55 protein-coding genes, 1 tRNA gene and 3 pseudogenes (1 of these 59 only partly in view) are annotated in these 55065 nt (G+C 69.5%); 28 read left to right on the top strand and 31 right to left on the bottom strand.

All coding sequences use genetic code 11. From position 1 onward, the window contains the following. Positions 1–764: the final stretch of a helicase-related protein gene (locus ACTHL4_RS13375; protein ID WP_440283258.1), read on the top strand. Its footprint begins 2755 nt before the window's first position; the window shows 764 of its 3519 coding nt (coding positions 2756–3519); its start codon lies beyond the left edge, outside the window; its stop codon occupies positions 762–764. After that, positions 761–2689, top strand: coding sequence for a DrmB family protein (gene drmB / locus ACTHL4_RS13370; RefSeq protein ID WP_440283257.1), 1929 nt, complete (start codon positions 761–763; stop codon positions 2687–2689). Before ACTHL4_RS13375 ends, drmB begins: the two co-directional genes overlap by 4 nt. Here the strand turns inward: drmB and ACTHL4_RS13365 are convergent. The 5 genes and pseudogenes from ACTHL4_RS13365 to ACTHL4_RS13345 form a co-directional block, all read right to left on the bottom strand. Continuing rightward, a complete protein-coding gene (locus ACTHL4_RS13365) occupies positions 2686–3114 on the bottom strand; it encodes a very short patch repair endonuclease (RefSeq protein ID WP_440283290.1) in 429 nt (142 codons plus the stop codon). The two genes, drmB and ACTHL4_RS13365, sit on opposite strands and share 4 nt — an antisense overlap. Before the next feature lie 149 nt (positions 3115–3263). Then, positions 3264–4346, bottom strand: a pseudogene (locus ACTHL4_RS13360) (IS256 family transposase); the annotation flags it as partial. Next, a pseudogene (locus ACTHL4_RS13355) lies at positions 4313–4915 on the bottom strand (LLM class F420-dependent oxidoreductase); the annotation flags it as partial. The pseudogenes ACTHL4_RS13360 and ACTHL4_RS13355, both read right to left, overlap by 34 nt. A 10-nt stretch (positions 4916–4925) precedes the next feature. After that, positions 4926–6431, bottom strand: coding sequence for a DUF7059 domain-containing protein (locus tag ACTHL4_RS13350; protein WP_440283256.1), 1506 nt, complete (start codon positions 6429–6431; stop codon positions 4926–4928). Positions 6432–6572: 141 nt separating this feature from the next. Next, entirely contained in the window at positions 6573–6938 is a 366-nt protein-coding gene (locus ACTHL4_RS13345; protein ID WP_440283255.1) for an anti-sigma factor antagonist, read from the bottom strand. A gap of 107 nt (positions 6939–7045) precedes the next feature. Between ACTHL4_RS13345 and ACTHL4_RS13340 the strand changes: the two genes are divergently transcribed. From ACTHL4_RS13340 to ACTHL4_RS13330, 3 genes are all read left to right on the top strand, one after another. After that, positions 7046–9430 carry a DEAD/DEAH box helicase gene (locus ACTHL4_RS13340; RefSeq protein WP_440283254.1) on the top strand — a complete coding sequence of 795 codons (2385 nt, stop codon included), beginning with the start codon at positions 7046–7048 and terminating at the stop codon, positions 9428–9430. Positions 9431–9497: 67 nt separating this feature from the next. After that, a complete protein-coding gene (locus ACTHL4_RS13335) occupies positions 9498–10295 on the top strand; it encodes a GNAT family N-acetyltransferase (protein ID WP_440283289.1) in 798 nt (265 codons plus the stop codon). A gap of 141 nt (positions 10296–10436) precedes the next feature. Then, positions 10437–11939, top strand: coding sequence for a hypothetical protein (locus ACTHL4_RS13330; RefSeq protein WP_440283253.1), 1503 nt, complete (start codon positions 10437–10439; stop codon positions 11937–11939). Here ACTHL4_RS13330 and ACTHL4_RS13325 read toward each other — a convergent pair. The 10 genes from ACTHL4_RS13325 to ACTHL4_RS13280 all read right to left on the bottom strand — a co-directional run bounded on the left by ACTHL4_RS13325 (position 11870) and on the right by ACTHL4_RS13280 (position 18956). After that, on the bottom strand, positions 11870–12322 hold the full coding sequence (locus ACTHL4_RS13325) for an Rv3654c family TadE-like protein (RefSeq protein ID WP_440283252.1): 453 nt from the start codon (positions 12320–12322) through the stop codon (positions 11870–11872). The two genes, ACTHL4_RS13330 and ACTHL4_RS13325, sit on opposite strands and share 70 nt — an antisense overlap. Then, positions 12319–12657 carry a TadE family type IV pilus minor pilin gene (locus ACTHL4_RS13320; protein ID WP_440283251.1) on the bottom strand — a complete coding sequence of 113 codons (339 nt, stop codon included), beginning with the start codon at positions 12655–12657 and terminating at the stop codon, positions 12319–12321. Before ACTHL4_RS13320 ends, ACTHL4_RS13325 begins: the two co-directional genes overlap by 4 nt. Positions 12658–12725: 68 nt before the next feature. Continuing rightward, positions 12726–12947 (bottom strand): DUF4244 domain-containing protein, encoded by a 222-nt coding sequence (locus ACTHL4_RS13315; protein ID WP_440283250.1) that lies wholly within the window; start codon positions 12945–12947, stop codon positions 12726–12728. A 105-nt stretch (positions 12948–13052) separates the two neighbouring features. Then, positions 13053–13622, bottom strand: a complete 570-nt coding sequence (locus tag ACTHL4_RS13310) for a type II secretion system F family protein (RefSeq protein WP_440283249.1) — start codon at positions 13620–13622, stop codon at positions 13053–13055. Beyond that, a complete protein-coding gene (locus tag ACTHL4_RS13305; protein ID WP_440283248.1) occupies positions 13619–14194 on the bottom strand; it encodes a type II secretion system F family protein in 576 nt (191 codons plus the stop codon). Before ACTHL4_RS13305 ends, ACTHL4_RS13310 begins: the two co-directional genes overlap by 4 nt. 119 nt (positions 14195–14313) lie before the next feature. Beyond that, entirely contained in the window at positions 14314–15534 is a 1221-nt protein-coding gene (locus tag ACTHL4_RS13300; protein WP_440283247.1) for a TadA family conjugal transfer-associated ATPase, read from the bottom strand. Beyond that, entirely contained in the window at positions 15531–16235 is a 705-nt protein-coding gene (locus ACTHL4_RS13295; RefSeq protein WP_440283246.1) for a hypothetical protein, read from the bottom strand. Before ACTHL4_RS13295 ends, ACTHL4_RS13300 begins: the two co-directional genes overlap by 4 nt. Before the next feature lie 699 nt (positions 16236–16934). Next, the gene (locus ACTHL4_RS13290) at positions 16935–17771 is read right to left on the bottom strand and encodes a hypothetical protein (RefSeq protein WP_440283245.1); all 837 of its coding nucleotides are present in this window, start codon (positions 17769–17771) and stop codon (positions 16935–16937) included. Positions 17772–17824: 53 nt separating this feature from the next. After that, on the bottom strand, positions 17825–18436 hold the full coding sequence (locus tag ACTHL4_RS13285) for a hypothetical protein (protein WP_440283244.1): 612 nt from the start codon (positions 18434–18436) through the stop codon (positions 17825–17827). A gap of 82 nt (positions 18437–18518) precedes the next feature. Beyond that, entirely contained in the window at positions 18519–18956 is a 438-nt protein-coding gene (locus ACTHL4_RS13280) for a nitroreductase family deazaflavin-dependent oxidoreductase (RefSeq protein ID WP_440283243.1), read from the bottom strand. A 122-nt stretch (positions 18957–19078) separates the two neighbouring features. Between ACTHL4_RS13280 and ACTHL4_RS13275 the strand changes: the two genes are divergently transcribed. From ACTHL4_RS13275 to ACTHL4_RS13265, 3 genes are all read left to right on the top strand, one after another. Then, positions 19079–19768: a TetR/AcrR family transcriptional regulator gene (locus ACTHL4_RS13275; RefSeq protein WP_440283242.1), complete on the top strand. Its 690-nt coding sequence runs from the start codon at positions 19079–19081 to the stop codon at positions 19766–19768. A gap of 203 nt (positions 19769–19971) precedes the next feature. Continuing rightward, positions 19972–21267, top strand: a complete 1296-nt coding sequence (gene nhaA, locus ACTHL4_RS13270) for a Na+/H+ antiporter NhaA (RefSeq protein ID WP_440283241.1) — start codon at positions 19972–19974, stop codon at positions 21265–21267. 110 nt (positions 21268–21377) lie between these two features. After that, positions 21378–21779: a phage holin family protein gene (locus tag ACTHL4_RS13265; protein ID WP_440283240.1), complete on the top strand. Its 402-nt coding sequence runs from the start codon at positions 21378–21380 to the stop codon at positions 21777–21779. A 105-nt stretch (positions 21780–21884) separates the two neighbouring features. Here ACTHL4_RS13265 and ACTHL4_RS13260 read toward each other — a convergent pair whose 3' ends face one another. After that, positions 21885–22538: an NUDIX hydrolase gene (locus tag ACTHL4_RS13260; protein WP_440283239.1), complete on the bottom strand. Its 654-nt coding sequence runs from the start codon at positions 22536–22538 to the stop codon at positions 21885–21887. Next, positions 22535–23302: an endonuclease III gene (gene nth, locus ACTHL4_RS13255; RefSeq protein WP_440283238.1), complete on the bottom strand. Its 768-nt coding sequence runs from the start codon at positions 23300–23302 to the stop codon at positions 22535–22537. The genes ACTHL4_RS13260 and nth overlap by 4 nt, the downstream gene beginning before the upstream one ends. 177 nt (positions 23303–23479) lie before the next feature. Here nth and ACTHL4_RS13250 point away from each other — a divergent pair, with 177 nt between their 5' ends. Together ACTHL4_RS13250 and ACTHL4_RS13245 are read left to right on the top strand one after the other, a co-directional pair. Beyond that, the gene (locus tag ACTHL4_RS13250) at positions 23480–24157 is read left to right on the top strand and encodes a Crp/Fnr family transcriptional regulator (RefSeq protein WP_440283237.1); all 678 of its coding nucleotides are present in this window, start codon (positions 23480–23482) and stop codon (positions 24155–24157) included. 109 nt (positions 24158–24266) lie between these two features. Continuing rightward, positions 24267–25184, top strand: a complete 918-nt coding sequence (locus tag ACTHL4_RS13245; protein ID WP_440283236.1) for a PP2C family protein-serine/threonine phosphatase — start codon at positions 24267–24269, stop codon at positions 25182–25184. Here ACTHL4_RS13245 and ACTHL4_RS13240 read toward each other — a convergent pair. Further along, the gene (locus ACTHL4_RS13240; protein WP_440283235.1) at positions 25176–25973 is read right to left on the bottom strand and encodes an MBL fold metallo-hydrolase; all 798 of its coding nucleotides are present in this window, start codon (positions 25971–25973) and stop codon (positions 25176–25178) included. The genes ACTHL4_RS13245 and ACTHL4_RS13240 overlap by 9 nt on opposite strands. 170 nt (positions 25974–26143) lie before the next feature. On the opposite strand from ACTHL4_RS13240, the gene ACTHL4_RS13235 reads away from it, so the two are divergent. Further along, entirely contained in the window at positions 26144–27001 is an 858-nt protein-coding gene (locus tag ACTHL4_RS13235) for a lysozyme (RefSeq protein WP_440283234.1), read from the top strand. A gap of 118 nt (positions 27002–27119) precedes the next feature. On the opposite strand, the gene ACTHL4_RS13230 is transcribed toward ACTHL4_RS13235, so the two are convergent. The 4 genes from ACTHL4_RS13230 to ACTHL4_RS13215 all read right to left on the bottom strand — a co-directional run bounded on the left by ACTHL4_RS13230 (position 27120) and on the right by ACTHL4_RS13215 (position 30004). Further along, entirely contained in the window at positions 27120–27959 is an 840-nt protein-coding gene (locus ACTHL4_RS13230) for an NUDIX hydrolase (RefSeq protein ID WP_440283233.1), read from the bottom strand. A gap of 11 nt (positions 27960–27970) precedes the next feature. Then, a complete protein-coding gene (locus tag ACTHL4_RS13225; protein ID WP_440283232.1) occupies positions 27971–28432 on the bottom strand; it encodes a RidA family protein in 462 nt (153 codons plus the stop codon). 3 nt (positions 28433–28435) lie between these two features. Then, entirely contained in the window at positions 28436–28594 is a 159-nt protein-coding gene (locus ACTHL4_RS13220) for a DUF4177 domain-containing protein (protein ID WP_188836412.1), read from the bottom strand. A 126-nt stretch (positions 28595–28720) separates the two neighbouring features. Next, complete coding sequence (locus ACTHL4_RS13215; protein WP_440283231.1) at positions 28721–30004, bottom strand: NAD(P)/FAD-dependent oxidoreductase; 1284 nt, start codon at positions 30002–30004, stop codon at positions 28721–28723. Positions 30005–30146: 142 nt separating this feature from the next. Between ACTHL4_RS13215 and ACTHL4_RS13210 the strand changes: the two genes are divergently transcribed. The 4 genes from ACTHL4_RS13210 to ACTHL4_RS13195 all read left to right on the top strand — a co-directional run bounded on the left by ACTHL4_RS13210 (position 30147) and on the right by ACTHL4_RS13195 (position 33620). Next, complete coding sequence (locus ACTHL4_RS13210) at positions 30147–30635, top strand: Lrp/AsnC family transcriptional regulator (protein ID WP_440283230.1); 489 nt, start codon at positions 30147–30149, stop codon at positions 30633–30635. Positions 30636–30699: 64 nt separating this feature from the next. Further along, complete coding sequence (locus ACTHL4_RS13205; RefSeq protein WP_440283229.1) at positions 30700–31422, top strand: alpha/beta hydrolase family protein; 723 nt, start codon at positions 30700–30702, stop codon at positions 31420–31422. 21 nt (positions 31423–31443) lie between these two features. After that, on the top strand, positions 31444–32457 hold the full coding sequence (locus ACTHL4_RS13200; protein ID WP_440283228.1) for an ArsA-related P-loop ATPase: 1014 nt from the start codon (positions 31444–31446) through the stop codon (positions 32455–32457). Then, the gene (locus ACTHL4_RS13195) at positions 32454–33620 is read left to right on the top strand and encodes an ArsA family ATPase (protein ID WP_440283227.1); all 1167 of its coding nucleotides are present in this window, start codon (positions 32454–32456) and stop codon (positions 33618–33620) included. The genes ACTHL4_RS13200 and ACTHL4_RS13195 overlap by 4 nt, the downstream gene beginning before the upstream one ends. Positions 33621–33674: 54 nt before the next feature. Here the strand turns inward: ACTHL4_RS13195 and ACTHL4_RS13190 are convergent, their stop codons facing one another. Beyond that, positions 33675–33983 (bottom strand): WhiB family transcriptional regulator, encoded by a 309-nt coding sequence (locus tag ACTHL4_RS13190; RefSeq protein ID WP_440283226.1) that lies wholly within the window; start codon positions 33981–33983, stop codon positions 33675–33677. Between the two features lie 244 nt (positions 33984–34227). Here ACTHL4_RS13190 and ACTHL4_RS13185 point away from each other — a divergent pair, with 244 nt between their 5' ends. Beyond that, positions 34228–36582, top strand: coding sequence for a transglycosylase domain-containing protein (locus tag ACTHL4_RS13185; RefSeq protein ID WP_440283225.1), 2355 nt, complete (start codon positions 34228–34230; stop codon positions 36580–36582). 94 nt (positions 36583–36676) lie between these two features. On the opposite strand, the gene ACTHL4_RS13180 is transcribed toward ACTHL4_RS13185, so the two are convergent. Further along, entirely contained in the window at positions 36677–37129 is a 453-nt protein-coding gene (locus tag ACTHL4_RS13180; protein WP_440283224.1) for a GatB/YqeY domain-containing protein, read from the bottom strand. 36 nt (positions 37130–37165) lie between these two features. Between ACTHL4_RS13180 and ACTHL4_RS13175 the strand changes: the two genes are divergently transcribed. The 5 genes from ACTHL4_RS13175 (at position 37166) to ACTHL4_RS13155 (ending at position 41273) form a co-directional block, all read left to right on the top strand. Further along, complete coding sequence (locus ACTHL4_RS13175; protein WP_440283223.1) at positions 37166–38104, top strand: metallophosphoesterase; 939 nt, start codon at positions 37166–37168, stop codon at positions 38102–38104. A 52-nt stretch (positions 38105–38156) separates the two neighbouring features. Beyond that, positions 38157–38945, top strand: coding sequence for a fructosamine kinase family protein (locus ACTHL4_RS13170; RefSeq protein WP_440283222.1), 789 nt, complete (start codon positions 38157–38159; stop codon positions 38943–38945). 280 nt (positions 38946–39225) lie between these two features. Further along, positions 39226–39299, top strand: a tRNA-Pro gene (locus ACTHL4_RS13165). Positions 39300–39441: 142 nt separating this feature from the next. Further along, positions 39442–40698, top strand: coding sequence for a sensor histidine kinase (locus ACTHL4_RS13160; RefSeq protein WP_440283221.1), 1257 nt, complete (start codon positions 39442–39444; stop codon positions 40696–40698). A 59-nt stretch (positions 40699–40757) separates the two neighbouring features. Beyond that, the gene (locus tag ACTHL4_RS13155; protein WP_440283220.1) at positions 40758–41273 is read left to right on the top strand and encodes an OsmC family protein; all 516 of its coding nucleotides are present in this window, start codon (positions 40758–40760) and stop codon (positions 41271–41273) included. Here the strand turns inward: ACTHL4_RS13155 and ACTHL4_RS13150 are convergent. The 4 genes from ACTHL4_RS13150 to ACTHL4_RS13135 form a co-directional block, all read right to left on the bottom strand. Then, positions 41242–42705 (bottom strand): MFS transporter, encoded by a 1464-nt coding sequence (locus ACTHL4_RS13150; RefSeq protein ID WP_440283219.1) that lies wholly within the window; start codon positions 42703–42705, stop codon positions 41242–41244. The genes ACTHL4_RS13155 and ACTHL4_RS13150 overlap by 32 nt on opposite strands. Beyond that, a complete protein-coding gene (locus ACTHL4_RS13145; RefSeq protein ID WP_440283218.1) occupies positions 42702–44084 on the bottom strand; it encodes an NAD-dependent succinate-semialdehyde dehydrogenase in 1383 nt (460 codons plus the stop codon). Before ACTHL4_RS13145 ends, ACTHL4_RS13150 begins: the two co-directional genes overlap by 4 nt. Positions 44085–44243: 159 nt before the next feature. Beyond that, positions 44244–44630 (bottom strand): DUF3040 domain-containing protein, encoded by a 387-nt coding sequence (locus ACTHL4_RS13140; RefSeq protein ID WP_440283217.1) that lies wholly within the window; start codon positions 44628–44630, stop codon positions 44244–44246. Between the two features lie 39 nt (positions 44631–44669). Continuing rightward, positions 44670–45362: a hypothetical protein gene (locus ACTHL4_RS13135; protein WP_440283216.1), complete on the bottom strand. Its 693-nt coding sequence runs from the start codon at positions 45360–45362 to the stop codon at positions 44670–44672. Between the two features lie 131 nt (positions 45363–45493). On the opposite strand from ACTHL4_RS13135, the gene ACTHL4_RS13130 reads away from it, so the two are divergent. Beyond that, positions 45494–46090: a hemerythrin domain-containing protein gene (locus ACTHL4_RS13130; protein ID WP_440283215.1), complete on the top strand. Its 597-nt coding sequence runs from the start codon at positions 45494–45496 to the stop codon at positions 46088–46090. Positions 46091–46172: 82 nt separating this feature from the next. Here the strand turns inward: ACTHL4_RS13130 and ACTHL4_RS13125 are convergent, their stop codons facing one another. Then, positions 46173–47450: a threonine/serine exporter family protein gene (locus ACTHL4_RS13125; RefSeq protein ID WP_440283288.1), complete on the bottom strand. Its 1278-nt coding sequence runs from the start codon at positions 47448–47450 to the stop codon at positions 46173–46175. Between the two features lie 76 nt (positions 47451–47526). Here ACTHL4_RS13125 and ACTHL4_RS13120 point away from each other — a divergent pair, with 76 nt between their 5' ends. The 3 genes from ACTHL4_RS13120 (at position 47527) to ACTHL4_RS13110 (ending at position 50594) form a co-directional block, all read left to right on the top strand. Next, on the top strand, positions 47527–48369 hold the full coding sequence (locus ACTHL4_RS13120) for a phospholipid scramblase-related protein (protein ID WP_440283214.1): 843 nt from the start codon (positions 47527–47529) through the stop codon (positions 48367–48369). Between the two features lie 2 nt (positions 48370–48371). Further along, positions 48372–49091 carry a type 1 glutamine amidotransferase gene (locus ACTHL4_RS13115; RefSeq protein ID WP_440283213.1) on the top strand — a complete coding sequence of 240 codons (720 nt, stop codon included), beginning with the start codon at positions 48372–48374 and terminating at the stop codon, positions 49089–49091. Positions 49092–49166: 75 nt separating this feature from the next. Continuing rightward, the gene (locus ACTHL4_RS13110; protein WP_440283212.1) at positions 49167–50594 is read left to right on the top strand and encodes a GntT/GntP/DsdX family permease; all 1428 of its coding nucleotides are present in this window, start codon (positions 49167–49169) and stop codon (positions 50592–50594) included. Between the two features lie 11 nt (positions 50595–50605). On the opposite strand, the gene ACTHL4_RS13105 is transcribed toward ACTHL4_RS13110, so the two are convergent. Both ACTHL4_RS13105 and ACTHL4_RS13100 read right to left on the bottom strand, forming a co-directional pair. Then, a complete protein-coding gene (locus tag ACTHL4_RS13105) occupies positions 50606–51301 on the bottom strand; it encodes a response regulator (protein ID WP_440283211.1) in 696 nt (231 codons plus the stop codon). Continuing rightward, positions 51298–52902: an ATP-binding protein gene (locus tag ACTHL4_RS13100; protein WP_440283210.1), complete on the bottom strand. Its 1605-nt coding sequence runs from the start codon at positions 52900–52902 to the stop codon at positions 51298–51300. The genes ACTHL4_RS13105 and ACTHL4_RS13100 overlap by 4 nt, the downstream gene beginning before the upstream one ends. Positions 52903–53068: 166 nt before the next feature. On the opposite strand from ACTHL4_RS13100, the gene ACTHL4_RS13095 reads away from it, so the two are divergent. From ACTHL4_RS13095 to ACTHL4_RS13085, 3 genes and pseudogenes are all read left to right on the top strand, one after another. Then, on the top strand, positions 53069–53917 hold the full coding sequence (locus ACTHL4_RS13095; RefSeq protein ID WP_440283209.1) for an ABC transporter ATP-binding protein: 849 nt from the start codon (positions 53069–53071) through the stop codon (positions 53915–53917). Beyond that, the gene (locus tag ACTHL4_RS13090) at positions 53917–54789 is read left to right on the top strand and encodes an ABC transporter permease (RefSeq protein WP_440283208.1); all 873 of its coding nucleotides are present in this window, start codon (positions 53917–53919) and stop codon (positions 54787–54789) included. Before ACTHL4_RS13095 ends, ACTHL4_RS13090 begins: the two co-directional genes overlap by 1 nt. Before the next feature lie 49 nt (positions 54790–54838). Beyond that, positions 54839–55065 (top strand): annotated as a pseudogene (locus ACTHL4_RS13085) (hypothetical protein); the annotation flags it as partial.

Below are 55065 nucleotides of genomic sequence, written 5' to 3'. Positions count from 1 at the left end.
AACTCCGGCTGCCGCACCCCGACTGTGCGGATGGCGCCAAGTGCGTCAGCACCGGGTCGTGTCCTGAGAACGCCAAGTGCGTGGATATCTGCCTCGCCTCGAACATCATCGAGGTCGGCGTCGATATCGACCGGCTCGGCATGATGACGATCGTCGGTCAACCGAAGACCACGGCGCAGTACATCCAGGTGAGCGGTCGAGTCGGCCGTAACGTGAAAACGCCGGGACTTGTCATCACGATCTACGGCGCGGCGAAGCCTCGCGACCGCAGCCACTACGAGCGGTTCCGGACCTATCACCAGCAGTTGTACGCGCAGGTCGAACCCACCTCGGTGACGCCCTTCGCCGAGCCGGTCCTGAAGCGGGCGCTGCACGCAGCAGCGATCTCTCGGATGCGCCAGCTCAATCCGACACTCGACCCGAGCCCGTTCCCGAAGGCTGAGTTCGATGAGTCGATTGCACTGCTTCGAGCCCGAGCGGCGCTCGTAGATATGGAGGAGCTGCCGGTCTTCGACCAGTGGGTCTCCGAGCGCTCGCGACAGTGGGCGAAGGGGGAGCGAACGACCTGGGCGACTGTCACCTACTTCAACGGTGACCCGAAGCAGGGTCTGATGCGCCCCGCCGGCGACCTCGCCGACCCAGGTAACAGGAACATCACGTGGGAGACGCCGATGAGCATGCGCAGCGTCGACGCCGAATGTCAGCTCTCGGTGACGCTCGACTACCTCACCGACGACCTTGAAGAACCGGAGGTACAGGCATGACGTCAGGCAGCATGCGTCGAGCCCAACTCGTATCGCCATTCGGAGTCGGCGCCATGAGCGTTCTCGTCGACGGCACGTCAGTCATCACCGCCGGGCTCGACCACTGGTTCCCGCGCAACAACGCTGACTTGGCTTTGGAGGACTTCCGGGTCAATGACTGGCGACTGGAAGCACGGCTGAAGGTCCAGGAGTTCCGCCTGCCGCCCGACTACCGCAAGGGCTCTCCAGACGACCACCGCAACGAGAAGCTCAGTGTCCCCGCGCTGCGATTCCCGGGCTACTCGTTCTGCATGTACTGCAAGCGCCTCAAGAAGGTGCCACTCAGTTTTCAGGACGCCGTCCGATGCGACGAACCCGCCTGTGTGGGGAAGCGCCGATTCGGGCCGAAACTGTCGCAGGTCCCGTTCGTCGCGATCTGCGGCAAGGGTCATATCGATGACTTCCCGTTCAGGGAGTGGGTGCACCGATCGAAGAACCCGAGCTGCACCGGCGTACTCCGACTCTTCTCGACCGGCGGAGGTGGACTTGAGGGCCAGGTCGTCCGCTGTGGCTACGACGCCAAGAACAAGCGGGACGAGCGTAAGGGCTGCGGTGCATCCCGGTCCCTGCAGGGCATCACGACGGGAGGCATGAAGGACGAGTCCGGCGAGGACAGCACCTTCCTGACCCAGCAATTAGCCGGTCGATCGGATCCGTACCTGTGCACAGGGGCGCGGCCATGGCTGCATGAAGAGGACGGACCGTGCGACCAACCGGTCCAGGGCGCGCTTCGAGCGAGTGGCAACGTCTACTTCCCGTACGTGGAGTCGTCGATCTTCCTGCCACAGAAGGTCGGCGCTGTTAGTGGCGCCCTCCGTGACCTGATGAAGCGCGCTGACGTCGAACCGACGATGGCCTTCCTGTTCACCATGCGTGGCAAGGACGCCACCGTTGCCGAGATCCGACAGGCCACCCGCGGTGCTGGCGAACTCTTCGAACAGTTCGACGACGACGAACTACTCGCGGCCTACCAGGATCGCTTCGGCATCGGCTCCTCAGAAGAAGACGGCGACGATGATGATTCGGGCGACCTCGATATCTGGCGCTACCCGGAGTTCAAGCTGCTGCGCGAGACGCCGCAGGACGACGAGCTGCGTGCATCAGACCCAGGCGTCCACGTCGCCATCGCCGGGCACGTTGATCGAGTTCGCAGCGTCACGGTGCTTCGTGAGACCCGCGTCCTGCGAGGCTTCGCCCGCGGCCGCGACAGCGACCTGAAGGTCGCAGAGGGAAAGGCGCTGTTGCGACGTCGCCCCTTGCCACCCGACAAGGACTGGCTGCCGGCGTATGTTGTCAAGGGCGAGGGCATCTACTTCGAACTCCACCGTGAACGCCTCGCGGCATGGGAAGCGCGCGGGGATGTCCAGGCGCGGGCTGATCTCATCGCGACTCAGTACGGGCAGGTCATCACCGATCGGGGAGGCAGTCCGCGCGACATCTCGCCGCGCATGATCATGCTCCACACGTTCGCGCACCTCCTGATCAACGAACTCGTCTTCACGTGCGGGTACAGCTCTGCGTCGCTTCGGGAGCGGTTGTACGTGTCGCGGGATGGTCGGCGGGATATGGCCGGGCTCCTGATCTACACGGCGGCCGGTGACTCCGAGGGCACGATGGGCGGCCTGGTCCGCATGTCTCGACCAGACCGCCTCCAACCGGTCTTTGCGGCGGCCCTCAGTGATGCCCATTGGTGCTCGACCGACCCGGTTTGCATGGACGCGGGCGAGCGGGGCCAGGGACCGGACTCCTGCAACCTTGCTGCCTGCCACGGCTGTGCGCTGCTCCCAGAGACTAGCTGCGAGGAGTTCAACCGCTTCCTCGACCGGGGACTGGTCATCGGGACTTTCGCGGACCCAACGCTTGGGTACTTCTCGACGGTTGCCTAGGAGCGAGACTGAAATGCCACGACTATCTCTTGGATCTCGGCAACGACCGTCTCGGCGTCGTCGTGCTCCCAGTAGCGCAAGACGTGCCAGTCAGATTGTTCGAGCTTCGCGTTGGTATCGGCGTCGCGCGCAGCGTTGGCCGCGATTTTCGCCGACCAGTACTCAGCGTTGTGGTTGAAGTTTGATCGGCCGTGTTCCGGGCAGCCGTGCCAGAAACAGCCGTCGATGAACACTGCCACTCGTGCCCGCGTGAAGACGATGTCGGCGCGACGACGAATGCTGGGCTCGGGCGCAGATGCAACCCGATACCGGAGGCCCAGTCTGTGGAGTGCCCGTCGAATCGCCAGCTCGGGTCCTGTGTCTCGAGACCGATTGGCCTGCATGTTCCGGCGTCGCCCCGGACTGGATGCCCACGAGTCCGCCACCTGGCCTGATCCCACGAGTTCAGCGTAGATGTGGCGCCCCAGTTCCCGAGGCTCTGGCTCCGTACGGCACACCTTGTCCACACAGGCGCCACGTCAGCGGTCAAGTCCCTCGTAGTGGTGTAGCGGGTTGCGTTCTCCTTGCTTGCGTTTCAGGCGGTCTGTTCGGGTAGTTGGTCAGCTCCGATCTCGGGTTCGGTGTCGGGCACGGTGGTGATTCGGCAGCGGGCGAGGATGTCGAGGCCGAGGTAGCGGCGGCCTTCGGCCCATTCATCGGTTTGCTCGGCCAGGACGGCTCCGACCAAACGCACGATCGCTGCCCTGGTTGGGAAGATGCCTACGGAGTCGGTGCGGCGGCGGATCTCTCGGTTGAGCCGTTCGGTGGGGTTGTTGGACCAGATCTGGGTGCACACGTCTTTGGGGAACGCGGTGAGCGCGAGGATGTCGGCGCGGGCGGCGTCGAGGTGGGCGTGCACGTCGGGAAGCTTCTCGTGCACGTAGTCCAGGAGCCGGTCGAACTGCGCGTGCACGCTGGCCGCGTCGGGTTGGTCGTACACGCTGTGCAGCATCGCTTTGACCGCCGGCCACATCGCCTTGGGTGTCACATCCATCAAGTTCGCTGCGTAGTGGGTGCGGCACCGTTGCCAGGACGCCCCGGGCAGGTTTGCCGCGATCGCTTCGACCAGCCCGTGGTGGGCGTCGGAGGTGACCAGCCGGACCCCGGTTAGGCCGCGGGCGACCAGGTCGGCGAAGAACTCGTTCCACGCCGTCCCGGTTTCGCTGGTGGCTACGCGCATCCCGAGGACTTCGCGGTGCCCGTCACCGTTGACACCAGTGGCCAACAGGACGACGGCGTTGATGACTCGGCCGCCTTCGCGGACTTTCATCGTCAACGCGTCGGCGGTCACGAACGTGAACGGGCCGGCATCGGCCAAGGGTCGGTGTCGGAAGTCTTCGACGATCTGGTCCAAGTCGCCGGCCATGCGAGAGACCTGCGACTTGGACAACGAGTCGATGCCCAACGTTTTGACGAGCTTGTCCATCCGGCGGGTGGACACCCCGGCGAGGTAGCAGTCGGCGACCACGGTGATCAGAGCAGACTCGGCACGCTTGCGGCGCTCGAGTAGCCACTCGGGGAAGTAGCTGCCAGTGCGTAGCTTCGGGATGGCCACGTCGATCGTGCCGACCCGGGTGTCCAGTGGCCGGTGGCGGTATCCGTTGCGTAGCGCGCCGCGAGCGCAGGGGTGCGCTTCGTGCCGTGGCCGCCGATCACGACCGGTATCCCGCCGCGGAAACCGTGGTGCTGCACCGGTTTCGGCAGCGCCGGACTGTCCGTGAGCTGGTAGTGGCCGCCGTCATACGAGAACTCGCCGGTCGCCGACCACAGGCCGGTGATGATCTCGAGCTGCTCCTCCAAGCGGTCGAAGCGTTCTCCGGTGCCCGGGAACGGGATGCCGTATGCCGCGTGCTCACGCTCGAACCATCCTGCACCCAGGCCGAGTTCGACCCTGCCGCCGGACATCGCATCGACGTTCGCGACCTCGATGGCCAACACACCGGGATGCCGGAAGGTCGCGCTCGTCACCAGCGTCCCCAGTCGAATGGTGGCGGTCTCGCGGGCGATGCCGGCCAGGGTGATCCACGCGTCGCTCGGCCCGGGCAGCCCTGTGCCGGCCCCCATCGCCAGGTAGTGGTCGGACCGGAAGAAGGCGTCGAAACCCAGACTCTCGGCACGCCTCGCGACAGCCACCAGGTCCTCGTACGACGCGCCCTGCTGCGGTTCGGTGAAGATGCGCAGTTGCATGACCCCGAGCCTACGAGCCGGCCACCAGCAGACCGTCGGCGACCATTTCCCGGATGGCGGGCAGCGCATCGCGCACCACTTCCGCGGCCGGCACCTGCAGCAACGAGGCGATCGCGTCGAGCGCCTGACCGGTCGACAGCTCACCGTCGCAGACCGAGACGAACGCCGCGACCGCGGTGTCGACCCGGAAGGCCCGACGCAGGCCGCCGCCCTGCCGGATCACGATCACCGACGGATCGTCGGCGCCGGGGCGGCCGTGTCGTTCCTCGGTCACATCGGCGGCCACCGTCAGATGGGCATCCAGCACGCCCTGATCGCCCGCCTCCGCCAGCCAGGTCCGTGCCCGCAGACCCGCGTCGATCGCCGGACCCATCGGCGACTGCACCGGCCCGGTGACCTCGACGAGATCCAGCCACGGCCGACGCCGGGTCTCCGGCAGCTGCACCGTGATCACGCCGAAGCCGATCTCGCCGACGCCGCGCGACTCGAAGTCACGCAGCCAGGCGGCATACATCTGCTCGAAACCGCTCGCGCCCGAACGCAGTCCGCCGTCACCGGACCAGAGTTCGGCGTACTCGGCGGGGTCCTGCGTGTCACGTTGCACCACCCAGGCGTCCAGCCCGGTGCGGTCGAACCATGCGCCGACGACGTCCGTCCAGTCCTTGCCCTCCGGTACCTCCCAGTTGGCCAGCAGTTGGGCGACACCGCCGGGATTGAGCTGCCGCGGCAGCTCGCGGATGAGAGACCGCACGATGCCGTCACCGACCCGTCCGCCGTCGCGGTATTCGTAGGTCGGCACCCCGTCGGCCCGTGGCGTGATGACGAAGGGCGGATTGCTGACGATCAGATCGAATCGTTCTGCCGCAACGGGTTTGAAGAGGTCTCCACGGCGCAGGTCCCACTCGCAGCCGTTGAGCGCCGCGTTCCAGGCAGCGATCTGCAATGCGCGCTCGGACGTGTCGGTCGCCACGATCCGGTCGGCGTGCGCGGACAGGTGCAGCGCCTGCACACCGCAACCGGTGCCGAGGTCGAGCGCCCGGGCAGCAGGCCGCCGCGGCGTCCAGGAGGCGAGTGTCGTCGAGGCGCCGCCGATGCCCAGCACATGATCGACCGGCAGCGGTTCACCGGTCATCACCTCGGACAGGTCGGACGCGACCCACCACTGGTGGTCGTCGTCGCCGTAGGGGCGCAGGTCGTATGCCGCGCGCACCCGCGAGCCGTCCACGGTGACCAGACCGGCCGCGCGCAGCCGCGCGGTGTCCCAACCGGGCAGTGCACGGTCGAGGTGGCGCACGCCGACGGGCAGGCCCAGGGCGAACAACCGGACGAGGACGGCCACCGGTGAGCCGTCGTCGCGGGTGGCCAGATCGGCGGGCAGCCGCTGTTCTCGATGCAGAGCGCTGCCGGCCATCGGCCCCAGACAGTCGGCGACTCCGTCGAGGGTGAACCGAGCGGCGATCAGGGCGCGACGCAGCGCGGCGGGGTCGTCGGCCAGCGGTGGCGCGGTGTTCGACATACGGGCAATCCTCGCGCACTGCTCTGCCCGTCCACTGCACCGACAGGACACCAAACGCACCGAACGGACAGGAAAGCCGGCTCCGAAACGCCCCATTTTCCTGTCCGCTGGATACCGATCGTGTCCGCTCGACGAAGAGGGTCAGTCGGCCTGTTCCGAATCGGCCGTGTCCGCGGCCACCGCGGCGGAGACCGTGGGATGGATGTGGAAGACCCGGTCGAGGCCGGTGATCCGGAAGTTCCGCAACAGTCGCTCGGACGGTATGACGAGCGCGAGTTCGCCGCCGCCCAGGCGCTGCTGCTTGAGCCGGGCGACCAGCACCCCGAGGCCGGTGGAGTCCAGGAACGGCACGTCGGTCAGATCGACCAGCACCTTCTCGGCGGGATCGGTGATGAGCCGCGCCAGAGCGTCCCGCAGGCGCGCGGCGGCCGAGACGTCCACGTCACCGGCCAGCCGAATGACGGTGAAGTCGCCCTCGTCGCTGCCGCTGATGTCCAGGTCGGTCACGAAGTTGCCTTTCCGGGTCGAGTGCCGCTTGCCGACGGCCAGTCTTTCATCGGATCCGTCGGCCGGTCGCGCGGATGTCGGGGATCGGACCTACCGTTGACGGTGGAATGACCGATATCGCTGCCACGACCGCTCCGCCGCATGGCTTGGAGGCGCCGCCCGCTGCCCCGCCGCGGCACGGCGATTTCGACGCCGAGGCGGCTCTGGCCGCGTTGGCCGGGGTCGGCACCGGCCGCTTGCTGCACACCCGCCGGCTGCCGGGCCGCGACGCGGTCGACGCCGGCTGGCCCGATTGGGTCAACCCGCAGGTGGCCGCGGCGGTGCGCGGCACCGGGATCGACGGGCTCTGGTCGCACCAGCGCCGGGCGGCCGACCTCGCCCGGTCCGGCGAGCACGTGGTGCTGTCGACCGGCACCGCCTCGGGCAAGAGCTTGGGCTACCTGCTGCCGATGCTCTCGGCGGTGGCCGACGGCTCCGGAGCACCGACCGGTCGCGGCGCGACAGCCATCTATCTCGCTCCGACCAAAGCCCTTGCGGCCGACCAGGAGTCACGCATCCGCAGCTTCGCCATACCCGGTGTGCGGGCCGCGACTCTCGACGGCGACACCCCCCTGGACGAGCGCCGGTGGATCCGCGAGCACGCGTCGCTGCTGTTGACCAACCCCGACCTGCTGCACCACACCCTGCTGCCCGGCCACGAGCGCTGGGCGTCGTTCTTCCGTGCGTTGCAGTATGTCGTTGTCGACGAATGTCATGTCTACCGAGGCGTTTTCGGCTCACACGTGGCCGGTGTGCTCCGCCGCCTGCGCCGAATCGCCGCGCGGTACCACGCCGCGCCGACCTTCGTTCTGGCCTCCGCGACCGTGGCGACGCCGGGCCTGCATGCCGGCGAACTCACCGGACTCCCGGTGCACGAGATCACCGAGGACGGGTCACCGCGGGCGCCGATGGTCGTGGGCCTGTGGCAACCGGGGAGCAAGCCGGGTGCCGGACCGGACACGGCGCAGCGCAGTGCCGTGGCGGAGTCCGCGGACCTGATGGGAGCGCTCATCGACCGCGGTGTGCAGACGCTGACCTTCGCGCGGTCCCGGGTAGGCGTCGAAGTGGTCGCGGAGATGGTGCGCAACTCCGCCGATCGAGTAGGGCGAGCAACGAGCCCGTATCGAGATCACGACACCGTTGCTGCATACCGCGGCGGCTATCTGCCCGAGGAGCGCCGGGCGCTGGAGGACGACCTGCGCACCGGTCGGCTCCGCGGTCTGGCGGCGACCTCCGCACTCGAGCTCGGCATCGACGTCAGCGGGCTGGACGCGGTGGTGCTCGCCGGTTGGCCCGGCACGCTCGCCTCCCTCTGGCAGCGCGCCGGCCGGGCCGGCCGCAGCGGCCGGACGTCGCTGGTCGTGCTGGTCGCCGAGGACGACCCGTTGGACGCCTTTCTGGTGCAGCATCCGGAGGCGATCTTCGACCGCTCCGTCGAGGCGACCACACTCGACCCGTCGAACCCGTTCGTGCTGGCGCCGCACGTCGCGGCGGCGGCGCACGAGCTGCCGGTCACCGAGGCCGACGCCGAGCTCTTCGGTCCGTCGTTGCCCGGAGTGTTGCAGTCGCTGGTCACCGGCGGCATCCTGCGCCGGCGGCCGCGTGGCTGGTTCTGGGCGAGGGAGGACCGGCCCGCGGACCACTTCTCGCTGCGCGGCGGCGGGGACGACGACGTGCGGATCGTCGAGACCCGGACTGCGCGAGTGCTCGGCACCGTCGATGCGGCACGCGCGCATGCCGCGGTGCACACCGGCGCGGTCTACCTGCACCAGGGCATCCCACATGTGGTGACCGAGCTCGACCTGGCGGCCACCACCGCGCACGTCGTCGTGGGCGACCCGGGCTGGTCGACCTTCGCCCAGTCCGTGTCCGCGTTCGACATACAACAGGTCGAGCGTGAAAGTCGTTGGGGCAGCGTGAGTTTGCACTTCGGGACGATCCGGGTGCGCACCCAGGTCACATCGTTCCAGCGGGTGCTGCCGACGGGAGAGGTGATCGGTCAGCATCCGCTGGACCTCCCCGAACGCGAGCTGGTGACCCGCGGTGTCTGGTGGACCATCGACGAGGACGACCTGCTCGCCGTGGGGCTGACCGCGGACGAGCTGCCGGGCGCGTTGCACGCCGCCGAGCACGCCTCGATCGCGATGCTGCCGCTGGTCGCCCAGTCCGACCGGTGGGACGTCGGCGGTGTGTCGACCGCGCTGCACCCGGACACCGGATTGCCGACGGTGGTCGTCTATGACGGTTATCCCGGCGGCGCCGGTTTCGCCGAGCGGGCGTATGCCGAGGCAGCCACCTGGCTGATGGCCACTCGCGCGGCGATCGAGGCGTGTGCCTGCCAGGACGGCTGCCCGGCCTGTGTGCAGTCGCCCAAGTGCGGCAACGGCAACAACCCGCTCGACAAGGCCGGTGCGATCGTCGTGCTCGACCGAGTGTTGCGGGACCGTCGCTGAGATCAGCCGACGGCCCGCGGTAATTCGGTTGCCGACCGGCGTCCGCACCGGCAGGGTCTCGCCTGTGATGGACGATGCGGGCCTGCTCGCGGCATACGACGACCAACTGCGCACCGAGGCCGAGATGCGGTCGATGGCCGAGGTGGCACGACACGGTCCCCTGCTGTGGGGCAAGTTCCACAGCGGCCGGGGGTTCGTCAGCTACCGCACGCTGGGCACGCCGACCGACGCGGAGCTCGAACGGCTCATCGCGGACACCGTCGCGCACTACGCCGCCGACCCGGAGGTGACCGAGTTCGAGTGGAAATCGCGTGGCCACGACCGGGTGCCCGCCCTACCGGCGTTGTTGCAGAAGCATGGTCTGGTCGCCGACGAGGTCGAGTCGGTGATGATCGGCGAGGCCACCTCGATCGCGGCTGATGTGCCTGTGCCGGCAGGCGTTTCCTTGCGCTCCATCACCTCACGCGATGATGTCACGGCGATGGTCACGATGCAGGCGTCCGTCTTCGAGGACGACCCGGAGACCATCACCGAGCGGGTGGACTCCACACTGCGCAAACTGCACGAGGCCGATGCCGACGGCGTCGAACTCTGGGTCGCCGAGGTCGATGGGGACGTGGTCAGCGCCGGACGGATCGAACCGGTGCCCGGCACGGATTTCGCGGGCATCTGGGGTGGCGCGACGCTGCCGCAGTGGCGTGGTCGCGGCATCTACCGGGCGCTCACCGCCAAGCGTGCCCAAGCGGCCCTGCGGGTCGGGAAGAGCCTGATCAACTCCGACTCCACCGAGTTCTCCCGGCCCATCCTGGAGCGTTACGGCTTCCGCCGAGTCACCACGACCACGCCATACATCTGGCAGCGCTGAGGCGGGTGGCCGGCCGCTCAATCCGTCGCGGCACGGCGCCGTATTGCGCGAACCTGTGGATTTTGCAAGATCTCCGCGCCCGAGGGCCCGGCGATGCAAAATGCGCGCATGGTGTGGGAGGTCACGAAAAGGCGGGGGCATGTGGGCCTGGGACCCAAGGTCTCGGGACCATGGCAGACCTTCGAGGACATGAACGCGGTGACGGGGTGGCTGTTGTGGTCGCACCGGATGACGTCGCAGTTCGGCGGTATGACGGGCAAGACGTTCGCCGCTGCGGCACGGGAACAGGGTGTGCCGCTCTCGGAGACCGAGGTGTCGCGTGCGGAGAACGGCGAGACCGATGTCGCGGTGACCGCGATCGGCAAGTACGAACGCATGCTCGGTATGTCACCGGGCACGCTCAGCGCGCCACTGCGCTCCGCTGCCCGGCTCGCGCTGTCGTCACCGGGCGGCCGTCGACTCAGCCTGCTGCGGTCGGTGCCCCCGTCCACCGACGCGCGACGCGGAGTCGTCAATGCCTTCTATCAGCGGTATGTCGACGGCGATCAGTTCAGCGGCGCCGACTGGCTGATGCTCGTCGACGCCATCACCGGTGACGAGCAGTCACTGCTGCCGGATGCGCTGGCCGCACAGTGGATCCGCATGTTGCTCGACGAGTGCATGCGCTCGGTCAATCCGGCCTATTTCAGCCGGGCCGAGGCCTTGTCGACGGTGGCGGCGCACCCGCGGTACAGCGCCTTCCTGCTGGAGGCGACGCGCGAGCTGACGGCGGTGCCGGGCGTCTCCGGTGCGCCGGATGCGTGGAGCTTCCTCGGCGACATCCGCAGCTCGGAGGTGATCGACTCGCTGATCGCCGAACTGCCGTCCGTGCCCGATCACCGGTTGATGTATTACTCGATCGCCCTGTCGATGCCGGCGTGCGCCAATGTCCTGAACGCCCGGCAGACGCGCGCGATCGCCGCCGAACTGGAGCGCCGGCTGGAGCACTGGTCGCTCGGATCCTACGAACCGATCGCGACGTTGGCCGCCGAACTGCCGCGCACGATCGGTGCGCCGATCCTGCAACGCATCGACAACGTGCATCCGTTGTCCCGGCTGACCGGCCGTCGCTCGAACCGTGACGTCACGGCGGAGGTTGCGAGCTACACCAAGGCGGCGATGGACAGCACCTGGCCGGGCCATCCCCATGGGAGCGTGCTGCCGGAGCTGCTGCGGATCCTGCTCAGCAGCGAGCAGTCGGGGATCCGGTATCACGCCGCGACACTGATCCACTGCAGCCCGTTCGCGGCTGCTGTCTGCGACGTGGCCGCGGACCTGTCGACCAGCAGCCCGGATGCACTGACCCGTCAACTGGCGACCTACCTGGTCTCCCGGCTGGCGACTCCGGACAACGACGAGCGGCTGCGACTGCTCCTGAAGAACAGCGACCGTCGGAGTCTGCTGGTCAACACGCTGACCGCGATGACGCACGCCGGGGTGATCACCGAGCAGGACGACCTGCGGAAGTACATGAAGGACAAGGACCTTCGCTACTCGGCCATTTACGCGGCGGGCATCACCCACCACCCGGACCTCTACAGCACCGACGCCGACAGCGACTGGGCGACCTGGTGGCGCGGCAAGCGCGGCGGGATCTGGGAGTAGGCCCGGTCGGCCGGTGGCTCCGGCTGGGGGTCCGGACCAGCCCGTGCGCGTGCACGTGCCGGACCCAGCCCTGGCCACCGCGCGCGAACCGCAACGCTCACGGTGATGTCGTCTCCGGCGATCGAGCACTCCGCCAACGAGCCACCGTTGCGGGCAGCCACCACGCGGGCGGTCTCACACGGCGTGCCTGCAGCACCGCCGACCAGCACCCGGGCACCGGCCAAGGCCGCCAGGTCGGCCGCTGCCCGTGCCCGGTGGCTCGCCTGCACCGCCGACAGCAACGCCAGCGCGCCGCACAGACACAGCAGGACGACGCCGATCCCCATGATGACCAGCACGGTGGCCGAACCCCGGTCGCGGCCGGGGCCTTCGCCGACGCTCATCGCTGCGGGTCGGCGGTCTCGACGGGCGTCGCCGCCGTCGCCCGCAGCGGCTCGCCGCCCACCAGCCAGCCGAACGGGCCCGGAACCGGTGCGGTCACCCTGACGGTGATCTCGCCGCCGGCCCCGGTCACCTTCACGATGCTGCCGGACGGCCCCGCGCGTGCGCCGGCCTGTTGGACGGCGGCCGGACTGTCGCCCCGCGCGGCTGCCCGTGCCGCGGCGCGGGCAGCATCCACGCATCGGACCTGGTTGATGCCGATCATCACGGCGTTGACGGCGATGAGCAGCACGAAGATGAGCGCCGGAAGGGTGGCCGCGAGTTCGGCGGTGACCATGCCGCCTTCGCAACGGCGGGCGGCCCGTGCCCCACCATGCCGCCTACATCGCGGCCACCGGTCCGGCATCAGGACGCGACGCTCAGCGCTGACTGGATGATGCCGGTCAGGGCTGTCTTGACCGCACCGGACTTCACCACCGCCATCAACACGACGGCGAACGCCACCGCTGCCAGCGTGCCGACGGCGTATTCGGCGGTCGTCATGCCGGCCTCGCGACGGCCGGTGCCGGCCAACTGCAGCCAGCGCGCTTGTAGCCGCGCTCCGAGCCGGAGTGTGCTTCGTGACATGTGATCTCTCCTCCTGTTGATGGATTGCTCTTCGCGAGAGCATTTCCGCGCGCCGGGAGTGGCGCGGGTCTCGGGTCGCGGGCGCGGGTCTCGCGGACGAATCACTCATGCGGTGCCCGCCAGCAGGTCTCCAGCGAGGGCCGCGATGACCGGCACCACCGTGAGGAGGGCGAATGCGGGAAGGAAGCAGAGCCCGAGCGGTATGACGACCAGCACGGACAGTCGGCCGGTGGCTTCCTCGATGCGCCGCTGCTCGGAGCGACGCATGTCGGCAGCTGCTCTCTTCAGCAGACCGGCCGGTGGCACGCCTGCTGTCCCTGCCAACGCCACCGCCTGGCCCGCGGGCCGCCAGATCTTCGGCAAACCGTCCCAGGCACGCGATTCGGCGACTCCCCAGCGCAAGGCGGCGACCACCTGCCGCAGCTGCCCAGCCACCACCGGGCCACTGTGGCCGGCCACCACCTCGACGGCGGTGACCAGCGGGACGCCGCTGCCGAGGGCGAGCGCCAGCAGGTCGAGCGCGCCGGCGACGCTCAGCACGTCCTCCGGTGACGTGGCGCCGTGCGCTGGTGCAGGGCGGAGCACCGCACCAGGGCGCGGCGCGGGACCGGCGAGAGCCCGGCCCGGCCACACCACCGGGAGGGCGGCCACGAGCAGCACGGCCAGCAAGGTCACGACACCACCGCCGGAGCTGTGGCGCGGCGGATCATCCGCCGGGTCAGTCGCCGGCCGGCCAGCACGAAGCCGCCACCCAGGGCGAGCACGGTGAGGCCCAGCGGGCCGGCATACAGTCGCCAGGGTGGGACGCCGATGACCATGGCGATCCCGACACCCAGCACCGGCAACACCGTGAGCAGTTGCATGGTCGCTCGGGGTCCGGCCGTGGCGGCCGCAATGCGGCGGCGGAGGTCGAGTTGCTCGCGCATCATCGCGGTCGCCGCATCGAGCGCGTCGCCGATCGCACAACCCAATTGCTCGGAGAGCGCCCAGGCACGGGCCACCTCACTGAGCGCCGCCACGTGGTGCCGAGCGGACAGCCCGGACCACAGCGGGGCCAGCTCGACGCCCGCGCTCGCCTGTCGGGCGAGCTGGTGCAGGTCGGCCCGCAACGCATCGTCGGAGACGGACGACGCCGTGAGCAGCGCCGAGGTCGCCACGGCGGTGGCCGGGGTCACTCCGGCCGCTACCGCGGGGGCGATGCCTTCGACCATTGTGGTGAGCGCGTCGAGGTCGGCGTTGTGGGCCATCCGTCGGGGCCACCATCGGCGTCCGGGGATCGGCCGCCACCGCCGTGGTGGCGCACCGCGCGCCCTGCCTCGTGGCCAGCACAGTATGGCGCCGACGACGCACATCGCAGCCAGGACGGTCATCGCGGTCCGCCTCCTCGCAGGTCCGTCGCAGGGGCGGCAGGGCCCGGAGTGCGGCGGTCGGCAGGTGCCGCGCGGGTCGACGCGTGTCGGTCGAGCACGGCCAGCAATTGCGGCCAACCATCCGCAGGCCGCAGTCGTCCCGCGAGGCGGTGCATCGCCGGCACCACCCGCAATCGATCGCCGGCCCAGTCGATGACGCCGATCTCGGCGACCACCCGGGCAGCGTCCTCCCGGCGCACGTGGATGACGATCTGGACCGCCGAAGCGAGTTGCGAGCGCACCGCACCGCCGGACATCGCGGCAAGGGCACCCAACGCCTCGAAACGGGCCAGCACATCACTGCTGGTGTTGGCGTGCACCGTGCCGCAGCCACCTTCGTGTCCCGTGTTGAGGGCGCTGAGCAGCTCGCGGACCTCGGCACCCCGCACCTCGCCCACGACGAGCCGGTCCGGCCGCATGCGCAGCGACTGACGCACCAGCGTCGAGAGGGTGATTTCACCCTTGCCCTCGACATTGGGTGCACGACTCTCCAACCGCACGACGTGCGGATGGTCGATCTGCAACTCCCGCACGTCCTCGACCACGACGATGCGCTCGAGGCCATCCACTTCCGCGAGCATCGAGGCCAGCAGGGTCGTCTTGCCGGATCCGGTGCCGCCGCTGATGACGAAGGCCGCACGCGTCTGGATGATCCGGCGCAGCACCGCCAGGCCCTCCGGGCAGCAGGTGCCGGACTCGGCCAACCGCGCGAGCGCGGGGGGCTCGCGCCGTGGGACCCGCAGACTGATGTGCGCCGCGCCCTCGACCAGCGGCGGCAACAGCGCGTGCAGGCGGACGCCGCCAGGCAGCAATCCGTCGACATAGGGTGACGTCTCGTCCAGCCGGCGCCCGGCGCGGGTCGCCAGTCGGACCGCGAGCCGCCGGACGGCTGCCGCGTCGCCGATCTCGAGGGGTGCGCGTTCCAGACCGGCGCCCCGGTCTATCCAGACGCCGGCGACACCGTTGACGAGCACGTCGGTCACATCCGCGACGGTCAGCAGCGGCTCCAACGGACCCGCGCCGAAGACGTCGGCGTGCAACCGGCCCGCGAGGTTGCGCACGCTGCGCTCGCCGAGCACGGCCGCATCGAGCCCGGCAAGCTGCTCGACGCTCTCGTCGGTCGGCGATCGGCCGTCCCGGATCTGCGCCCACAAGGCGTGGCCGACCGCCTCACTCATGCTGCGGCCTCGTCCCGCAGCAGCAGGTCCCGCAGCAGCGTGTCGCACTCCCCGACGTATGCGGACCGCGTCCGTGCCCCGGCCGGCACGCCGCGCTCCGCGTCGAGGGCGAGCCGCCGGTCGGTCGGCAGGAGTGCGGCCAGGTGCAGGCCCAGTGCTGCAGCCGCCTCACCGGCGGCGGCGCGGTTGCCGCCGCGAACCACCAGTCGCGGCACTCTTTCGATGCGTTGCGCCGTCGCGCCGGCTGCGGCCAACCCACTCGCCGTGCCGCGGGCAACGAGGAGCACGTCGTCGTAGTCAGCCAACGCGGCCGGCGACAGGTCGTGCCGACCGACGTCGACCAGCACGAGCTCATGCACCTGTCGTATGCCGCGCAGCGTGCGCTCGAGCAGTTCGGCGTCGACCGTGCACCATTGACGGCCGAAGGAGACGACGGCCGGACCGTCGTCGCAGGCGGGCAGGCGCTCCACGAGCCGTGCACCGTCCAGCGGACCGTCCGAACCGAGCAGATCCTCCCACCGGATGCCCGGCTCGGTCTCGATGCCGAAGGCGATGTCGAGCCCGCCCCCGCACGGGTCGGCGTCGATCGCCGCCACTCGCCGCGCCGCGGCGTGGGCGCGACACGCGAGCGCCACCACCAGCGTGGTCGCGCCTGCACCGGTGCCGGCACCCAGCACCGCAATCGTCCGTACGTCGTTCATGCAGCCGATCGTGGGCCGACCGGAACCCGGGGCGCAGCGGTGACGTCGCTACTTGTGGATGCCGGCCGATCCCCCGACGGGGTGTGGACGAGGGGACCTGAAAGGGGCCGGCCGGCATCCTGCACAACCCGCCACGCGTCCTGGCGACATACATGCGAAGACCCCCGCCGGGGGGGGGTGGCGGGGGTCTTCATCGGCAACGAGTCCCCGGGGGGGTAGGAACTCGTAGCGGCGCTTCGACCTCTGGGGGAGCGCTTCAGCATCAAGTCTGGGCGGCCGGCCGACGCAGCACAATGGCCCGCCGCGATCCCATAACAAGTCCTTACCTTCCGCAGAACTGCGGTGGTTCGGTAAGGACGGGAACTCGCGGCCCCGCCGGAGCACCACAGGCGTCACCGACGGCTCGACCTGCTCCCGGCTGACGACGCCGAACGAAGACGATGGCCCCGCCACAAGGGTGGCGGGGCCATCAACCGCTTTCTACGTCCAGTTACCAGGCGTGCATCCTCAAGGTTTGTCGCCAGGGCGCAAGGCCCCGGACGAGCGGTCCATAACGTGGACTGTCTCCGCGTGGGTGCCGGGTTCGAGAGCGGTGGTCGTCGGATTCCCATCCGTCGTCGTGCCTCAGGTCTACTCCGATCGGCCGCGGCATACAAGACTTGAATCTGGGCCGGGCCGGGCGGACAATCCGCCCTACGCTCAGCGCGGGGCGAGCCTGCCGGCCAGCACAGCGTCGGCGATGGCGGTGGCCTCGGCGGCGCCGGCGACGACCGCGTCCGCGGAGTGCCGCAGCCACAAGGCGACCCCGTCCGGACGCCCGGTCGCGTATGCCGCGAGCGCGCCTTGGTAGGCAACCGCGCCCTGGCGGGCGTAGCCGGCTTCACTGACCACGGCACCGGTCGGATCGACGCCGAGCACGTGCAACAGCAGGCGCTCCGTTGCCCGCGCCACCAACGCGTTTCCGTGCGTGAACGGGCGCACGGTGGCAATCTCCGCATGGGCGATCGCCGCCACGAGGATGCCTGGCTCGTTCCGAGCCTCGGCGAGTAGCCCGACCAACCCACGCAACCGCTCCCCGGCGGCCGCCGCGTCCGGTGGCTCGCCGACGTCCCGCAGCTCGGCGGCCGTCTCGCCGGCCAACCGCGGCCGGCCGAGCTGGGCTGCGTCCGCGAGGTCCGCGGCGGCGGCGGTGTGCAGCCGGGCGAGCGCCTGCGCCGGAGCGGTCAGCACGATCGAGGTGAGCTGTTCGGTCGTGGCGGTCGCCTGTATGGCGCCGTGCAGCACCCGCTCCTCGGGGCCGTCGTGCCCCAGCGGCACCGCTCCGCGGATCACGTCGCGGACCAACTCCATCGGGAACTCGGCGCCATCGAGGAACGCGCTGAAGCGCGCCCCACGCACGCGTGACTCGGCCGCGGCCTCGGGGATCCTGCGCCGTAGCGCCGCATGCCAGCGCAACTGGGTGCATGCCTCGCGTGCCGCATCGATCGCAGCGGCAACCCCTGGTAGCGCGGTCAACCCGGTCAGCGCAGCGGTCATCAGGTGTCGCACTCCTCGCGCGGTCGGTGGGAACCACCCGAGGATAGGCGGTGTCACGTTCCGGGCTCGTCCGGCTCATCGTCGTTGTCCCACAGCACGCCACCGTTGATGGGCATCCGCCATCGACCCTGCGCGACGTGACCGGTCAGCGCGTTGAGCAGACCGGCGACACGCCAGGAGATGCTGATCGCCATACCGATCAGGAAGATCGCCAGCGGAATCTCGACGAGGATGGCGGAGGCCACCGACAGGTGCAGGTCGTCGGCGTCAGACGTCGTGACGTCGAACCAACCGTCCGCCAGCAGCAGCACACCTGCCCCGAAGGATGTGAGGACCACGAGCATCCGCCGCTTCCAGGCGAAGAAAGCCGTCAAGGCGAGCAGCACGATGAGCAGCACGTCGAATCCGACCCAGGTCAACGCCCACGCCCGGGCGACGTAGCGGTCTGGCAGGCTCAGCGCGAGGTAAGCAGTCCACGGCACCAGCAAGCCCGCCGCGACCGCTGTCACCGTCAGCGCGATCGCGCGCCGTCGGCGGACCCGCCGCTCGGCCGCCAGCAGCGCGGCATCGCCGACGTCCCCCACCACACCGACCCGCAGCCGACGGATGAGCGTGCGGCGTGCCGCACTGTCGAGTGCATCGATCTCCTCATCGGTGAGCGGCATACCTCAAGTCAACCGCATCGCCGCGACGACGGCGTGCTGCCGGCCCGGCGGCCGTCTCGCGCTGCAGGTCCCGGGCCGCCGCTCAGACCCGCTCCAGCCGGAAGACCGGGTGCGCCGGCACGACAGCGGCGATCTGCGCGTCCGTCGATGTCGCGCTGATGCCTTCGGGGAAGAAGCGGCCAACCTCCCAGGCCCAGCGCTTCAGGTAGTGACGCATCACCGGCACGGCGGAGTCGTCGGTGACCTCCCGGGCCTCGTACACCTGGTGCGAGCGGCCGGTCCGCAGCACCACTCGGGGGGTATGGCGCACGTTGCGCACCCATTGGGTCTGCCCGCGCGGCGCGACGAGGTAGAGCCGCCCGTCCACGCGCAGCGGGTTGACCGGCGTGCTGTGCTGCGCGCCGGACTTGCGGCCGGTGACGACCATCTCCTTCGCGCCGAAGGCGCTGATGCCCAGTCGGGAAAGGCCGGTGACGATCGCGTTGAAGACCCGGGTGCTCCGGTCGAGCTGGACGGTCATGACTGCCTCCTGAAATTTCGAGAGCCCCGCTCTCTCACGTCCACAGTACCGCCGCCATATCGACAAAACAAGAGCAGTGCTCTCCCTTGCGTTCGGTGCTCACACTTGCCACCATCGCGGCCATGAGCACGACGCCGCGAGAACGCGCCCGGATCGACACCATGGAGCGGATCCTGGAGTCCGGCCGCAGCCAGCTGGCCGAGCACGGGGCCGCCGCACTGTCGCTACGAGCCGTTGCCCGCGACGTGGGCATGGTCTCCTCGGCCGTCTATCGGTATGTCGCCAGCCGGGACGACCTGCTCACCGCACTCATCATCGAGGGCTACCGGGATCTCGCGGGCGTCGCGGAGGCCGCGGCCGCCGGACGCGCCGCGCCGGGCCGACGGTTCGTCGCGCTGTGCGAAGCGATCCGCACCTGGGCACATGACCACCCACACCAGTACGCCTTGCTCTTCGGCTCACCGGTCCCGGGTTATCGGGCTCCGGCCGGCACCGTCCCGGATGCCGCACGCACGCCGGCCGCCGCCATACGACTGGCCGAACAGGCCTGGCACGCAGGCGGACTCGACACCGACCGAGCCGCGCCACCGGTGAGCCAACCCCTCCGTCGGCAGGCCAGGGAACTGCACGCCGCGCTGGACACCGACCTGCCCGAACACGTGCTGATCCGGTTCGCGGCCGCCTGGACGCAGGTCTTCGGCGTGATCGGCTTCGACCTCTTCGGCCAACTGGTCGGCAGCTTCGAACCCGGCGACCAGGTGTGTACTTACACCTTCCGCACCGCCGCGCACACCATCGGCTTCCCGGACTGACACCGCGCGAGCTCTGCGCATCACGCATCGCCCATCGGCGCCCCACGCCGCCCATTGGTAGAATGAACACCGGTGTGCCGGGAAGTGTGGCGCGAAGATTCGTTCCTCATCTTCACGTCACACTTCTGATTTTGATGGCCGTCCTTCGGCCGGACTGCGGGTCGGCGTCGAAGCTCGCAACCCCGCACACCGAAAGGCCCCGTATGACCATCCGGCCCATCACCCGTGTCTTCTCCCGCGGCGACTGGCCCGAAGCGCGCCGCGTCGCCGCCCTGCTGCGTCAGGAGACCGTCGGTGGTGCGCTGCTGTTGATCGCTGCGCTCGCCGCCCTGGTCTGGGCCAACAGCCCGTGGCGGGACGGCTACCACCAGCTGGTTGCGTCCGAGATCGGGCCGGATGTGCTGCATCTGCGTCTCAGCCTGGCGCACTGGACGTCGGACGGCTTGCTGGCGATCTTCTTCTTCCTGGCCGGACTGGAGCTGAAGCACGAGTTCACCCACGGTGCCCTGCGCGATCCCGGCAAGGCGGCGGTGCCGATCGTCGCCGCCTGCTGCGGCGTCGCCCTCCCCGCCGTCCTGTATGCCGCCTGCCAGCGCCTCGGTGCGGGTGCGCTCGAGGGCTGGGCCATCCCGACGGCGACCGACATCGCGTTCGCGCTGGCGGTGCTCGCCGTCATCGGCGCCCACCTGCCGTCGGCGCTGCGCTCGTTCCTGCTCACCCTCGCTGTGGTGGACGATCTGATCGCGATCACCATCATCGCGCTCTTCTACACCTCGTCGATCAGCCCGATCTGGCTCGCGGTGGCGCTGCTCGCGCTCGCCGGCTTCGGCCTGACCATGCGCGGCAACCGCAACCTCCCGGTGCTCCTCGTGCTCGGTCTGATCGCCTGGCTGGCAGTGCTCAACTCCGGCGTCCACGCCACCGTCGCCGGGGTCGCGCTCGGCCTGCTGGTCCCGGTGACCCCGCGAGGCGGGGAGCACCGGTCACTGGGCGGCCGCATCGACAGTCGGTTGCGGCCCTTCTCGGCAGCGCTGTGTGTGCCGGCCTTCGCATTCTGTGCCGCCGGCGTCACGGTCGTCGGCGGCGGATTGGGTGACGCACTCAGCGACCCGATCACCATCGGTGTGGTCGTCGGGCTCGTGCTGGGCAAGACGATCGGTGTCTTCGGCGGCACCGCGCTGACGGTGCGATTGACCCGTGCCGAACTCGACGACGAACTGGCCTGGTCGGACGTCTTCGGGCTCAGCCTGCTCGCGGGAGTGGGGTTCACGGTGTCGTTGCTGATCGGCGAACTGGCCTTCGGAGATGGCTCGCTCGCCGACGAACACGTCAAGCTGGGGATCCTCGGCGGGTCGCTGGTCGCCGCCCTGCTGGCCACCGTCGTGCTGCGGATGCGCAATGCGACATACCGCCGCATCCACGCGGAGGAGTCGCGCGACGACGACGGCGACGGGGTGCCCGACTGTTACCAACAGACCCCGCCCGTGGAGCCGCGCTGAAGCACGGGCGGGAACACTTCGCCCCGAACCGACTAAGGTACCGGTGAGTTCGATGCGCTTATCCTGACCAAGACAGGCTGAGCGAGCCGACAACACACGAGGAGTAATCGATGGCCCAGACCACGAAGGGCACGGAGCGCACACTCGGCCAGTTGGTCGCCGACGCCTCGACCGACCTGAAGGCGATCGTCAAGGACGAGATCGCGCTGGCGAAGGTGGAGGTCAAGGCCGACGTCGCCAAGGGCGGCAAGGGCGCCGGGTTGCTGGCCGCCGCCGGTCTGTTCGGCCTCTACCTGCTCGGCTTTCTGCTGCTCACCCTGGCCTGGGGCCTGCACGCGGCCGGCCTGCCGGTATGGCTCGGCATGCTGATCACCGCGGGCGTGCTGCTGGTGATCACGCTCATCCTGGCGTTGCTCGGCATCAGCGCGCTGAAGAAGATCAAGGGCAAGCCGGAGCGCACCATCGACAACGCGCAACGCACCGTTGCGGCTGTCAAACCTCCGAAGGTCTGATCGCCACCACCCGTCGACGAGAGCCCCGGTCCGCCGGGGCTCTCGCGTTGCGTCGCACGAGTCGCCCGGCCCCGTCTGCCGGTATGCCCCGTGTATGCCGCAGGCTCAGCCACCGTGCAGATAGCGACCGGGCACCGGTCGACGGTCACCGCGGTCCCACGGCAGCTCCATCCCGGCCAGCCGCAGCGTCGCGTCCAGCAGGATCGCGGTGAAGCCCCACACGTAGAGACCGTCCACCTCGAACGCCGGCGCCACGAACTCCCGGCCCGGCACGACCGCGCTGAACCGGTTGGCCGGGTCGACCAGTGCGGCGAGCGGGACCCGCTCCACCCGCGCGACCTCGCCCGGGTCGACGACACCGATCGGCGAGGGCCGCTCCCACCACGCCGCGATCGGCGTGACGCGGAAGCCGGTGACGCTCAGGGGCAACGCCGGCAGCACGCCGACGACGCGCACCCCATCCCGATCCAGGCCGACCTCCTCATGAGCCTCCCGCAGTGCGGTGTCGGCCGCCGAGACATCCCCCGGATCGACCCGGCCGCCCGGGAAGGACACCTGACCGGCGTGCTTGCGCAGACCGGCCGACCGCTCGGTGAGCACCACGTCCTGCCCGCCGAGCTCGTCCTGGCCGAAGAGCATCAGCACCGCCGAGTCCCGCCCGGCGGCCTCGGGCAGTCCGGTGACCATGGGGGCCTCGTGGGCGCGGTGCTCCAGGTCGCGCAGCCACTCCGGTGCCGGCGCCGGGACGAACTCCGTCACAGCACCGCTGCCGGCTCGGGCACACCTTCGGGCCGGGTGGCGCCCGGCGCCAGCTCGAACTTCAGCAGTTTGCGCGCCTTGTCCGGGTCGGTCTCCCCCGCGCCGTAGGACGGGCACCAGCGCGCGATCGGGCACACCCCGCACGCCGGGCGCTTGGCGTGGCAGATGCGCCGACCCTCGAAGATCAGCACGTGACTCAGCGGGGTCCACTCCTTGCGCGGGAACAGCTCACCGATCGCGTGCTCGACCTTGACCGGGTCCTCCAGGTCGGTCCAGCCGGCACGGCGCACCACCCGGCCGAAGTGGGTGTCGACGGTCAGCCCCGGCAGACCGAACGCGTCACCCAGCACGACAAAGGCGGTCTTGCGCCCGACGCCTGGCAGCGTGACCAGGTCCTCCAGTCGCGGCGGCACCTCCCCGCCGAAGCGCTCCACCAGCGCCTGGCCGAGCGCCATCACCGACTTGGCCTTGGCACGGTAGAACCCGGTCGGTCGCAGCAGTTCCTCGAGCTCCTCCCGGTCGGCGCCGGCGTAGGCCGCCGCGTCCGGATAACGGGTGAACAGCGTCGGTGTCACCTTGTTGACGCCCACGTCGGTGGTCTGTGCGGACAGGATGGTGGCGACCAGCAGCTCCAGCGGCGTGCGGAAATCGAGCTCGCAGTGGGCATGCGGGAACTGCTCCTGCAGCGCCCGGAACATCTTGCGGGCCCGGCGGGTGCGGGACAGGTCCGACTCGGCCGAGACGTCGATGGGCTTCACGGGCATCGACCTTAGTTGAGCGCGCCGACAGCCGTCGGTTGACACCGCGGTCGTGCACGGCTCGGTCATCGGCCCCGCCGGGCACGACCCACGCGCCTGGAACAGCAGCGGGAACACCGGAATTCGGCGCCATGGCGTGTGAGCTTCGCAACAGAAGCGGCGGCTCGTGGCAGACTGCACATCGTGGATACCGAGGCCGTGCGCAAAGCGCCACTGTTCGCTGCTCTCGACGACGATGCCGCCGAGGCATTGCTGTCGACGATGACCCGCACCAGGATCGCGCGCGGGCAGGAGCTCTTCCATGAGGGCGAGCAGGGAGACTCCCTCTACGTCATCACCGCGGGCAAGGTGAAGCTCGGCCGCCGCTCACCGGACGGCCGGGAGAACCTCCTGGCCATCCTCGGCGAGGGCGAGATGCTCGGCGAGCTCAGCCTTTTCGACCCGGGCCCACGCACCGCGACGGCCAGCGCCATCGCCGACACCGAGCTCGTCGGGCTGTCGCACCCCGACATGACCGACTACCTGGGCACCCGCCCCGAGATCGCGATGACGATGCTGTCAGCGCTGGCTGCCCGTCTCCGACGCACCAACGAGGCCTTGGGCGACCTGGTCTTCACCGACGTGCCGGGCCGTGTCGCCAAGGCGTTGCTCGACCTCTCACGCCGCTTCGGTCAGCCGTCCGACGAGGGCACTCTGGTCGCGCACGACCTGACCCAGGAGGAGCTGGCCCAGCTCGTCGGCGCCTCCCGCGAGACCGTCAACAAGGCCCTGGCCGACTTCTCCTCGCGCGGCTGGATCAAGCTCGAGGCGCGCGCCGTCACCTTGATCGACACCGAGCGGCTGCAGCGCCGCGCCCGCTGACCGGCCGCGCGGCCCACAGTGCCCCGGCGCGCGTCGCGGGCCGGAACCACGCACGCCCCGACGTCGTCCGGATGACGTCAGCGGCAGCCGAACCACGGAAGGCACGGGAGTGGACCAGAGCCACCAGCAGGGCACCGAACACGACGCCGAGCGGGGCATCGAGCGTGACCGGGCCCACGACGCGGAGCACGGCGCCGGCGACCCGCGCGATCACGTCCTGCTCTCACCGCACGGTTGGGTCGCCGGTCGGTCCGACATCGGCCGGCGGCACCACCGCAACGAGGACTCGATAGCCCTGGCCGCCTCCACCGAGATCGGTGCACGAGCGGTCCTGGTGGCCTGCGACGGCGTGTCGACCTCCACCGACTCACACCTCGCCTCCCAGGCCGCGGCGATCGCGGCGATGGAGCGGCTGGCCCGGCCGATGCCGCGCCAGGGAGTGCCGGACGAGCAGTGGCTGCGCACCGCGGCAGCGGCCTTCGCCGACGCCGCCCGCGACGCCAGCGACGCCGCGGCAGGGACCGGCACCGACCCGGACGACCCGACCCCGCCTTCCTGCACGCTCGCCGCAGCGATCATCGAGGACAACCTGGTCCTCGGCGGCAACGTGGGCGACAGCCGGGTCTACTGGATCCCCGGCTCCGGACCGGACCGCGCCGTCCAACTCGGTCAGGACGACTCGATGGCCAGCGAACTCATGCGCCGCGGCGTGCCGCGCGACAGTGCCGAGAACGCACCCAACGCCCACGCCATCACCCGTTGGCTCGGTCACACCGCACCGTCCGATCTGACCCCGCGGATGGCGCATCTGCTCGCCGACGAACCCGGCTGGGTCGTCGTGTGCACCGACGGTTTGTGGAACTACTGCTCTGCGCCGGCCGATCTGTGGGACCTGGTGCAGCGGGTGCGTTCCTCGCACGGCGACTCGGCCACCGAGATCACCGCGGGCCTGGTCGACTTCGCCAACGCCTCCGGCGGCCACGACAACATCAGCGTCGTGCTGGCCGCACTCACCCCGTCAGGCTGAACCTGCAGCGAGGTAGTCCAGCTGAGCCTGCACACTCGCCTTCGCCGCCGGCCACACCTCGCGGGGGACGTCGGCATACACGCGCTCGACGACCGCCTGCGCCACGTCGGGCGCCGTGGCGTCGCCGGCTGCCAGCGCCGCGCGCACCTGGGCCAGCCGCTCCGTGCGGTGCTGTAGGTATGCCGCGATCACCGACGCCGCGTCGGCGTGGCTCGGTCCGTGCGCCGGCGCGAGCGCGGTCGGGCGCTCGACCGCGATGGCGTGCAACCGCTGCAGCGATGCCAGGTAGGGCCCGAGCGCACCGTCGGGATGTGCCACCACCGTGGTGCCACGGCCCAGCACGGTGTCCCCGGTGACGAGCACGTCGGCGTCGGGCAGGTGGAACGACACCGAGTCGGCGGTGTGGCCGGGTGTCGTGAGCGCCCGGATCCGCAACGATCCCAGCTCGATTCGTTCCTCGTCGACCAGCGGCTGACCATGGCCTCCGCCGCGGATCGGAGCATCGACCAGTTCGGCCCAGCGACCCAGCGACTCGGTGTGGTCGTGATGCCAGTGTGTGACGAGGGTGAGTGCGACATGTGCTCCGAGGTGTTCGACATACCGCAGCACCGCCTGCAGATGTGCCTCGTCGAGCGGGCCGGGGTCGACCACCACCGCGGTGGCGTCGCCCGGCACGTGCAGCACCCAGGTGTTCGTGCCGTCGAGGGTCATCGGTCCCGGGTTCGGCGCCAGCACCGCGTGGGCGTGCTCGCCGAGGACACCGCCGCGCCATACCGCTTCAGTCGTCACAGCACGTCACGTTAGCCGCAGTCGTCCACGACCCGCGCACTTGTCAAACGTTGACCGAACGCTGACACCCCGTTGGCACGCGTGTGAATACCGTGAATGCTGGTGCAGTTGGGGTTCCCCTGTCCCGCTGTACCACCCTGTTCCACCGCTTCGCGCAAAGGACCCCGACCATGAAGAAGACCCTGCCCACCGCCTGCGCCACGATCGCCGCTTTCGCGCTCATCGCCTGCGCCGCACCGGCCCACGCCGCAGTCTCCACCGACAAGAAGCCGCACCAGACCCCGACGAAGGCCGCACAGCGCGCCGGCATCCACAAGCTCGGCGACGCCTACGCCGGCTGGGAGAAGCACGTCGGATCCGATCACGTCCGCGCCGGCCTGACGCGCGTGTCCCCGGCCCTGGCCGCAGCCCGGACTCCGGGGATCGACGTCTCGGCATACCAGGGCAACGTCGACTGGAGCTCGCAGTGGAATTCCGGGGTCCGCTGGGCCTACACCAAGGCGACCGAGGGCACCTATTACAAGAACCAGTACTTCGCGCAGCAGTACAACGGCAGCTACAGCGCCGGAATGATCCGCGGTGCCTACCACTTCGCCAACCCGGGATACTCCACGTCCGCGACCGCGCAGGCCGACTACTTCGTCTCGCACGGCGGCGGGTGGTCGCGCGACGGCAAAACGCTGCCCGGCATGCTCGACATCGAGTACAACCCCTACGGCGCCACCTGCTACGGCTACTCCAAGTCCGGGATGGTGACCTGGATCAGGACATGGCTGAACGAATACAAGCGCCTGACGGGTCGCGACGCCGTCATCTACACGACGGCCGACTGGTGGAGCACCTGCACCGGCAACTCGACCGCGTTCAACCAGACCAACCCGTTGTGGATCGCCCGCTACGCGTCGACACCGGGCACGCTCCCCGGCGGCTGGCCCTACTACACGATGTGGCAGTACACCTCCTCGCCGATCGACAAGGACTACTTCAACGGCGACCTGAGCCGGGTGCGTGCGCTGGCACTCGGCTGACCCGGCCCATTCTCACCGAGCGGACACGAAACATACTCACCGGACACCTCATTCATGGCCACCCGGCCGGAATGATGTGTCCGGTGGGCGCTGTGGTGTCCGCTCGGTATGACGGAGGTCAGTCGTTGAGCTGGGCGCGCAGCAGCAGCCGGGCGCCGTCCTGCACCGGCTCGGGCAGGACGGCGTGCAATCCTTCGCGATTGACCGTCGACGGCGTCAGGTCGGCCCATGCCTCGATCCGGCGCAACTGCACGATGGTCGGCGGCAGCATCCGCGCGGTGCCCTCGCGCACCTCGGTCAGCACCTCGCCCGGACGACGCCATACGGCTTCGGCGGCCTCGGTGGTGCGGTCGTCGGCAACCTGCCGCTCGGGCAGCCGGGCGGAGAAGAACCACGTGTCGTAGCGTCGCGGCTCCATCTCGGGGGTGATCCAATGGTCTTGCACCGCCAGCAGATCCGAGCGCAGCACCAACCCGCGGCGTTCCAGCAGCGCACCGAAGGACAGGGTCCGGCCGAGCACGTCGGCGCGGTCCGCCTGCCACTCGTCCCCGGTCACGTCGAGGACGACCTCGTGCGCCGTGGGACCGGCGAGCAGCACGCCGCATTCCTCGAAGACCTCCCGCACGGCGGCGATGACGATCGCCCGCGCGGTGGGCGCGGGCAGCCCGAGCAGACGAGCCCAGTCGGCAGCCGACGGCCCGGCCCACGGCACCCCGGCGGACTCGTCACGTGCGTCGACGCCACCGCCGGGGAAGACCCACATCGACGGCGCGAACTTCATCGACGAGACCCTGCGCTGCAGGAAAACCTCGGTGCCCGCGTTCGATTCGCGCAGCAACAACACCGTGGACGCCAACCGCGCCGGAGCGATCTGGCGCTCCGGCGCGGGTGTGGCGAGCCAGCTGAGCGCGTGCTCGCGCAGCGTCGGCGGCAACTCCAGGTCGTGCGTCGACGGCATACGGGACGGTTCTACTGGACGGCGACGGTGATCTCGACCTCGACCGGCGCGTCCATCGGCAGGGCGGCCACCCCGACCGCCGAGCGGGCGTGGGCGCCGGCGTCGCCGAAGGCCTTGGCCAGCAGCTCGCTCGCGCCGTTGATCACGGCCGGCTGAGCGGTGAAGCTCGGGGCGCTGGCGACGAAGCCGACGACCTTGACGACCCGGGTGACCTTGTCCAGGTCACCGACCTGCGACTTGACCGCGGCGATCGCATTGAGCGCACACGTCTGCGCCAGTTGGGCGGCGTCCTCCGCGCTCACCTCGGCGCCGACCTTGCCGGTGGCGGCCAGCTTGCCGCCGATCACGGGCAGTTGGCCCGAGGTGTAGACCAGGTTGCCCTCCTGCACGACCGGGACGTATGCCGCGACCGGCGCGGCCACTTCGGGCACCTGCAGGCCGAGCTCGGCGAGGCGATCTTCAACTGCGGACATCTGTCACTGCTCCTTCGGACGCTTGAGGTAGGCAACGAGGCTGTTGCCGTCGGGGCCTGGCACGACCTGCACGAGCTCCCAGCCGTCCTCGCCCCACTGGTCGAGAATCTGTTTGGTCGCGTGGACGATCAGCGGAACTGTTGCGTACTCCCAGGTGGTCATGACACCAACTTTATTCCTGAACAAGCTGGTCGAGTGCCTGGGGGAGCGAAGCGGAGGAAGGCGTATCGAGACCGCGATCTCGATACACGGCCTCGTCCCTCGGCCGCACTCGATCCGCTTGAGCGATCAGCGGGTCGGGTCGAAGGGGAGCAGCTCCGGCGGGGTGACACCGGTGACCATCTGCTCGGCCAGCAGCTGACCGGACAGTGGGCCGAGGGTGATGCCCCACATGCCATGTCCGCCATTGGAGAAGACGCGCGGCACCCGCGTCGCGCCGACCAGCGGCAGGCCGTCCACGGAGACCGGGCGGCCACCGACCCAGGTGTCCTGCTGGTCGTCCCAGTCCACGCCGGACAGCAACGGCTTGCCGTTCTTGACGATCGCGTCGACACGCTCGACGTGCAGCGGCTCCTCGGTGCCGGCGAACTCCATGGTGCCGCCGATCCGCAGGCGGTCACCCAGCGGCGTGCAGGCGATCCGCTCGAACGGGAAGTAGACCGGGCACGGCACGGGGCGGTTCGCCGGGTCCGTGACAGCGACCGAGAAGCTGTACCCGCGTCCGGCGCGCACCGGGATCTTGACCCCGCACGCCTTCGCCAGCTCCGGCAGCCAGGCACCGGTCGCGATCACCACGGCATCACCGGAGATCGGCTCACCGCTGACCATCTCCACGCTGACCCCGCCCGGACCGTGCCGCAGCGCTCGCGCGTTGGACCCGATCACCATGTGACCGCCCCGCTGCACCACGGCATCCGCGAGCGCGTTGACGTATTCCGGCGGGTTGATGAATCGCTGTCCGCCCAGCCGGATCGCCTTCTCGACGTCCGGGCTCACGATCGGCAACTCGGCGCGCAGTGTCGCGTTGTCGACCTCGGTGGCCTCCAGGTCCAGGCCGGCCTCACGGATCAGCGTGACCTCGTGCTCCAGTCCGGCGGCATCCTCGGCGCGGCGGAACGCCGCCATGATCGGCGCGTCGTGCGACTTCGCCTGCACGCCGTGGTCCTCCAGGAACTGGAAGGCCTCGATCGCCTGCCGGTTGACCGGCACGAACTTGTCCATCGTGCGCTTCCACTGACCCGGGGTGCATCGGCGCGCGAAGCCCAGGAGGAAGGCGGCCAGCTTGGGGTCCGGCTTCATCGGGATGTAGAGCGGGGAATCGGGGTCCAGCAACGCCTTCAGGCCGTACTTGATCACCGAAGGGTCGGACAGCGGCACGCACAGGCCGGGCGACACCCAGCCGGCGTTCCCCCAGGAGCTGCCGGCCGCGACGCCGGACCGCTCCACGACGGTCACTTCCACGCCGCGTTCCTGCAGGTGCCAGGCGGTGGCAAGACCGACCATGCCCGCTCCGACGACGACGACATGTGGGGTGCCCTGGCCCTTGGCGGGCCGGAGGGGTTCGAGCACCATTGGCAACCTCTTTTCCTTCAACTGGCGGCACAGCATTTCAGCACTTCTCACGCCGTACCTGGGTGTCCCTGCTGCGAATATTCAACAAGGAGCAAGAATGAACACACATTCTCCAACCTGGACATCGGATAAGCTCGCTGTCATGGAGGATGTGCGACCGCGAAAGGTGACGCGCGACACACCGATCGACGACATCGACCGCCGGCTGCTCAGAGCGCTGTCCGAGGATGCCCGGCTGTCCAACAGTGCCCTTGCCAAGCGGGTCGGGATCGCCGCTTCGACGTGCCACTTCCGGGTGCGGCGGCTGATCGACCGCGGTGTCATCCGTGGTTTCCGGCTCGACATCGCCCCCGAAGCGCTGGGCTACGGCATCCAGGCGATCGTCGCGGTGCGGCTCCAGCCGACGGCTCGCGGGCAGATACCCCGCTACGCGGCCGGCCTGGTGAAGCTCCCCGGCGTCCTGAACGTCTACTTCGTCGCCGGTGTCGACGATTTCCAGGTGCACGTGGCGGCCGCGTCGACGGAGGATCTGCGCAACTTCGTGGAAGGCCTGAGCAAGACGCGTGAGGTCGCGAGCACGGAGACCAGCCTGATCTTCGAGCACACCGTCGGATCCGCCGGGATCGTGTGAACCCCTCCCCCGTCGTCCGCTTGCCAGCCGTGACGCGCCACGCCGTACAAGTACGCTCGCGTGGATGTCCATTCTCGACGCAGAGCAGCCGCTCCCGGACCGCACCAACGCGTACGGCGAGTCGCCCGACCAGGTCATCGACCTCCGCCGGCCGACGATGACGCCGCGCGGTGCGACGGTGGTTGTCGTACACGGCGGCTTCTGGCAGCCGTCGTACGACCGTTCGCACGCCGGGCAGCAGTCCAATGCGCTGGCACATGACGGCTTTCACGTGGCCACCATCGAATACCGGCGGATCCCGGGCGACTGGCCGGCGATGGCCGCGGACGTGCTCGCCGCCATCGAAGCTGCCCGGGCCGATCCCGACCTGCCCGACCGGACGGTGCTGCTCGGCCACTCCGCGGGTGGGCACCTGGCGACCTGGGCGGCATACCAGTCGGTGCCGGTGACCGGCGTCGTCTCGCTCGCGGGCTGCGTGGACCTGCACCTGACCCGCGACCTCGGCCTCGGTGACGGCGCCGCCGCCGCGCTGATGGGTGCCGCTCCCGAATCCGTATGGCGCGCCGCCGACCCTGCCCTGCTCGGGCCGTCACCGGTGCCGGTCCGGCTGGTGCACGGCGCCGCCGACGACCGCGTGCCGGTGGAGGTCTCCGAGAGCTACCAGGCCGCCGCCGGCGACGGTGTGCCGCTACAGGTGCTGGCCGGCTGCGGACACTTCGAACTGATCGACCCGAGCTCGCCATACTTCGCCCACACGGTGGCAGCCATCGACGCGATCCTGCGCTGACCGCCCCGATACCGTGGAGCCATGAGCACCGGCGACTGGGACGGCGTGCGCCTGCACGTGGTGACGGGCAAGGGCGGCACGGGCAAGACCACCGTGGCCGCCGCCCTGGCGATGGCGCTGGCGACCGAGGGCAAGCGGGTGCTGCTGGTCGAGGTCGAGGGCCGCCAGGGCATCAGTGGCGTCTTCGACGTGCCACGGCTCGGCGACGACGAGGTGCAGGTCGCCACCGGCCCCGGGGGCGGTCAGGTGATGGGGTTGTCGGTGGACCCGAAGGCGGCGCTGCTGGAATACCTGCAGATGTTCTACAAGCTCGGCATGGCCGGCGGCATGCTGGAGCGTTTCGGCGTCATCGACTTCGCCACCACGGTGGCGCCCGGCCTGCGCGATGTGCTGCTGATCGGCAAGGTCTACGAGGCGGTGCGCCGTCGTCCGAGCCGGCGCGGCACCCGCAGCGACCAGCTGTATGACGCCGTCGTGCTCGACGCTCCGCCGACCGGCCGGGTGGGCCAGTTCCTCGGTGTCAACCATGCGATGTCCGGGCTGGCCAAGGTCGGTCCGATCAAGAACCAGGCGGACGCCATCACCGCGATGCTGCAGTCGTCGCAGACCGTCGTGCACCTGGTGACCTTGCTGGAGGAGATGCCGGTGCAGGAGACGGTCGAGGCCGTGGCCGAGCTGCGCGCCATCTCGCTGCCGCTCGGCGCGGTGATCATCAACCAGGAGGTCACTCCCCCGGTCGGCGACCGCACCCTGGAGCTGCTGGCCGCGGACGGCTTCGACACCAGCCCGCTCGGCGAGGACCTGGCCGCGGTCGGGTTGCGCGTCGGTCCGCGCATGGTGCGCGGGCTGACCCAGACCGGTCTGGACCTCGCCCAGCGGCTCGCCCTGCAGGAGCGCGAGCGGACGACGCTGCACGAGCTGGACCTGCCGACCTGCCACCTACCGCTGCTGCCCGAGGGGCTGGACGCCGGCGGTCTGCTCGAGCTCTCGGCGTTGCTCGGCGAGCAGCTGGCCGGCGAGGAGGCGGCGGTATGACGCAGACACCCACTCTCGACATCGACGCCCTGCTGCAGGACCATTCGGTGCGCACCATCGTGTGCTGCGGGTCCGGCGGCGTGGGCAAGACCACGACCGCGGCCGCGATCGCCATCCGTGCTGCGGAGCAGGGCCGCGCAGTTGCGGTGCTGACGATCGACCCGGCCAAGCGCCTGGCGCAGGCGCTCGGCCTGGAGCACCTGGACAACGAGCCGGCGCCGGTCGAGGCCATCGACGACTCGGCCGGCGGTTCCCTCGACGCGATGATGCTGGACATGAAGCGCACCTTCGACGAGCTCGTGCTGCGGCACTCGAACCCGGACAAGGCGCAGCAGATCCTGGAAAACCCGTTCTACCAGGCGGTTTCGAGCTCGTTCGCCGGCACGCAGGAATACATGGCGATGGAGCGGCTGGGCCAGCTGCACGCCGAGCAGGCCGACGGCGACGCCCGCTGGGATCTCATCGTCGTGGACACGCCGCCGTCGCGCTCGGCACTGGACTTCCTGGACGCGCCCAAGCGGCTCGGGTCGTTCCTCGACGGTAAGTTCATCCGGTTGCTGATGTCGCCGGCGAAGGCCGGCGGGCGCGCCTACCTGAAGGTCATGTCGGTCGGCGTCACCACGATGACCGCTGTGATGTCGAAGGTGCTCGGCGGGCAGTTGCTGCGGGACGCGCAGACGTTCGTGGCGGCGCTGGACTCGATGTTCGGCGGCTTCCGGGAGCGCGCCGACCAGACGTACGCGTTGCTCAGCGACGCGGCGACGGCGTTCGTGGTGGTGGCCACCCCCGAGCGGGACGCGCTGCGCGAGGCGTCGTTCTTCGCCGGGCGGCTGGCCGAGGAGCGTATGCCGCTGGCCGGCCTGGTGGTCAACCGGGTGGAACGCACCCACGTGCCGTCACTGCGGGAGGGCCGGGCGGAAGCCGCGGCCGACGAGGCGGATGAGCTCGTACCGCGCAAGGGGGCGGGCTGGCAGCCCGCGGACACCGCCGGCCTGCTGCGGCTGCACGCCCAGCGGTCGGCTCAGGCGGCTCGCCAGGAGGCGGCGATCGGCCGCTTCACCGCGGCCCATCCCACGATCCCGCAGGTCAGCGTGGCCGCTTCGGCCGAGGATGTGAACGACGTGGAACAGCTGCGCGACATCGGCGTTCAATTGGCCGATTGACGGTGACGCCGGCGAGCAAGTGACGACAGTCGCCGTTTACTCGCGGGCCGTCCGTTAGTCCTTGGCCTCGTCGGCGCGGGCGAGCTTGAACAGTTGCGCCCACGAGGGCACATCGGGCCGCCGACGCAGCAGGGCGCGGCGCTCGCGCTCGGTCATGCCGCCCCACACGCCGTACTCGGTGCGGTTGTCCAGGGCGTCCGCGAGGCATTCGGCGACCACCGGACACCGCTGGCAGATCACCTTGGCGGACTGCTGCGCAGCCCCCTTGGCGAAGAGCTCGTCCGGGGACGCCCCCGTGCGGCATACAGCGCGCGCCGCCCAGTTGTCGTCCCAGGTCGCCTTCTCCGGCATCACAGCAGTCATGTTCTCGCTCTCGACCTTCCCCGCCCGTTTGTCACGCCCCCGCGTGTGTCTTGGGTCACCATACTGATCCCGAGCCCGAGTAGCCAGATGCTCGGGGGACTACTTCTGGCTAGTCATTTGGAACTATACGGGCGGAGTTGGTCGGTCGTCTATGATGCTGCGCCTGCGGCGCCGGGACAGCCCACGGGCGGCATACCACCGTGGAATTCAGGGGATGACAGTTTCGGCGGTTACCCTGCGTCGCATGCGTGTTGCGTCCCGCCTCGGCTCTGTCTTCAGCCTGCTCGGCGCCTTCGTGGCCACCGCCGTGGCGATGGGGTTGATCGTGGCGTGCCTCTTCCTGCCGGCGATCGGCGCCGCGGGTCAGGCGACCAACGGCGGGGTGAAGCTGTTCAACGACATGCCGGGGTCGTTCGCGATGAACCCGCTTGCGCAGCAGTCGCGCATCCTGGCCTCCGACGGTTCGGTGCTGGCGACGCCGTTCAACCAGAACCGCATCGTCGTGCCGTTCAACAAGATCTCCGACTACATGAAGCACGCGCAGGTCGCGATCGAGGACGAGCGCTTCTACGAGCACGGTGCCCTGGACTCCAGGGGCCTGTTCCGCGCCATCGGCTCCAACATCTTCAGCAACGGCACGCAGGGCGCCTCCACGCTCACCCAGCAGTACGTCAAGATCGCCATCCAGAACCAGGCGATCAACGCCGGCAACACCGAGAAGGCCAAGCGGGCCGTCAGCCGCACCGGCATGGAGGGCTACGTCCGCAAGCTGCAGCAGCTGAAGTACGCGGTCTCGCTGGAGCAGAAGTACACCAAGGACCAGATCCTCGACGGCTACCTCAACCTCGTCTACTACGGCGGTCAGGCGTATGGCGTGGAAGCAGCCGCGCGACAGTACTTCGGCGTGCACGCCTCCGAGCTCAACCTGCCGCAGTCGGCGCTGCTGGCCGGCGTGGTCAACGAACCGGGCAACCTCGACCCGTTCACCAACGCCAAGGGCGCCGTCGCCCGCCGCAATGTCGTGCTGACCAAGATGTACCAGCAGAAGATGATCACGCGCGACCAGATGATCAAGGCGCAGAACACCAAGCTCAAGCTCAACCCACACCCGGTGCAGTCCAACAGTTGCGCCAACTCCAAGTACGCCTACTTCTGCTACTACGTCATCGACTGGCTGCAGACCCAGCCGGCCCTGGGCAAGAACCCGAAGGAACGGATGGCGACGCTGGAGAGCGGCGGCCTGACGATCCAGACCAGCTTCAGCCCGAAGATGGCCGACATCATCGACAAGCAGATCCGCGCCAAGGTGCCGCAGGGCAACAGCGAAGGCATCGACTCGGCCGGCGTGATCGTGCAGCCGGGCACCGGCCTGGTGCTCGCCAGCGGCCAGAACACCAGCTACTCCAACGCCGGTGGCAGCGGCAAGAGCGCCTCGGACTTCACCGTGTCGGGTGAGGGCTACGCCTACGGGTCGACCGCGAAGATCTTCGCGGTGATCACCGCCTTGGAGAACGGCTGGTCCCCGGACAAGAAGATCCAGGTGCCGGTCTACGACACCACCTCCGCGGCCGGTGCGCCGGCACACGCCTTCACCCACCAGGACTTCCCCGCCGGTTGTGGCCTCGGCCGCGGCGAGAAGTGGGTGCTGCCCAACGACAAGCCGTACCCGAAGGCCGGCTCCTACATGTCGCTGACGGACGCCACGGCGCAGTCGGTCAACACCGTCTTCGCGACCATGGTCAGCCAGCTCGGCGCCTGCAACGTGCTGAAGACGACCGACAAGTTCGGCGTGCAGAGTGGCACCGGGACGACGATCAAGGCGACGCCGGCGTCGATCACCCTCGGCACCTCGAACGTCACCCCGGTGGATCTGGCCAACGCCTACGCGACCGTGGCCTCCGGTGGCATGTACTGCCCGCCGCACCCGGTCGTGTCGATCAAGAACGGCAACGGCAAGAAGCTGAAGCTGTCCGGCATCAAGTGCAAGCGGATCATCAGCAAGAAGGTCGCCGCGGAGACGAGCAAGATCTTCGAGTCGGTGCTCACCGACCCCCGCGGCACCACCCACGGCGACATCCTGCTGGCCGGCGACCGGCAGGCCGCCGGTAAGACCGGCACCGAGGACGGATCGGCCAACATCTGGTTCGTCGGCTACACCCCACAGATGGCGACGGCGGTGTGGGTGGGCCACCACCAGGCGCCGAAGTACATGAAGGACATCACCCTCGCCGGCCACTTCTACAAGGGTTATGTCTTCGCCGGTGACCTGGCCGCGCCGATCTGGAAGAACATCATGGATCAGGCGCTCAAGGGCCAGCCGATCGAATACTTCATGAAGCCGGACGGCACGACGCCGAAGAGTTCGCCCTCGCCCACGACGAGCGAGACGACCACGACGTCGAACCCGCCGACCTACTACCCGCCGCCCGCGACGACGCAGACCTACCAGCCGCCGTCGACGACCCAGGCGCCGCCGCCGTCCTCGACGACGCAACCGCCGCCGGCCACCACGACGACCACGCAGCCGCCCAAGACGACCGAACCGCCGAAGCAGACCGGACCGCCCCGGCACACCGGCGGCCCGCCGTCGAAGAAATAGGCGCGCCGCGCTGGTCGAGTAGCGGAGGAGCGAAGCGGGGGAGCGTATCGAGACCCGAGGCGCGGTTACTGCGGGAGTCTCCTCCCGTACCGACTCAGCCCTGCAACGCCCGCTTCACCGCGGCGGCGACACGGCCACCCTCGGCGCGGCCGGCCACCTTGGGCTGCACGGCCTTCATGACCTGACCCATGCCCGCCATACCCTGCACCCCGGTGTCCTCGATGGCCTGGCTGACGAGAGTGGCCAGGTCGTCGTCGCTCAGCTGGCGGGGAAGGTATTCCTCGAGCACCGCCAGCTCGGCGCGTTCGTTCTCCGCGAGCTCGGTGCGGCCGGCGCCGTCATACGCCTCGGCCGCCTCGCGGCGCTTCTTGGCCTCCTTGGCGATCACCTGCTGCACCTCGTCGTCGGTCAGCTCCTTGGCTTCCTTGCCGGCGACCTCGGCATTGGTGATGGCCGCCATCGCCATCCGCAGGGTCGAGGTGCGGACCTGGTCCCGGGCGCGGAGGGCTGCGGTCATGTCCTCGCGGAGGCTCTGCTTGCTCGTCATACGATCCAGTCTCCCACCGCACATAATGGACACCTCATGCATGCACTCACCAAGACCTCGACCGCCATCGCCGGTGCCGGACTCGGCACGCTCGCGTGGGCGTCGCTGGTCGAACGCCACCTCTACACACTGCGACGCTTCACCGTCCCGGTGCTGCAGCCAGGTGCTCGTCCCCTGCGGGTGCTGCACCTGAGCGACCTGCACCTGGTGCCGCGGCAGGAGCGGCGCATCCAATGGGTGCGCGGGCTGGCCGCACTGGAGCCGGACTTCGTCGTCAACACCGGTGACAACTGCTCCGACCTGCACGCGGTGCCGGCGGTGCTGGACGCCATGGAGCCGCTGCTGCGCTTCCCCGGCGCGTTCGTGCTCGGCTCGAACGACTACTACGCACCCATGCCGAAGAATCCGCTGAAGTATGTCGGCCTCGGCGACCCGCATCGTCGCGGCGCCGAGATGCGGGTGCCCGACCTGCCGGTGCAGGACCTGGTTGACGGGTTCACCGGCGGCGGCTGGACCGACTTGGACAACGTGCGCACGATGCTGGAGATCGCCGGCCAACCGGTCGAGTTCGTCGGCGTGGACGACCCGCACATCGAGCAGGACGATTATCCGTCGGTCGCGGGACGGGCTGCCTCGGACGTGGTCGCGACGGTGGGGGTGGTGCATGCGCCATACGTCCGGGTGCTCGATCCGATGACGGCCGACGGTGCTCGGCTGGTGCTCGCCGGCCACACGCACGGCGGCCAGGTGTGTGTACCGTTCTATGGAGCGCTGACCACCAACTGCGACCTGGACAACGCTCGCGCCAAAGGGGTTTCGCGGTGGTGGCCGGGGGCGTCGGGGCACCCGGACGCGGACGCACCCGACGACGCGGCGTGGTTGGAGGTGTCGGCGGGGCTGGGACACAACAAATTCAACCCGGTCCGGTTGGCCTGTCGACCGGAGGCGACGCTGCTGACTCTGGTGCCGCGCTGATGCGTTGCTGGTTGAGTAGGGCGAGGAACGAGCCCGTATCGAAACCGTCGCTGTGACCTATACCAAACACGGCGCGTCGCCGCGCGCAACCGCCTGGGAGGCGGCCGGGCTCGACTGGCTGCGCTTCGACGACGGTGCCGCGGTGGTCGGCGTTACTGCGGTGGACGGCGAATCGCTGGTACTGCAACGACTTTCACCGGTGACACCCACAGCTGCAGACGCGGAGGACTTCGGCCGGGCACTCGCCACGACGCACGCGGCGGGTGCATCCGCGTATGGCGTGGGACCGGACGGCTGGGCAGGCGACGGCTACCAGGGTCCGGCCAACGACCTGCTGCCGTTGCCGCTGCGCCCCTACCGGTCGTGGGGTGCGATGTATGCCGACCTGTGCGTCGAGCCACTTCTGGACCACCTGGCTGGTCGAGCAACTCCTGGAGAAGTGGCACGGGGGAAGTCGCGTATCGAGACCGAGACCGAGTCACTGGCAGGCCCGGTGCTGCGCCGCCTGCGCGGCGGCGAGTTCGACGAATCGTGCGCCGCTCCGGCGCGATTGCACGGTGACCTGTGGTCCGGCAACGTCATCTGGACCGCCGGCGGTGCGGTGCTGATCGATCCGGCGGCACACGGCGGACATCCGGAGTCCGATCTCGCGGCCCTGTCGCTCTTCGGAGCGCCGCATCTGCAGCGGATCCTGGCGTCATACGAGGAAGTGGCGCCGTGGGCCGATGGTCGGCGCGAGCGGGTGCCGTTGTTACAGCTGCACCTCGTGCTGCTGCATGCCGTGCTCTTCGGCGGCGGGTATGTCGAGCAGGCCCAGCGCATCCTGCGCCACTACGACTGACGCGATCCGCGGAGCGGTGAGGTCTCGCGCACCCACGCCGGGTCGAGTAGTCGCGAGGTACGACCGGCTCGCTGATCGAGTAGTCCGAGGAACGACCGGGCTCGCTGATCGAGTAGTCCGAGGAACGACCCGGCTCGCTGATCGAGTAGTCGCGAGGTACGAGCGACGTATCGAGATCCGAACAGCACCGCGCGTTACGGACCCGATTGGGCGAAACGCCAGCACTGCTTGTATCGTTGCATCTCGCTGCGCGCATCCGCTGGGTGCACGCGGCATGCCACGGGGTGTGGCGCAGCTTGGTAGCGCGCTTCGTTCGGGACGAAGAGGTCGCAGGTTCAAATCCTGTCACCCCGACACATGAAGACCGCCGACATGATCGGCGGTCTTTTCTCATCGATCTCCGGTTGTTCGTCGGCCCGCCGGTCACCGTAAGGCGATGCGAAGCCAGCACACCACAGGTTGCACCCAGCCACCCTCACGTCGGCACAATGTGGGCATGTCTGCCGAGCACCTTGCGACCTCCCCTCCCGGTGACACCGCGGCGGGCACCCTGATCGATCGACGACGGGTGGCCGAGCTCGAGGCGTATGACGTCATCGGCCGCGAGGCTCCTGCAGAGCTGTTCGAGCTGGCGCATCTGGCCGCCGTGGTGTGCTCGGTGCCGAGTGCGGCCATCAACCTGATCGACGGTGCGCAACAACACAGCGTGGCGACCTACGGCATACCGGTTTCGGTGTGCACCCGCGACGACTCGATGTGCGCGATCGCGCTGCACGAGACCGACACCGTGGTGCTGCAGGATGCCCGCACGGATGAACGGTTCGCCGACAATCCCTTCGTCACGGGCGCTCTGGGCCAGGTGCGGTTCTACGCCGCCAGCCAGCTGCGCACTCCGAACGGCGTGACGATCGGGACGTTGTGCGTCTTCGACACCCGGGCGCACCCGCTCGAGCCGGCCCAGGGCGACGCACTCGACACGCTCGCCCGGCAGGTGATGGAGGTGCTGGAACTGCGACGCCGCACCGCCGAGCTGGAGGTCCTGCTCGCCGAGCTGGACGCGGCCCGGTCCGAGCTGCGGCGGTCCAACGAGCAACTCGGCGGCTTCGCGCACCAGGTCAGCCACGACCTGCGCAACCCGCTCACCGCGATCATCGGCTATCTCGAAGCGCTGGACGACGACCCGGCCATCGCCACTCAGCCCGCGCTCGCGGCGATGGTCGCGCGGGCCCGGCGTGCCAGCGGACGGATGAACGACCAGATGACCGAGCTGCTCGACTACGCGCAGGTCGGCGGCGTGCTCGGCAACACCACGGTGGACCTCCGGTCCGTCGTCGAGTCGGTCCGCGAAGACCTGGTCGAACTCATCCAGCGCCGCGAGGTGGACCTCACCGTGCACGAGCTGCCGAGTGTGCAGGGCGACCGTGTGCAACTGCACTCGCTCGTCCTGAACCTGGTCACCAATGCCATCAAGTACACGCCACCGCACCGGGCGTGCCCGGTCGACATCAGCGGCACGCTGCGTGACGACGTCGTCCGGGTCGAGGTCGCGGACCGTGGGATCGGTGTCGCACCGGACCAACAGGAGCAGGTCTTCGAGCTCTACGCCCGCTCGCGGCAGCTCGACGTCGAGGGGCACGGCATCGGCCTGGCGACCTGTCGCCGCATTGTCGAGGCCCATGGCGGCACCATCGGACTCGAGCCACGTCCCGGCGGAGGCACCATCGCCTGGTTCGAGCTGCCGACCGGCGCCTGAGCCGGGACGGCAGCCACGGACACCGCACCCGGTGTGCCGCACCGGAGCAGAATGAGCGCATGGATGCGAACGAACTGCGCGCGGCCCAAGCACCGCTGAAGGAGCGCTACCGGCAGTCCGCCGCGGACGCACTGACGCCGATCGCCGCGACCGGAGACGGCACCGGCCCGGCGCCGTCGTTCTCGGTGCGGCAGACCGGCTCCACCACCCAGGCGGGGCTGCACCGTGCCGCCGGCGGCGATGGTACCGACGCCTGCTCCGGCGACATGCTGCTGGAAGCAGTGCTGGCCTGCGCCGGCGTCACGCTGCGCGCCGTGGCGCTCGCCTCCGGTGTGGAGCTGCGGGCGGTGCACGGTCGCGCGGACGCCGCCTTCGACGCTCGCGGGACGCTCGGCGTGGACCGGACGGTCCCGGTCGGCATACAGGGGCTGGCGCTGGAGTTCACCGCCGACACCGACGCGACCGACGCGCAACTCGAGCGCCTCGGCCAGCTGACCGAGCGCTACTGCGTCGTGGGTCGGTCGCTCGCCGACCCGCCGTCGATCACGGTGCGGCGGGACGCCTGCGCTCACTGACCAGCTCGACGATGCCGATGACCAGCGCGGCCGCCACGAAAGCGGCCACCACGAGCAATCCGTGCCGCAGCGCCTGCAGGAAGTCCGGCCTGCCATGGGCGGAGTTGAGCACGCCGAAGAAGACGCTGCCGGTGATGGCGATGCCGGCGGCCGAGCCGACCCGCTGACCCGTCTGCAGCACACCGCCAGCCGCACCCGCCTGCGCCACCGGCACCTCCGACACGGTCAAGGTGATGTTCGGTGAGATGACCATCCCGCCACCGATCCCGGCCACGAACAGCGGTGCCGCGGCGGCGAATCCGAACTTCGCACTGGTCACGAAGTGCGCCGCGGCGAAGACGCCCAGCACACCGACCAGCACCACGAACGTGCCGATCACCACCAGCAGCCTGCCCACCCGCGTCACCAGCCGGCCGCTCACCGCGGCAGAGAGCGCCGAGCCGATGGCGAACGGCAGGCCGGCCACTCCCGACAACAAGGCCGAGTAGCCCAGCCCCTCCTGCACCGCCAGCGAGAAGATGAAGAAGATCCCGGTGAAACCGGCGAAATAGACCATGCCCAGCAGGGACCCGTTGCGGTAACTGGCCAGGGCGAAGAGTCGCAGGTCGACCTCCGGCTCCCGGCCCCGTCGCAGGTAACGCAGCTCCCACCGGATGAACAGCGCCAGCAGCACCGCAGCGGCCGGGAACATCAGCAGCCGCCATACCGAATGCCATTGCTGTTGCTCGATGAACGGGAAGATCAGCAGCAGCACCGTCAGCCCGAGCAGCACGACGCCGACCGGGTCGAGGTCGTGCCGGTGCGGGCTCGTGGACGAGCGGGTCCGGGGCAGATAGCGCCGCGCTAAGAGCAGCGCGAACGCGCCGATCGGCAGGTTGACGAAGAACACGTAACGCCAGCCGTCGTGGGTGCCGAACGCTTGGATCAGCAGCCCGCCGGTGACCGGCCCGATCGCGGTCGAGATGCCGACGACCGCACCGAACAGCCCGAACGCCTGACCGCGTTCGGCACCGCGGAAGAGTTGCTGGATCAGCCCGTTGATCTGTGGGGTGACCAGACCGCCGGCGAAGCCCTGGATCAGCCGCGCGCCGATCAGCATCGGCGCGCTGACCGCGAATCCGCACAGGGCACTGGCCAGCACGAACAGCGTCACGCCGACCATGAACATCGACCGGCGGCCGCGCACGTCGCCGATCCGGCCCGCGGGCACCAGCAGCAAGCCGAAGGTGAGCGCGTAGCCGGAGACGATCCAGGACAGCGAGTTCTCCCCGGCTCCGAGGCCGGTGCGGATGCTCGGCAGCGCCACGTTGACGATGCTCACGTCGAGCAACGTCATGAACCCCGCGGCCAGGCAGACGGCCAGCGCCTTCCAGCGGTTCGGGTCCGGCTCGTCGGTATGCCGCTGTGGTTCCTCGGTGGCGGGTTCGCTCACTGCTTGTTCGCCGAGACCCGGATCAGCTTGCGGTTGGCGAACTCCTGCATGCCGTCCGCGGCGAGTTCCCGCCCGTAGCCGGAGTTCTTCACCCCGCCGAAGGGCAGCCCCGGCATGGTCGTCCCGTGCTCGTTGACGTAGGCCATCCCGACGTCGAGTCGGGCCGCGATGTCGGCCGCCTTGTCGGGGTCGTCGCTCCACACCGACCCGGACAACCCGAAGGAGGAGCTGTTGGCGATCTGCAGCGCCTCGTCGACATCGGTCATCCGGTAGATCATCCCGACCGGTCCGAAGAGTTCCTCGTCCCAAGCTCGCATCTGCGGCGTGAGGTCGGTCAGCACCGTCGGTGCGTAAAACGCTCCGGGGCCGTCCAGCTGCCGGCCGCCGGCGCGCACGGTGGCACCCTTGTCGACGGCGTCCTGCACCTGCTCGTCCAGCAGGTCGCGTGCGTCCCTGGACGACATCGGGCCGACGCGGGTGGCCGCGTCGGTGGGGTCACCGACCGTCGAGTTGCGGAACTCCGCGGCGAACGCGTCCACGAACTCGTCGTAGATCTCGTCGGCGACGAACATCCGCTTCGGTGAGTTGCACGCCTGACCGCAGTTGGAGAGCCGAGCGCGCGCAGCCACCTTCGCCATCGTGCCGACGTCCGAGGAGTCCAGGACGAGCATGGCGTCGGACCCGCCGAGCTCCAGCACCGACTTGGTGAGGTTCTTGCCCGCTTCCTGGGCGACTGCCGCGCCGGCGCGCTCACTGCCGGTGAGCGAGACGCCGCGGACCCGCGGATCGGCGATGACATCGGCGATGAGCTCGTTGGAGGCGTAGACGTTGACGTAGCCGCCGTCGAGCAGTCCCGCGTCGCGCAGCACGTCCTGCATCAACTGCGCCGAGGCGGCGCAGATCGGTGCGTGCTTCAGCAGCATCGTGTTGCCCAGCATCAGGTTCGGCGCAGCGAACCGGGCCACCTGGTAGTAGGGGTAGTTCCACGGCATGATGCCGACCAGCACCCCCACCGGCTCGCGCCGTACGACGCTGCGCAGCGCACCCTGCGGGTCCAGCTGCTGCTCCTCCAGCAGCTGCGGGCCGTGTTCGGCATACCACCGGTAGATGGACGCGGACAGAGCCACCTCGCCCTGCCCCTGGCGCAGCGGCTTGCCCATCTCGACGGCGATCGCGCGCGCCAACTCCTCGGATCGTTCCTCGTAGAGATCGGCCGTGCGGCTCAGCACGGCCGCCCGGTCGGCCGGGTCCACCGCGCGCCACTGCTCGTATGCCGCCTGCGCCCTCGCCACGGCGTCCATCGCTCCCTGCAGGTCGAGCTCGTCGAAGGTCCTCTCGACCTCGCCCGTGGTGGGGTTCTCGGTGCGGTAGCTCTGCATGTCGTGCACTCCTTCGATCGACGGAAGTCACCGGCTCCCGATGCCTTGCGGCGGGCGGCCGGACCTCGGGCGCATCCGTAGCGGGCGCCGTTGATCACCGTCTCACGCCGCCGCCGATCGGCCGGAACCCGCCCGAGCCGGTGGTGATGGCGGACAGTGTCACTCCGTGCGGCGCCACCGGCGGACCGGCCGGCGCACGGCCGCCGAGACCGCACCGCGGGCCGCCCGCCAGGCCGCACCGACGGCCTGCGCCCACCTGCTCAGCAAGCGGCTGGTCGCCCCGCGCAGATCGAGCGGTCCGGTCCGGCCGAAACACCAGCCGGCGAAGAACGCCGCCAGGGCCGCTCCGACCACGGACACCACCCACGCCGAGTGGTCGGCGAAGGCGAACGCGCCGGCGACCACGACCAGGCACAGCCCGCCGAGTACGAGCCGACGGCGCACCGGCAGGCGTCCGCTCATCCGCGCGGCGAATCCGGGATCGCTGCCGGACAGCGATTCCTCGATCTGGTGGATCTCCCGCTCTTCGTGCGGTGTCAGGGCCATTGCGCGCACACTCCTCGGACGACAGTCCCGGATTACCCCTCACGGCCGTCGCCGAATCGCCCCGTCACCCGCCGATCCGGGGTGAGATTGCAGCCCTGTGACGGGTGTGGCTGCGGACACCACTGTGGTGGTCACCCGGGTCAGCGCCGGCCGCCGCGGCGTGGACCCGAAACCGAAACGCGGCGGCGGCTCGACCTGCGCGAGACCACCCAAGGTGCGCCCTTCCCAGGAGGCGGTCAGCGCGGTCACCGCGTGGACGTCGTGGGCCCCGTAGAACTCGTGCCGTCCGCCGCCCGCGGTGCCGTGAGTCCGCACGCCGGGCAACAGAATCCGCGCGATCGGGTCGCACAGCCGGCTGAACCAGGTCTGCCCGGTGATGCCCTGCGGGAGCGCATGCAACGACCAGCCGATCGACGTACGCCGGCCGATGCGCGCGTCGAGAGTCAGTGGTCCCGCCGAGGCGCTCAGCCGGCGCTGGGATCGGTCCACCACGACCGGCACCACGCGCACCTCGTCGAAGCCGTAGGTGGCAGCGACATACTCGGCGATCGGGTACGTCGGCGCCAGCAACATCCGGTGGCCGTCCGCGCGCTCGATCATCACGTCGGCGAAACGCCCGTATGGCGAACGCGCCCAGTTGCCCACGACGATCCGGGTGCCTTCCCCGGTGCCGACGCCGAGGATCTCGCCGACGAAGCGATCCGCGCTGCGTGCGCGACGCCTGCGCGTCATACCGACCGCCATACCAACCGCCCTCAGCCTCGGGTCATGCCTGCCGACCACCGTAATCCGCCGCGTGCGCCCCGCCGGCGGCCGGACGACCGACAGGTTCCACGGTCACGCGCGCGGGGTAACGTCGCGCCATGGACATTACCGAGATCATTCAGCAGCAGCACGACGAGCAGCGGCGTGGCTTCGCCATGTTGGAGGAGTGGCCGCGGGATGACACCGAGGGCCTGGCCGCGATGTGGCGCCGGCTCGCCATCCTGCTGGAGAACCACGCCGAGGCGGAGGAGCGCTACTTCTATCCCGAGCTGCTCAAGCTCGGCACCGGAGCGGCCGACGCGCCCGACGCCGAGGACGAGACCGACGACGCGATCCACGACCACAACAACATCCGCAAGGCCATCCGCAAAGCGGACCGTGCCAAGACCGGCACCGCCGAGTGGTGGACCGCGGTCACCGACTGCAACGTCTACAACAGCCGGCACATGGGCGAGGAGGAACGCCAGGACCTCGCGGACTTCCGCCAGCAGGCCAGCCTGCAGTTGCGTCACGACATCGCGATCAACTTCCTGCGGCTGGAGGCGATGAACGCCTCCTCCGGTCTGAAGCCGGTCGACAAGGACGCCGACGACTACGTGCAGGAGCACGAGAAGGACGGCACCCCGTCCGAGGACGAGAAGTCACCCGGCCCGACCCGTCACTCCGAGACGGCCAGCGACGCCGCCTCCGAGTGATCCCGGCGCACTGCATCGCACGCCAGCCCGGTCGATCCGTCGACCGGACCGGCGTCGTTCGTCGTCGTGCGAGTTGCCGCGCTCACTCCCCCGTCGGCCAGTCGACCGCGGCCGCAGTGGCGGGCAGCGACCGCGCCGAGTGGTCCGCGGCGCGGGCGATGATCGAGCCGATGAGCGTGCCGACGGCAATGGCCAGGAACGCCGAGAGCGCCGTGAGCAGAGATCTGCTCGTCCCGCTGCCCACTTCGATCTGCGAGGCGTTGAGCAGTCCGAAGGACCCGGGCGCGACGATGAGGAAGGCCGGCACATAGGTCACCCGCCATACCGGCCCGCGGGGCAGCCAGGAGACGACGATCGCCGCGACCATCGCGGCGAGGGCACCGAGGAAGCCGCCCACCTCCGGGTTGTAGACGATCTCCAGCGGCACCTGCGTCCCGCCTGCGGCGGCCATCACGACCGCGATCGCCACCGCGTGCTCGAGCGGCATGAAGAAATGGATCAGCAGACCGACCATGCAGACGGCGATGCCGGCGACGGCGGCCCACCAGGCCGGGTGGGCGGCCGCACTGTTGGTCAGCGAGTTCGCCGGCGTCCGGGTCAGCGCCGCGGCCGCGACCACACCGGACATGAACAGTGCGATCTGCACCCCGCCGGAGACCAGGCGGGAAGTGCCCGCGGCCGCGGCACCGGAGGCGATCTCGGTCAGCCCGATGACGATCGCGCTGCCGGGCAGCAGCACCGCGATGGCCGCGACGATGAGCCGCAACGGGCCGTCCACCCACCCGGCGTGGAAGGCGCCCAGCACGATCAGCGAGGTGCCGAACGCGGATGCGACCGGCAACAGCCGCGCCAGCGAACGCCAGCGTCGCGTCAGCATCGTCAGCAGCGCCACGGCCAGCGAACATCCTGAGACGACAAGCAGATTCAGCGCCGAGGGTTGGAGCAGCAGACACAGGCCGATGCCGATCGGTATACCGCCCAGGTCGCCGGCCCAGCGCGGCCACCGCGGCGGATTCGCGCGGATCTCGTGCAGCCGCTGCAGCGCCGCGGGGACAGTCAGCTCTCGTGCGCGCAGTGCCGAGATGACGACCAGCACCTCCGAGGTCTGATCCAGCCGCACCGCGGCATCGACCGGCGCGAAGCTGACGCTGTCCATCGGCTCCAGCCCGACGAACAGCCCGGTCGGCAACGCCGCGACGGTGATGTCCGGGCAGCCGATCACCGGGCTGAGCGCGCGCAGTTCGTCCTCCACGTCGCTGGAGGCCGCCCCGCCGCCGAGCAACGCCGCGCCCACTTCGAGCAGCAGACGCTTGCGTTCGTCCTCGCGCGCCGCAGCGGATGGCGCCGGCCCACTCGTCATACTCACGGAACCGATTCCTCTCACCGCGCCTCGGACCGCGGCAACTATAAAGCGTCGCCGATGACAGGATGTGCCCATGACCTCCAACCCGCCCGCCGCCTGGCATCCGGACCCGGCCGGCACCCACCGCCTGCGCTGGTGGGACGGCCAGCAGTGGACCGAGCACTACCAGCCGATGCCGCCGCCGCAGCAGGTGCCGCAGCAAACCCAGCAGCAGGAGCAGCCGCAGTCGGCGCGCGGTCAGCACACCGGCTTCACCCAGGGGTATGGCGACCAGAGCTTCGGCGGTGCCGTCAACGCCCCGGTCGGCCACAGCGTCGCCGGCGACCGCAACGTCTTCACCGAGCACACCCTGGTGGTCAGCCAGAAGCGCAAGCTGATCGAGCTGACCAACGAATACCTGGTCTACGGACAGGACGGAGCCGAGATCGGCGCCGTCGTCGAGGTCGGGCAGAGCAACGCCCGCAAGGCGCTGCGCTTCCTCACCAACGTCGATCAGTTCCTCACCCACCGGCTGGAGATCCGGGACACCCGCGGCCGGCCGTTGCTGCTGCTGACCCGCCCCGGCAAGGTCTTCAAGTCCACGATCGTGGTCGAACGCCCGGGTGGCGGCGAGATCGGCCGACTGGTCCAGCAGAACATGTTCGGCAAGATCCGCTTCGGCCTGCAGGTCGACGGCAAGGACGTCGGCACCCTCAATGCGGAGAACTGGCGCGCCTGGAACTTCGCGCTGCTGGACTCCACCGGCTTCGAGGTCGGGCGCATCACCAAGACGTGGGAGGGACTGCTCACCACGATGTTCACCACCGCGGACAACTACGTCGTGCACATCCGCCCGGAGCTGACCGATCCGTTGCGGTCGCTGGCGATCGCCGCCGCGCTGACCGTCGACACCGCCCTCAAGCAGGACGAGCGCTGAGCATGACGCCGACCGTCCTGGTGATCCAGCCCGGTGACGACGACCCGCTGGGCCGGTTCACCGGCTGGTTCGCCGAGCAGGGCATCGCCATACAGACCGTGCGGCCGTATGCCGAGGAGCCCGTCCCGGCACAGATCGCCGCCGACGGCCTGATCGTGCTCGGCGGCGAGATGAGCTCCAACGACACCGCCACCTACCCCTGGCTGGAGGACATCCGCGGGTTGTTGCGGGATGCGGTCGGCCGCGACATACCCACCCTCGGGATCTGCCTCGGTGGTCAGCTGCTGGCCCAGGCACTCGGCGGCACGGTCGTGCGCGGCGCCCACGGCACCGAGTCGGGCCTGGTCACCGTGACCGTGACCGACGCGGCATCGGACGACGTGCTGTTCGACGGAGTCGGCCCGCACTTCCCGGTCGCCTCCATGCACGGCGACGCCGTCGACACGCTTCCCGCCGGCTCGACGTTGCTGGGCACCGGCGACGTCTATCCGCACCAGGTGTTCCGGGCGGCACCGCACGCCTGGGGTGTGCAGTTCCATCCCGAGATCGGTCCGGACACGTATGCCGCATGGGCGCACGCCTTCCACAGCGATGACACCGCGGAACGAGCCCGCGTCATGCAGGGCATCGACGACCTGACGGCCGCCGACGACGCGGTGCGGCACACGTCGGCGCTGCTCGCCGGGCGCTTCGCCGCGCTGGTCACGGCGGGCAGGCGCTGACCGCCGGTGACCCGCTGATAAGGCGACTGCGCCCACCGGACCACCGGCGTGCCCGCAGTGGCTAACGTCGTCAGCATGCTCATCGCCAAGGACGCGGCCCAGTTGTCGCACGCCGGCAACACCCAACTCGCCCTGGCGGCACTGGCCGGCATCGCCGCCGTCGTGCTGCTGATCGTCGTGGTGAAGCTGCACCCGTTCATCTCGCTGATCCTCGGATCCGCGGTGGTCGCCCTGGTGGCGTGGGTGCCGGCGGCCGAGGCCGTCACCAGCTTCACCAGCGGCGCGATCAACCCCAACGGCGGCTTCGGAGGGACCGCCGGATCGGTGGCGTTGCTGATCGCCCTCGGCGCCATGCTCGGCCAGATCCTTGTCGACTCCGGCGGAGCGGGCGTGGTGGTCGACACCATCAGCGACACCTTCAGTGGGTCCGCCCTGCCATGGGGTATGGCGCTGATGGCCGCGCTCATCGGTCTGCCCATGTTCTTCGAGATCGGCGTCGTGGTGCTGGTGCCGATCGTGCTGATGGTGGCCCGTCACACCGGTCAACGGCTGATGTTGGTCGGCATACCCGCGCTGGCCGGTCTGTCCATCCTGCACGGGCTCGTGCCGCCGCACCCCGGACCGGAGACGGCCATCGCGTCGCTGCACGCCGACACCGGCCGCACGCTGATCTTCGGCCTCATCGTCGCCGTGCCCACGCTGGTGATCTGCGGTCCGTTGCTGGCCCGGGTGCTCGACCGGCTGGTGCCCATCGAGCACCCCGTGCTGCCGGGCGGCGCCCGGGGATCGGGCGGCGCCGGCCAGGACATCGACGAGAAGTCGGGTCCGGGACGCAAGCCCACGTTCGGCCGGTCGATCGCGATGCTGGTGCTGCCGGTCTGCCTGATGCTGCCGGCGGCGATCATCAACATCGCGGTGTCCGATGAGAACAACCGCGCCCGCCAGGTCCTCGACGTGATCGGCACTCCGTCGGTCGCGCTGGTGATCACGGTCGTGGCGGCATACTTCGTGCTCGGCCTGGGGTCGGGTATGTCGCGCAGCCAGGCCAGCGACTCCCTCGGCAACGGACTGCCCGGCATCGCGGGCATCATGCTGATCGTCGCGGCGGGCGGCGGCTTCAAGCAGGTGCTGGTCGACTCCGGTGTCGGCAACGTCATCGCCGACTGGGCCAACGGCAAGAACATCAGTGTGCTGCTGCTCGGCTGGCTGGTCGCGGTGGGCATCCGGCTGGCGACCGGGTCGGCCACGGTCGCGACGGTCACCGCGGCGGGCATCGTTAGCGGCCTGGCGGCCGACCTGTCACCCAACCACCTGGCGCTGCTGGTGCTCGCGATCGGCTGCGGCTCGTTGTTCTTCTCGCACGTCAACGATGCGGGCTTCTGGCTGGTCAAGGAATACTTCGGGATGACGGTCGGTCAGACGATCCGTTCGTGGTCGTTGATGGAGACCGCGATCTCGGTGGTGGGCTTCGTGTTCGTGATGATCCTGAGCACCTTCACCTGACCTGTGCCCGGTCAGTCCCGGGCGAGCCGGTAACGGTGCTCGGGCCGGCCGGCGGAGCCGTAGCGCAACTGCAGCTTGACGATCCCGTGCTGCTCCAAATAGCTCAGGTAGCGCTGGGCGGTGGCCCGGCTGACACCGATGCGCTGTGCGACCTCGGTCGCCGACAGGTCGGCACCGGCGTCGCGGACCGCCCGGAGTACCGACTCGAGGGTGGCCGCCGAATGCCCCTTGGGCGGCAGCGCCGCAGCCGTCGCGGTGGGACGCAGCATCCCGAAGAGTTCGTCGACATCGGACTGCCGGGCGTGGCCGGGCAGTTCGGCCAGGTGCAGCCGCATGCGCTGGTATGCCGTCAGGCGCTCGGTCAACGCACTGAAGCCGAAGGGCTTCACGAGATAGTGCACCGCACCCAGTTGCATGGCATCACGGATCGAGGAGGTGTCACGCGCCGCCGAAATCACCATGACATCAGGTGGTTCCGGCTCGTGACGAAGCGACCTGATCACCTCGAGGCCATTGCCGTCGGGCAGGTAGATGTCCATCAGCACCAGGTCCGGACGTGTCCGACGAGCGGTCGTCAGCGCCTCCTGGGCACCGTGTGCCGTGCCGAGCACCTGGAAGCCCGGGACGCGACTGACCATCGCGGCATGGATGCCCGCGACCCGGAAGTCGTCGTCGACCACCAGCACCCGCAATGCGCCGCCGGTCATCGCGGCACCGCCTCGCGCGCCGGATCCTGCCGCGGCAGCCGCACCCGGAATCGTGCACCGGGACCTTCGGAGACCTCGATGGTTCCGCCCACGCGCGTCACCATGCGCTGGATCAGCGCCAAGCCGAGCCCGCGCCGACGCGACGAGAGGTTGGCCTTGGTGCTGTAGCCGTCCCGGAAGATGTCCTCGCCGGCGCCGGGCGGCAGGCCAGGGCCGTTGTCGGTCACGGTGACCGTCACCAGCCCCGGTTCCTCCACGATCCGGACGACCACCCGCCGCGGTGCGGGAACGGTGGCCAGTGCTTCGAAGGCGTTGTCGATGAGGTTGCCCAGGATTGTCGTCAGTGCCTGCACCTTCTCCGGCGAATCGCCGAGGCAGGTATCCGGATCGAGGACGAACTCGATGCCGTGCTCGCTCGCCTCGGCCGCCTTGCCCAGCAGCAGTCCGACGATCTGATGTGCGCCGATGTGACTGCGCAGCGTGTTGTCCAACTCCGCCGAGGTGCCTTGCACCTCGAGCACGAATTGCAATGCCTCTTGTGGCAATCCGAGTTCCAGCATCCCGGCGACCGCATGCATCCGGTTGGCGAACTCGTGCTGTTGCGCGCGCAGCGAGTCGGTCAGGCCACGCTCGCCGTCCAGCTCCTGCAACAGCCCGGTGACCTCGGTGCGGTCACGTAGCGTGACGACCGCTCCATGCGACGTGCCGCCGATGCTGACCGGCATGCGGTTGATGACCAGGCAGTGATCGTCGGTGAACACGATGTCGTCCGGCCTGGTCGAGCCTCCCGATAACACCTCGCGCAGCCGGCCCTCCGGCATCCGCTCCTCCAGCCGGCTGCCGATCGCGCCGGTCGACAGGTGCAGCAGCCGCTGCGCCTCGTCGTTGACGACGGTCACCCGCCCCTCGGCGTCGAACGCGATCACTCCTTCCCGTATGCCGTGCAGGGTGGCCTCGCGCTCCTGCAGCAACTGTGCGATCTCGTCCAACTCGAGCCCGAACGTCCGGCGCTTGAGGCGCCGCGCCAGCTGCCACGACGCGCACGCCCCGACGAGCAGGGCGATCACGAACCAGACGGCATACGAAGGGAGTTCGTGCCACAGCGCACTGGACACCGAACTCTCCCGGATGCCCGCGGAGACCTCACCGACCATCCGCCCGTCCGGGCCGTACAGCGGCACGCGCCCGTTCGCGGACCGCCCGGTGCTCCCGTTGTCGACGCCGGTGTGCACCTTGCCGTCGACCGTCACGATCTGCTCCGACACCTTCTCGCCGATCAGGGCCGGGTCGGGGTGGGAGTGCCGCACACGGTCCATGTCGATGATGACGACGTATGACGCCTTCGCCTGATGCGCGATTCCGGCCGCGATGGCCTGCACCGCGGCGGCGCAGCCCGGGGCGGGTTTCGCCATACAGCTGCGGACCTGCGGGACGCCCGCGGCCGCCTGCGCGATCGACGCCGCCCGCGTCTCGAACTGGGTGTCCAGATGGCCGCGTTCGGCCCTGGCGAACAGCAGGAACCCGATGACGACGGTGATCGTCAGGATGACCAACTGCGCCACGAAGATCTGGCTGGACAGCCGACGCATTCGGTATCGCATGTGCGCTCATTGTGAGGGCGGCACCTGCCCCAGGCAAGGCGTCGTGGGCTGCGCAGAATGCGCTAAACGCCGATCAATGAGAGCAACGGCGAGCTTCTTGCGCAACCGCGACGTGACCTCGGTCACTTCCTACTGTCGGTCTCCAGTGCGAACGGAAGGAGCACCCATGGCCGACAACCCACCGCTGGACACCTCACCACCCGACGCGGCGGACGCCGCCCGGATCGAGATCACCGGACTCACCAAGCGCTACATCACCCCGACCGGGGAGCCATTCACCGCCATCCGCGACGTGACGTTCACCGTGGAGCCGGGCCAGTTCTGCGCGATCGTCGGACCGACGGGCTGCGGCAAGTCGACCACGCTCGGCCAGGTGTCCGGCCTGGAGAATCCCAGCGGCGGCACGGTGAAGGTCGGCGGCAAGGCGGTGCACGGCATCACCGAGGGCGTCAGCTTCATGTTTCAGTCGGACGCGCTCTTCCCGTGGAAGACCGTCCTCGCCAACGTGATGATCGGTCCCACGCTGGCCGGCAGGACCAAGAAGGAGGCGACCGCGATGGCGCGGGACTGGCTGCGCCGCGTCGGTCTCGCCGGTTTCGAGGACCGCTACCCGCACCAACTGTCCGGCGGTATGCGCAAGCGCGTGGCCATGGCCGCCGCGCTCATCAACGAACCGCGGATCCTGTTGATGGACGAGCCGTTCGGAGCGCTCGACGTGCAGACGAAGGCCATCATGCAGACCGAGCTGCTCGGGTTGTGGGAGCAGTCCCGACCGTCGGTCCTGTTCATCACCCACGACCTCGACGAGGCGGTCGCCCTGGCCGACCGGGTGCTCATCATGACCAGCAGTCCTGGATCGATCAAGCACAGCTTCGAGATCGACCTGCCCCGCCCGCGTGGCGAGGTGCAGGAGATCCGGCACGAAGCACGATTCCTGGAGCTGCAGAACCAGATCTGGGCATCCCTGAAGGACGAGGTCGAGCGTGCCTACGCTCGGACGGCAGGTGCGGCGTGATGGTTGCCACCCGACCGCTCGAGTCGACGTCGGAACTCACCGAAGCAGACATCCAGCAGTCGGCACGGCACGCCCGCCGGAGGCGAGCGCTGCGGGTCTGGGCCGGCCGGATCATTCTGCCGGTGCTGGTGATCGGCGGATGGCAGGTGTGCACCACCACCGGGGTCGTCGACAAGTTCTTCTACGGCCAGCCGTCGATGATCTGGCAGTCCCTGGTGGACCTGTTCACCAAGGGCACCGCCTTCGGCTCCATCTGGTTCAACCTGTGGATCACGATCAAGGAGGCGATCTTCGGTTTCGCGCTCGGCACGGTCAGCGGGATCGTCCTCGGTCTGCTGCTCGGCCAGAACCGCACCCTCTCCGACATCTGCAGTCCCTACATCAAGGCCGTCAACTCGGTGCCGCGGATCATCCTCGGATCGATCTTCGTGGTGGCGTTCGGTCTCGGCATCCTGCCGAAGGTGTTGCTGGCCGCAGTGCTGGTCTTCTTCATCGTGTTCTTCAACGCCTTCCAGGGCGTGCGCGAAGTCGACCCGAACCTCATCGCCAACGTCCGCGTGCTCGGTGCGTCCCCGCTGCAGGTGGCCCGACACGTCACCATCCCGTCCGCCCTCACCTGGATCATCGCCAGTCTGCACACCGCCTTCGGGTTCGCGATCATCGGTGCGCTGGTCGGCGAAGTCCTCGGAGCCCAGGCCGGCATCGGCCTGATCATCGTGCAGGCACAGGGGCACTTCGACCCGAACACCGTCTTCGCCTGCATGCTGCTGATGGCTGCCGTCACCCTCATCGCGGAGTCCCTCATCGCGCTGCTGGAGAAGCGGGTCCTGTCCTGGCGCCCGCCGAGCAAGACCGAATCCCAGGCGATCTGAACCCCGCCCACCTCGGCCACACCCGTTGGACCTCGAAAGGAAATGTCCCATGCTCAAGCAAGCTCTGACCATGACCGCCATCGGCGCCTTCGCCCTCGCCACCGCCGCGTGCGGTAGCGGAAGCGGCGGCAGCAGTGGCTCGACCGCCGCCGGCGGAGGCGGCAACGCCGCAGCCGGCGGCTCGTTGCCCACCGTCAAACTGATGGTCGGTGGCATAGAAAAACATATCAACCAGCCCAATCAGCTCGCCCAGGACCACGGCTGCGACAAGAATAT

This window comes from Flexivirga sp. (assembly GCF_051955415.1).
GTDB lineage: Bacteria > Actinomycetota > Actinomycetes > Actinomycetales > Dermatophilaceae > Flexivirga.
The sequence above is the reverse complement of the archived record's forward strand: the minus strand, read 5'-3'. Positions and strand labels throughout refer to the sequence as shown.

What these genes read in the sequence shown, in the direction of transcription:
- ACTHL4_RS13275 (WP_440283242.1), top strand. Translation starts at nt 19,079, where the DNA reads ATGAGCACGACGCCGCGAGAACGCGCCCGGATCGACACCATGGAGCGG.
- ACTHL4_RS13220 (WP_188836412.1), bottom strand. Translation starts at nt 28,594, where the DNA reads ATGACCACCTGGGAGTACGCAACAGTTCCGCTGATCGTCCACGCGACC.
- ACTHL4_RS13130 (WP_440283215.1), top strand. Translation starts at nt 45,494, where the DNA reads ATGGACATTACCGAGATCATTCAGCAGCAGCACGACGAGCAGCGGCGT.
- ACTHL4_RS13235 (WP_440283234.1), top strand. Translation starts at nt 26,144, where the DNA reads ATGAAGAAGACCCTGCCCACCGCCTGCGCCACGATCGCCGCTTTCGCG.
- nhaA (WP_440283241.1), top strand. Translation starts at nt 19,972, where the DNA reads ATGACCATCCGGCCCATCACCCGTGTCTTCTCCCGCGGCGACTGGCCC.
- ACTHL4_RS13135 (WP_440283216.1), bottom strand. Translation starts at nt 45,362, where the DNA reads ATGACGCGCAGGCGTCGCGCACGCAGCGCGGATCGCTTCGTCGGCGAG.
- ACTHL4_RS13200 (WP_440283228.1), top strand. Translation starts at nt 31,444, where the DNA reads ATGAGCACCGGCGACTGGGACGGCGTGCGCCTGCACGTGGTGACGGGC.
- ACTHL4_RS13225 (WP_440283232.1), bottom strand. Translation starts at nt 28,432, where the DNA reads ATGTCCGCAGTTGAAGATCGCCTCGCCGAGCTCGGCCTGCAGGTGCCC.
- drmB (WP_440283257.1), top strand. Translation starts at nt 761, where the DNA reads ATGACGTCAGGCAGCATGCGTCGAGCCCAACTCGTATCGCCATTCGGA.
- ACTHL4_RS13335 (WP_440283289.1), top strand. Translation starts at nt 9,498, where the DNA reads ATGGACGATGCGGGCCTGCTCGCGGCATACGACGACCAACTGCGCACC.
- ACTHL4_RS13160 (WP_440283221.1), top strand. Translation starts at nt 39,442, where the DNA reads ATGTCTGCCGAGCACCTTGCGACCTCCCCTCCCGGTGACACCGCGGCG.
- ACTHL4_RS13215 (WP_440283231.1), bottom strand. Translation starts at nt 30,004, where the DNA reads ATGGTGCTCGAACCCCTCCGGCCCGCCAAGGGCCAGGGCACCCCACAT.
- ACTHL4_RS13110 (WP_440283212.1), top strand. Translation starts at nt 49,167, where the DNA reads ATGCTCATCGCCAAGGACGCGGCCCAGTTGTCGCACGCCGGCAACACC.
- nth (WP_440283238.1), bottom strand. Translation starts at nt 23,302, where the DNA reads ATGCCCGTGAAGCCCATCGACGTCTCGGCCGAGTCGGACCTGTCCCGC.
- ACTHL4_RS13305 (WP_440283248.1), bottom strand. Translation starts at nt 14,194, where the DNA reads ATGGCCCACAACGCCGACCTCGACGCGCTCACCACAATGGTCGAAGGC.
- ACTHL4_RS13090 (WP_440283208.1), top strand. Translation starts at nt 53,917, where the DNA reads ATGGTTGCCACCCGACCGCTCGAGTCGACGTCGGAACTCACCGAAGCA.
- ACTHL4_RS13290 (WP_440283245.1), bottom strand. Translation starts at nt 17,771, where the DNA reads ATGACCGCTGCGCTGACCGGGTTGACCGCGCTACCAGGGGTTGCCGCT.
- ACTHL4_RS13095 (WP_440283209.1), top strand. Translation starts at nt 53,069, where the DNA reads ATGGCCGACAACCCACCGCTGGACACCTCACCACCCGACGCGGCGGAC.
- ACTHL4_RS13230 (WP_440283233.1), bottom strand. Translation starts at nt 27,959, where the DNA reads ATGCCGTCGACGCACGACCTGGAGTTGCCGCCGACGCTGCGCGAGCAC.
- ACTHL4_RS13140 (WP_440283217.1), bottom strand. Translation starts at nt 44,630, where the DNA reads ATGGCCCTGACACCGCACGAAGAGCGGGAGATCCACCAGATCGAGGAA.
- ACTHL4_RS13320 (WP_440283251.1), bottom strand. Translation starts at nt 12,657, where the DNA reads ATGGTCACCGCCGAACTCGCGGCCACCCTTCCGGCGCTCATCTTCGTG.
- ACTHL4_RS13120 (WP_440283214.1), top strand. Translation starts at nt 47,527, where the DNA reads ATGACCTCCAACCCGCCCGCCGCCTGGCATCCGGACCCGGCCGGCACC.
- ACTHL4_RS13315 (WP_440283250.1), bottom strand. Translation starts at nt 12,947, where the DNA reads ATGTCACGAAGCACACTCCGGCTCGGAGCGCGGCTACAAGCGCGCTGG.
- ACTHL4_RS13190 (WP_440283226.1), bottom strand. Translation starts at nt 33,983, where the DNA reads ATGACTGCTGTGATGCCGGAGAAGGCGACCTGGGACGACAACTGGGCG.
- ACTHL4_RS13340 (WP_440283254.1), top strand. Translation starts at nt 7,046, where the DNA reads ATGACCGATATCGCTGCCACGACCGCTCCGCCGCATGGCTTGGAGGCG.
- ACTHL4_RS13325 (WP_440283252.1), bottom strand. Translation starts at nt 12,322, where the DNA reads ATGAGCGTCGGCGAAGGCCCCGGCCGCGACCGGGGTTCGGCCACCGTG.
- ACTHL4_RS13145 (WP_440283218.1), bottom strand. Translation starts at nt 44,084, where the DNA reads ATGCAGAGCTACCGCACCGAGAACCCCACCACGGGCGAGGTCGAGAGG.
- ACTHL4_RS13105 (WP_440283211.1), bottom strand. Translation starts at nt 51,301, where the DNA reads ATGACCGGCGGCGCATTGCGGGTGCTGGTGGTCGACGACGACTTCCGG.
- ACTHL4_RS13210 (WP_440283230.1), top strand. Translation starts at nt 30,147, where the DNA reads ATGGAGGATGTGCGACCGCGAAAGGTGACGCGCGACACACCGATCGAC.
- ACTHL4_RS13195 (WP_440283227.1), top strand. Translation starts at nt 32,454, where the DNA reads ATGACGCAGACACCCACTCTCGACATCGACGCCCTGCTGCAGGACCAT.
- ACTHL4_RS13100 (WP_440283210.1), bottom strand. Translation starts at nt 52,902, where the DNA reads ATGCGATACCGAATGCGTCGGCTGTCCAGCCAGATCTTCGTGGCGCAG.
- ACTHL4_RS13300 (WP_440283247.1), bottom strand. Translation starts at nt 15,534, where the DNA reads ATGAGTGAGGCGGTCGGCCACGCCTTGTGGGCGCAGATCCGGGACGGC.
- ACTHL4_RS13285 (WP_440283244.1), bottom strand. Translation starts at nt 18,436, where the DNA reads ATGCCGCTCACCGATGAGGAGATCGATGCACTCGACAGTGCGGCACGC.
- ACTHL4_RS13175 (WP_440283223.1), top strand. Translation starts at nt 37,166, where the DNA reads ATGCATGCACTCACCAAGACCTCGACCGCCATCGCCGGTGCCGGACTC.
- ACTHL4_RS13205 (WP_440283229.1), top strand. Translation starts at nt 30,700, where the DNA reads ATGTCCATTCTCGACGCAGAGCAGCCGCTCCCGGACCGCACCAACGCG.
- ACTHL4_RS13350 (WP_440283256.1), bottom strand. Translation starts at nt 6,431, where the DNA reads ATGTCGAACACCGCGCCACCGCTGGCCGACGACCCCGCCGCGCTGCGT.
- ACTHL4_RS13180 (WP_440283224.1), bottom strand. Translation starts at nt 37,129, where the DNA reads ATGACGAGCAAGCAGAGCCTCCGCGAGGACATGACCGCAGCCCTCCGC.
- ACTHL4_RS13280 (WP_440283243.1), bottom strand. Translation starts at nt 18,956, where the DNA reads ATGACCGTCCAGCTCGACCGGAGCACCCGGGTCTTCAACGCGATCGTC.
- ACTHL4_RS13265 (WP_440283240.1), top strand. Translation starts at nt 21,378, where the DNA reads ATGGCCCAGACCACGAAGGGCACGGAGCGCACACTCGGCCAGTTGGTC.
- ACTHL4_RS13295 (WP_440283246.1), bottom strand. Translation starts at nt 16,235, where the DNA reads ATGAACGACGTACGGACGATTGCGGTGCTGGGTGCCGGCACCGGTGCA.
- ACTHL4_RS13125 (WP_440283288.1), bottom strand. Translation starts at nt 47,450, where the DNA reads ATGACGAGTGGGCCGGCGCCATCCGCTGCGGCGCGCGAGGACGAACGC.
- ACTHL4_RS13185 (WP_440283225.1), top strand. Translation starts at nt 34,228, where the DNA reads ATGCGTGTTGCGTCCCGCCTCGGCTCTGTCTTCAGCCTGCTCGGCGCC.
- ACTHL4_RS13115 (WP_440283213.1), top strand. Translation starts at nt 48,372, where the DNA reads ATGACGCCGACCGTCCTGGTGATCCAGCCCGGTGACGACGACCCGCTG.
- ACTHL4_RS13155 (WP_440283220.1), top strand. Translation starts at nt 40,758, where the DNA reads ATGGATGCGAACGAACTGCGCGCGGCCCAAGCACCGCTGAAGGAGCGC.